This window comes from Roseibium sp. (genome assembly GCF_051016195.1).
Classification (GTDB): Bacteria; Pseudomonadota; Alphaproteobacteria; order Rhizobiales; family Stappiaceae; genus Roseibium.
Genome location: NZ_CP134616.1, coordinates 6,463,926 through 6,519,764, shown reverse-complemented (window position 1 = coordinate 6,519,764; position 55,839 = coordinate 6,463,926). Strand labels below are relative to the sequence as shown.

At 59.3% G+C, this 55,839-nt stretch carries 57 protein-coding genes and 1 riboswitch (2 of these 58 running past the window's edge); of the genes, 34 read left to right on the top strand and 23 right to left on the bottom strand.

Annotated elements, in window-relative coordinates; all coding sequences use genetic code 11:
* The 3 genes from RDA78_RS29590 to purD all read right to left on the bottom strand — a co-directional run.
* Positions 1–2,691, bottom strand: partial view of a putative bifunctional diguanylate cyclase/phosphodiesterase gene (locus tag RDA78_RS29590; RefSeq protein ID WP_434053315.1) — the 5' portion only. 498 nt of this gene lie to the left of the window's left edge; the window shows 2,691 of its 3,189 coding nt (coding positions 1–2,691); its start codon is at positions 2,689–2,691; its stop codon lies beyond the left edge, outside the window.
* A 266-nt stretch (positions 2,692–2,957) separates the two neighbouring features.
* Positions 2,958–3,863: an alpha/beta fold hydrolase gene (locus RDA78_RS29585; RefSeq protein ID WP_434053314.1), complete on the bottom strand. Its 906-nt coding sequence runs from the start codon at positions 3,861–3,863 to the stop codon at positions 2,958–2,960.
* A gap of 112 nt (positions 3,864–3,975) precedes the next feature.
* Positions 3,976–5,259, bottom strand: a complete 1,284-nt coding sequence (gene purD / locus RDA78_RS29580; protein WP_434053313.1) for a phosphoribosylamine--glycine ligase — start codon at positions 5,257–5,259, stop codon at positions 3,976–3,978.
* Between the two features lie 211 nt (positions 5,260–5,470).
* Between purD and ubiA the strand changes: the two genes are divergently transcribed.
* Entirely contained in the window at positions 5,471–6,418 is a 948-nt protein-coding gene (ubiA, locus tag RDA78_RS29575) for a 4-hydroxybenzoate octaprenyltransferase (protein ID WP_434053312.1), read from the top strand.
* Between the two features lie 18 nt (positions 6,419–6,436).
* Here the strand turns inward: ubiA and RDA78_RS29570 are convergent, their stop codons facing one another.
* Complete coding sequence (locus RDA78_RS29570; protein ID WP_434053311.1) at positions 6,437–7,027, bottom strand: DUF6101 family protein; 591 nt, start codon at positions 7,025–7,027, stop codon at positions 6,437–6,439.
* Positions 7,028–7,336: 309 nt separating this feature from the next.
* Between RDA78_RS29570 and RDA78_RS29565 the strand changes: the two genes are divergently transcribed.
* From RDA78_RS29565 to lpxK, 6 genes are read left to right on the top strand one after another with little or no spacing between them, the layout of a single operon-like run.
* Complete coding sequence (locus RDA78_RS29565) at positions 7,337–8,680, top strand: TldD/PmbA family protein (protein ID WP_434053310.1); 1,344 nt, start codon at positions 7,337–7,339, stop codon at positions 8,678–8,680.
* On the top strand, positions 8,667–9,479 hold the full coding sequence (locus RDA78_RS29560; protein WP_434053309.1) for a 3'(2'),5'-bisphosphate nucleotidase CysQ: 813 nt from the start codon (positions 8,667–8,669) through the stop codon (positions 9,477–9,479). The genes RDA78_RS29565 and RDA78_RS29560 overlap by 14 nt, the downstream gene beginning before the upstream one ends.
* Positions 9,480–9,514: 35 nt before the next feature.
* On the top strand, positions 9,515–9,754 hold the full coding sequence (locus RDA78_RS29555; RefSeq protein ID WP_434053308.1) for a DUF4170 domain-containing protein: 240 nt from the start codon (positions 9,515–9,517) through the stop codon (positions 9,752–9,754).
* Positions 9,755–9,780: 26 nt separating this feature from the next.
* Positions 9,781–10,479, top strand: a complete 699-nt coding sequence (locus RDA78_RS29550; protein ID WP_434053307.1) for a lysophospholipid acyltransferase family protein — start codon at positions 9,781–9,783, stop codon at positions 10,477–10,479.
* The gene (locus tag RDA78_RS29545) at positions 10,472–11,791 is read left to right on the top strand and encodes a 3-deoxy-D-manno-octulosonic acid transferase (protein ID WP_434053306.1); all 1,320 of its coding nucleotides are present in this window, start codon (positions 10,472–10,474) and stop codon (positions 11,789–11,791) included. Before RDA78_RS29550 ends, RDA78_RS29545 begins: the two co-directional genes overlap by 8 nt.
* On the top strand, positions 11,775–12,797 hold the full coding sequence (lpxK, locus tag RDA78_RS29540; protein WP_434053305.1) for a tetraacyldisaccharide 4'-kinase: 1,023 nt from the start codon (positions 11,775–11,777) through the stop codon (positions 12,795–12,797). The genes RDA78_RS29545 and lpxK overlap by 17 nt, the downstream gene beginning before the upstream one ends.
* Before the next feature lie 9 nt (positions 12,798–12,806).
* Here the strand turns inward: lpxK and RDA78_RS29535 are convergent, their stop codons facing one another.
* From RDA78_RS29535 to RDA78_RS29525, 3 genes are all read right to left on the bottom strand, one after another.
* Positions 12,807–13,019 (bottom strand): DUF2093 domain-containing protein, encoded by a 213-nt coding sequence (locus RDA78_RS29535; RefSeq protein ID WP_306141004.1) that lies wholly within the window; start codon positions 13,017–13,019, stop codon positions 12,807–12,809.
* Positions 13,020–13,131: 112 nt separating this feature from the next.
* Positions 13,132–13,359 (bottom strand): hypothetical protein, encoded by a 228-nt coding sequence (locus tag RDA78_RS29530; protein ID WP_434053304.1) that lies wholly within the window; start codon positions 13,357–13,359, stop codon positions 13,132–13,134.
* The gene (locus RDA78_RS29525) at positions 13,356–13,589 is read right to left on the bottom strand and encodes a hypothetical protein (protein ID WP_434053303.1); all 234 of its coding nucleotides are present in this window, start codon (positions 13,587–13,589) and stop codon (positions 13,356–13,358) included. Before RDA78_RS29525 ends, RDA78_RS29530 begins: the two co-directional genes overlap by 4 nt.
* 274 nt (positions 13,590–13,863) lie before the next feature.
* Here RDA78_RS29525 and tldD point away from each other — a divergent pair, with 274 nt between their 5' ends.
* The 3 genes from tldD (at position 13,864) to RDA78_RS29510 (ending at position 17,955) form a co-directional block, all read left to right on the top strand.
* Positions 13,864–15,288 carry a metalloprotease TldD gene (gene tldD / locus RDA78_RS29520; protein WP_434053302.1) on the top strand — a complete coding sequence of 475 codons (1,425 nt, stop codon included), beginning with the start codon at positions 13,864–13,866 and terminating at the stop codon, positions 15,286–15,288.
* A gap of 19 nt (positions 15,289–15,307) precedes the next feature.
* Positions 15,308–15,922, top strand: coding sequence for an HAD family hydrolase (locus RDA78_RS29515; RefSeq protein WP_434053301.1), 615 nt, complete (start codon positions 15,308–15,310; stop codon positions 15,920–15,922).
* A gap of 230 nt (positions 15,923–16,152) precedes the next feature.
* Positions 16,153–17,955 (top strand): monovalent cation:proton antiporter-2 (CPA2) family protein, encoded by a 1,803-nt coding sequence (locus tag RDA78_RS29510; RefSeq protein WP_434053300.1) that lies wholly within the window; start codon positions 16,153–16,155, stop codon positions 17,953–17,955.
* Between the two features lie 36 nt (positions 17,956–17,991).
* Here the strand turns inward: RDA78_RS29510 and RDA78_RS29505 are convergent, their stop codons facing one another.
* Positions 17,992–18,435: an invasion associated locus B family protein gene (locus tag RDA78_RS29505; RefSeq protein WP_434056236.1), complete on the bottom strand. Its 444-nt coding sequence runs from the start codon at positions 18,433–18,435 to the stop codon at positions 17,992–17,994.
* A gap of 629 nt (positions 18,436–19,064) precedes the next feature.
* Between RDA78_RS29505 and coxB the strand changes: the two genes are divergently transcribed.
* From coxB to RDA78_RS29465, 8 genes are all read left to right on the top strand, one after another.
* Positions 19,065–20,012, top strand: a complete 948-nt coding sequence (gene coxB, locus RDA78_RS29500) for a cytochrome c oxidase subunit II (RefSeq protein WP_434053299.1) — start codon at positions 19,065–19,067, stop codon at positions 20,010–20,012.
* 76 nt (positions 20,013–20,088) lie between these two features.
* Complete coding sequence (gene ctaD, locus RDA78_RS29495; protein WP_306140998.1) at positions 20,089–21,684, top strand: cytochrome c oxidase subunit I; 1,596 nt, start codon at positions 20,089–20,091, stop codon at positions 21,682–21,684.
* A gap of 146 nt (positions 21,685–21,830) precedes the next feature.
* A complete protein-coding gene (locus tag RDA78_RS29490; RefSeq protein WP_434056235.1) occupies positions 21,831–22,766 on the top strand; it encodes a heme o synthase in 936 nt (311 codons plus the stop codon).
* 1 nt (position 22,767) lies between these two features.
* Positions 22,768–22,932: a hypothetical protein gene (locus tag RDA78_RS29485; protein ID WP_434056241.1), complete on the top strand. Its 165-nt coding sequence runs from the start codon at positions 22,768–22,770 to the stop codon at positions 22,930–22,932.
* Between the two features lie 40 nt (positions 22,933–22,972).
* Entirely contained in the window at positions 22,973–23,548 is a 576-nt protein-coding gene (locus tag RDA78_RS29480; RefSeq protein WP_434056234.1) for a cytochrome c oxidase assembly protein, read from the top strand.
* Between the two features lie 48 nt (positions 23,549–23,596).
* On the top strand, positions 23,597–24,475 hold the full coding sequence (locus RDA78_RS29475; protein WP_434053298.1) for a cytochrome c oxidase subunit 3: 879 nt from the start codon (positions 23,597–23,599) through the stop codon (positions 24,473–24,475).
* 78 nt (positions 24,476–24,553) lie between these two features.
* Positions 24,554–24,946, top strand: coding sequence for a DUF983 domain-containing protein (locus tag RDA78_RS29470; RefSeq protein WP_434056233.1), 393 nt, complete (start codon positions 24,554–24,556; stop codon positions 24,944–24,946).
* A 39-nt stretch (positions 24,947–24,985) separates the two neighbouring features.
* Complete coding sequence (locus RDA78_RS29465) at positions 24,986–25,744, top strand: SURF1 family protein (RefSeq protein ID WP_434053297.1); 759 nt, start codon at positions 24,986–24,988, stop codon at positions 25,742–25,744.
* On the opposite strand, the gene RDA78_RS29460 is transcribed toward RDA78_RS29465, so the two are convergent.
* Together RDA78_RS29460 and RDA78_RS29455 are read right to left on the bottom strand one after the other, a co-directional pair.
* Positions 25,741–26,229, bottom strand: coding sequence for a peroxiredoxin (locus RDA78_RS29460; RefSeq protein WP_434056232.1), 489 nt, complete (start codon positions 26,227–26,229; stop codon positions 25,741–25,743). The genes RDA78_RS29465 and RDA78_RS29460 overlap by 4 nt on opposite strands.
* 125 nt (positions 26,230–26,354) lie before the next feature.
* Positions 26,355–27,209 carry a protein-disulfide reductase DsbD domain-containing protein gene (locus RDA78_RS29455; RefSeq protein WP_434053296.1) on the bottom strand — a complete coding sequence of 285 codons (855 nt, stop codon included), beginning with the start codon at positions 27,207–27,209 and terminating at the stop codon, positions 26,355–26,357.
* Between the two features lie 348 nt (positions 27,210–27,557).
* On the opposite strand from RDA78_RS29455, the gene RDA78_RS29450 reads away from it, so the two are divergent.
* The 5 genes from RDA78_RS29450 to RDA78_RS29430 all read left to right on the top strand — a co-directional run bounded on the left by RDA78_RS29450 (position 27,558) and on the right by RDA78_RS29430 (position 34,650).
* On the top strand, positions 27,558–28,154 hold the full coding sequence (locus RDA78_RS29450) for a YqgE/AlgH family protein (RefSeq protein ID WP_434053295.1): 597 nt from the start codon (positions 27,558–27,560) through the stop codon (positions 28,152–28,154).
* Positions 28,155–28,353: 199 nt separating this feature from the next.
* Entirely contained in the window at positions 28,354–29,760 is a 1,407-nt protein-coding gene (gene thrC, locus RDA78_RS29445) for a threonine synthase (RefSeq protein WP_434053294.1), read from the top strand.
* 4 nt (positions 29,761–29,764) lie between these two features.
* A complete protein-coding gene (locus tag RDA78_RS29440; RefSeq protein ID WP_434053293.1) occupies positions 29,765–31,054 on the top strand; it encodes a M16 family metallopeptidase in 1,290 nt (429 codons plus the stop codon).
* A gap of 16 nt (positions 31,055–31,070) precedes the next feature.
* A complete protein-coding gene (locus tag RDA78_RS29435) occupies positions 31,071–31,709 on the top strand; it encodes a GNAT family N-acetyltransferase (protein ID WP_434053292.1) in 639 nt (212 codons plus the stop codon).
* Positions 31,710–31,740: 31 nt separating this feature from the next.
* The gene (locus RDA78_RS29430; RefSeq protein ID WP_434053291.1) at positions 31,741–34,650 is read left to right on the top strand and encodes an EAL domain-containing protein; all 2,910 of its coding nucleotides are present in this window, start codon (positions 31,741–31,743) and stop codon (positions 34,648–34,650) included.
* A 22-nt stretch (positions 34,651–34,672) separates the two neighbouring features.
* Here the strand turns inward: RDA78_RS29430 and RDA78_RS29425 are convergent, their stop codons facing one another.
* The 4 genes from RDA78_RS29425 to ispH all read right to left on the bottom strand — a co-directional run bounded on the left by RDA78_RS29425 (position 34,673) and on the right by ispH (position 38,044).
* Positions 34,673–35,542, bottom strand: coding sequence for a diacylglycerol/lipid kinase family protein (locus RDA78_RS29425; RefSeq protein ID WP_434053290.1), 870 nt, complete (start codon positions 35,540–35,542; stop codon positions 34,673–34,675).
* Positions 35,543–35,626: 84 nt separating this feature from the next.
* Positions 35,627–36,079 carry a ribonuclease HI gene (gene rnhA / locus RDA78_RS29420; protein ID WP_434053289.1) on the bottom strand — a complete coding sequence of 151 codons (453 nt, stop codon included), beginning with the start codon at positions 36,077–36,079 and terminating at the stop codon, positions 35,627–35,629.
* The gene (thrB, locus tag RDA78_RS29415) at positions 36,076–37,041 is read right to left on the bottom strand and encodes a homoserine kinase (protein WP_434053288.1); all 966 of its coding nucleotides are present in this window, start codon (positions 37,039–37,041) and stop codon (positions 36,076–36,078) included. Before thrB ends, rnhA begins: the two co-directional genes overlap by 4 nt.
* Before the next feature lie 4 nt (positions 37,042–37,045).
* Positions 37,046–38,044 carry a 4-hydroxy-3-methylbut-2-enyl diphosphate reductase gene (ispH, locus tag RDA78_RS29410; protein ID WP_434053287.1) on the bottom strand — a complete coding sequence of 333 codons (999 nt, stop codon included), beginning with the start codon at positions 38,042–38,044 and terminating at the stop codon, positions 37,046–37,048.
* Between the two features lie 194 nt (positions 38,045–38,238).
* On the opposite strand from ispH, the gene RDA78_RS29405 reads away from it, so the two are divergent.
* From RDA78_RS29405 to tyrS, 8 genes are all read left to right on the top strand, one after another.
* The gene (locus tag RDA78_RS29405) at positions 38,239–38,823 is read left to right on the top strand and encodes a hypothetical protein (RefSeq protein WP_434053286.1); all 585 of its coding nucleotides are present in this window, start codon (positions 38,239–38,241) and stop codon (positions 38,821–38,823) included.
* A gap of 135 nt (positions 38,824–38,958) precedes the next feature.
* Positions 38,959–39,051, top strand: a riboswitch (glycine riboswitch).
* Between the two features lie 331 nt (positions 39,052–39,382).
* Positions 39,383–39,754, top strand: coding sequence for a glycine cleavage system protein GcvH (gene gcvH / locus RDA78_RS29400; protein WP_434053285.1), 372 nt, complete (start codon positions 39,383–39,385; stop codon positions 39,752–39,754).
* A gap of 3 nt (positions 39,755–39,757) precedes the next feature.
* Positions 39,758–40,243, top strand: coding sequence for an OsmC family protein (locus RDA78_RS29395; RefSeq protein WP_434053284.1), 486 nt, complete (start codon positions 39,758–39,760; stop codon positions 40,241–40,243).
* Between the two features lie 155 nt (positions 40,244–40,398).
* Entirely contained in the window at positions 40,399–40,863 is a 465-nt protein-coding gene (locus RDA78_RS29390; RefSeq protein ID WP_434053283.1) for a MarR family winged helix-turn-helix transcriptional regulator, read from the top strand.
* A 24-nt stretch (positions 40,864–40,887) separates the two neighbouring features.
* A complete protein-coding gene (locus tag RDA78_RS29385) occupies positions 40,888–41,541 on the top strand; it encodes a cysteine hydrolase family protein (protein ID WP_434053282.1) in 654 nt (217 codons plus the stop codon).
* A 98-nt stretch (positions 41,542–41,639) separates the two neighbouring features.
* A complete protein-coding gene (locus RDA78_RS29380; protein ID WP_434053281.1) occupies positions 41,640–43,691 on the top strand; it encodes a vWA domain-containing protein in 2,052 nt (683 codons plus the stop codon).
* Between the two features lie 145 nt (positions 43,692–43,836).
* The gene (locus RDA78_RS29375; RefSeq protein ID WP_434053280.1) at positions 43,837–44,445 is read left to right on the top strand and encodes a hemerythrin domain-containing protein; all 609 of its coding nucleotides are present in this window, start codon (positions 43,837–43,839) and stop codon (positions 44,443–44,445) included.
* A 507-nt stretch (positions 44,446–44,952) separates the two neighbouring features.
* Positions 44,953–46,230 carry a tyrosine--tRNA ligase gene (gene tyrS / locus RDA78_RS29370; protein ID WP_434053279.1) on the top strand — a complete coding sequence of 426 codons (1,278 nt, stop codon included), beginning with the start codon at positions 44,953–44,955 and terminating at the stop codon, positions 46,228–46,230.
* Positions 46,231–46,550: 320 nt separating this feature from the next.
* Here tyrS and RDA78_RS29365 read toward each other — a convergent pair whose 3' ends face one another.
* From RDA78_RS29365 to RDA78_RS29350, 4 genes are all read right to left on the bottom strand, one after another.
* The gene (locus RDA78_RS29365; RefSeq protein WP_434053278.1) at positions 46,551–47,165 is read right to left on the bottom strand and encodes a DUF4166 domain-containing protein; all 615 of its coding nucleotides are present in this window, start codon (positions 47,163–47,165) and stop codon (positions 46,551–46,553) included.
* Positions 47,166–47,350: 185 nt separating this feature from the next.
* Positions 47,351–47,569, bottom strand: coding sequence for a tautomerase family protein (locus tag RDA78_RS29360; RefSeq protein WP_434053277.1), 219 nt, complete (start codon positions 47,567–47,569; stop codon positions 47,351–47,353).
* A gap of 2 nt (positions 47,570–47,571) precedes the next feature.
* Positions 47,572–47,958, bottom strand: a complete 387-nt coding sequence (locus RDA78_RS29355; RefSeq protein WP_434053276.1) for a nuclear transport factor 2 family protein — start codon at positions 47,956–47,958, stop codon at positions 47,572–47,574.
* Entirely contained in the window at positions 47,955–48,569 is a 615-nt protein-coding gene (locus tag RDA78_RS29350) for a glutathione binding-like protein (RefSeq protein ID WP_434053275.1), read from the bottom strand. The genes RDA78_RS29355 and RDA78_RS29350 overlap by 4 nt, the downstream gene beginning before the upstream one ends.
* Positions 48,570–48,703: 134 nt before the next feature.
* Here RDA78_RS29350 and RDA78_RS29345 point away from each other — a divergent pair, with 134 nt between their 5' ends.
* Entirely contained in the window at positions 48,704–49,078 is a 375-nt protein-coding gene (locus RDA78_RS29345; protein ID WP_434053274.1) for a winged helix-turn-helix transcriptional regulator, read from the top strand.
* Positions 49,079–49,106: 28 nt separating this feature from the next.
* Positions 49,107–49,820 (top strand): alpha/beta fold hydrolase, encoded by a 714-nt coding sequence (locus RDA78_RS29340; RefSeq protein ID WP_434053273.1) that lies wholly within the window; start codon positions 49,107–49,109, stop codon positions 49,818–49,820.
* 113 nt (positions 49,821–49,933) lie between these two features.
* Here RDA78_RS29340 and RDA78_RS29335 read toward each other — a convergent pair whose 3' ends face one another.
* The 4 genes from RDA78_RS29335 to RDA78_RS29320 all read right to left on the bottom strand — a co-directional run bounded on the left by RDA78_RS29335 (position 49,934) and on the right by RDA78_RS29320 (position 53,693).
* Positions 49,934–51,073 carry a site-specific DNA-methyltransferase gene (locus RDA78_RS29335; RefSeq protein WP_434053272.1) on the bottom strand — a complete coding sequence of 380 codons (1,140 nt, stop codon included), beginning with the start codon at positions 51,071–51,073 and terminating at the stop codon, positions 49,934–49,936.
* Positions 51,074–51,204: 131 nt separating this feature from the next.
* Entirely contained in the window at positions 51,205–51,891 is a 687-nt protein-coding gene (locus RDA78_RS29330) for a DNA-3-methyladenine glycosylase I (RefSeq protein ID WP_434053271.1), read from the bottom strand.
* Between the two features lie 64 nt (positions 51,892–51,955).
* Complete coding sequence (locus RDA78_RS29325; protein WP_434053270.1) at positions 51,956–52,762, bottom strand: amino acid ABC transporter permease; 807 nt, start codon at positions 52,760–52,762, stop codon at positions 51,956–51,958.
* Positions 52,763–52,892: 130 nt separating this feature from the next.
* Complete coding sequence (locus tag RDA78_RS29320) at positions 52,893–53,693, bottom strand: transporter substrate-binding domain-containing protein (protein WP_434053269.1); 801 nt, start codon at positions 53,691–53,693, stop codon at positions 52,893–52,895.
* A gap of 299 nt (positions 53,694–53,992) precedes the next feature.
* Between RDA78_RS29320 and RDA78_RS29315 the strand changes: the two genes are divergently transcribed.
* The gene (locus tag RDA78_RS29315; RefSeq protein WP_434053268.1) at positions 53,993–55,504 is read left to right on the top strand and encodes an AMP nucleosidase; all 1,512 of its coding nucleotides are present in this window, start codon (positions 53,993–53,995) and stop codon (positions 55,502–55,504) included.
* 227 nt (positions 55,505–55,731) lie between these two features.
* Here the strand turns inward: RDA78_RS29315 and RDA78_RS29310 are convergent, their stop codons facing one another.
* On the bottom strand, positions 55,732–55,839 hold the 3' portion of the coding sequence (locus RDA78_RS29310; RefSeq protein WP_434053267.1) for a hypothetical protein. Its footprint extends 36 nt past the window's final position; 108 of the gene's 144 nt are visible here — the last part of the coding sequence; its start codon lies beyond the right edge, outside the window; it ends in the stop codon at positions 55,732–55,734.

Sequence of the window (55,839 nt, the reverse complement as noted above, 5' to 3'; positions counted from 1 at the left end):
AGGGGATACATTTACCGAGATGCGGCCGAAATCGAGCCCGCTGACAAGCCAGTGTTTGGCGGCAGCAAACGCCCTGTCGATGATGACTTCGCCGAGAACCGGAGCAAGGCTGGTCTTTTCGACGACCGGCAGGAAATCCGCCGGCGAAAGGACGCCGTGCTCGGGGTGATCCCATCGGATCAGGGCTTCGATACCCGTGATGTTCTGTGACCGCAAATTGACCTGCGGCTGAAAGACCATGAAGAACTGGCTTTCCTTGACCGCATTTTGCAGTTCACGTTCGATCCTGGCTTCCGTTTCGCTTTCCGTCTTCATGCTGGATTTGAAGAACGTGAAGCGATCCTTGCCGCTTTCCTTCGATTGGTAGAGCGCGAGGTCGGCGTTGAAGAGAAGATCCTCGAACGTCACGCCGTCTTCCGGGCACAGTGCAATCCCCATGCTGACCGTTGGCCAGAACCTGTTGCCGTTGAACTCCATCGGCAGGCGCATAAGCCGCCGTGCCCGTTCGAAAAGTTCGTTGGGGTCGGAGCTTGCATTTTCCGCGATGATGACGAATTCGTCGCCGCCCCAGCGATAGGGCGTACCGAGACCGCGCGACACTTCGCGCAATCTGCGGCCCGTCTCCTCCAGGCAATAATCGCCCGCAAGATGGCCATGTGTATCGTTGACGCGCTTGAAATTGTCCATGTCGACATGAACCAGAAAAGCCGGTTTGTCTACCCGTTCGAACCGCAGTTTTGCATCGCGCTGGCAACCGGCCCTGTTGGACAGTTTGGTCAGCGGATCAAAATAGGCCAGCCGTTCTGCGCGCACCCTTGCTTCCCGTGTCTCGGTCTCCCGCATCACCCTTTCTGTCACGTCATTCGCGATGATGACAAAAAGGTCTTCGTCCTTGTCCTTCAGCAGCTGTATGCGCAGTTCGACCGGATATTCCGACCCGTCCTTGCGCCGGTGAACGGTTTCTGCCGCGATGCCTTCAAGGTCTCCGCTCAGGAGCGGCCTGACCTGGTGCTTGATGGCATCCGCGTTGTAGATCGAATTGACATCCCAAAGATGCATCGATTGCAGATTTTCCAGTTCGTGACCCAGATTGTTCAAAGCGCACCGGTTGGCATGTTTGAACCGGAATGTGGCGGCGTCCAGAAGGAAGATCTCGTTGAGAGACGATTCCAGAATGTTTGCAAGCAAATGGTTCCGCCGCTCTGCTTCGCTGCGCTCGGTAATGTCATGAACCGTACCGACAACCTTCGCGGCATTTCCGTCCGGTCCCGGCTCCACGTAGCCACGGATGTGAAGCGCGCGGGGCTTGCCGGTTTCCGGGATCAGCGAGTGTTCAAAGTCGAATTCACCGCAGCTCTCGACCGCGTTTTGAACCATGAGCTGTGCGGCCCGGCGTTCATGTTCGGGTATCTGCGCGTAGACCTTGTCTATGATCTGGTTCGACGGCAGGCTTCCGTCGATGTGCATGATGCGGAAATACTCTTCCGTTGCGCTGACCTCGTTTGTGGCAAGATCGCGTTCCCAGCTGCCGACCGTCGCAATGCGCTGGGCGTCCAGAAGTTTGGCGGCATTGCTTTCCAGCTGATTGGTATAGTCACGAACTTCCGCTTCTAGCCGATGCCGCGTGACCTGGACCGAGGACTGAAGACCGGACAGCAGACGCTGGATCACCGCCCACGTGATCAGTGACAGTCCCACGCCGATCAAAATCGAAACGAGAACACCCCTCAAGAATGCCCACATGTTCTGCGTGACGTCCTTGATGACCCGCAGCGTGAATGCGGTGTCGCCCCGGGCAGGGGCAAGTGGCAGATCACGCACCATGTAGATCCTGCCATTTTGAACATAAAAGGGTTCGATGCCCGTGCCGCGGCCCGGGCTGGAAAAGACATCCAGATCAAAGCCGCCGGGTGCAAAGCTTCCCAGCACCCTGTGGATCGTCCTGTCGGTACCGTTTGCGTTCCGTCCCGGTAACTGCCTCGTCTTGACGATCTGGGCATCGATGGCCGTGCTTGCCAGTGCCAGCGAACGTTCGATGTCGGTGGTCAGTTTCAGGTAGCCGAGCAATTGTCCGTTGGAGATCCAGGGACGCAGCACTCCGACAACGAACCGATTGTCCGGACCCAGTTCAATTCCATCGTGCTGGCCTGCTGCGATTTCAGCCGGATCAATTGCGCGACCATCTGCAGTCGTGAGCGCGACCGGTGCCACCTCCGGCGGATAGACAGGCGTCATGTCGGGTTTGAAGATCGAAAGCTCGACAATGTCGCGGCGACCGGATTTGGAAGCAAAGAGAGCCGCCGCCAGGCGCCTCACCTTGCGTTCGTCCTTTGCGCGAATGGCATCCTGAAGATCCGTGCCGTTGCCGAGGATCCCGAAAATCTCCGCAAGTGTGTCGGCGCCGAGTTTTTTTTGCTGCATCACGAGCCGTTCGGCGGTGTTCACGATCGCCTCCTGCGGCTCGCGCAGGTTCCGGAACTCGGACGAGATGTTCTGCGCGATGAGGATGCAGACGATCAGCCCCAGGAAGGACAGGAAAACCAGCCGGATCGGCTTTTCGAAATTCTGGTCGTCTTTTGGAGAAAGCCGCGCAACGATGCGGTCAAGAAAAGTGTTCGTTCGGGGCCGGCGAGAAGTGCTGTCCCGCAGGTTCTTCTGTTTTATCGACTTCTGTCTGCCCAGACCCAGCACGAATACCCCCGGCAGCCGCGGCTGCGAACACATTGGCGAGGCTGTTTGCAGTCTGTGTTTGGAAGTCCTTCATGGCACTCACCGCAAACCTTCGTCGCCGCAAGTTTTAATATGATAGATTAGTTAAATTGTCTTGAATGGAAATCTTAAATGCAATTAAGAAGTTCGTTGATTTTCTTGGGAAAATCAAATTTTTTGAGGGTCTTTCAGATTAAGAACTGCAGAGGTTAGGTAATTCGACTGAGGACTATTCGGCAGGCATTCAATCAGCCGCCGAAAAAGCTCAGCAACGCATCCGCCGTTTCGTCAGGGGCCTCTTCCGGCAGAAAGTGTCCGCCGGGAAGAGACATGCCCTGAGCCCGAGGGTTCCAATGGCGCCAGATCGCCAACGGATCGTCGACACTTGAGGCTATGCCTTTGCTGCCCCACAGCACGAGCACGTCGGTGGAAATTGTGTTGCCGGCGTCCCTGTCGGCCTTGTCATGAACATAATCGATCGTCGCGCCCGCACGGTAATCCTCGCAGCTTGCGGATATCCGGTCAGGCCGGCAGAACCAGTCTCTCGTATGTTCGAGTGCACCGTCCGAAAAGCAATCAAGGGTTTTCTCTGCAGTCCAGCTTGCGAGCGTATGTTCCAGAAAACGGACGGGAGCGGCCGAAATCATCTTTTCCGGAAACGGGAACGGCTGGGCAAGGAACATCCAGTGGTAGATCTTGAGGCCGAAGCCGCGGTCCATCAGATCCCAGTAATCCGATGTCGGCAGGATATCCAGCACGGCCAGCTTTTTGACCGAACCGGCAAAGTCGAGCGCAAGCCTGTAGCCGACACGCGCACCCCGGTCATGCCCTGCAAGGAAAAATGTTTCATGGCCAAGGGCGCGCATCATGTCGTTGATCGCCGCTGCCCAGGCACGTTTGGAATAGGTCCCGTGACCGGCTGTTCTCGGCGGGATCGATGACCGTCCGTAGCCGGGAAGGTCGGGCATGACCAGCGTGAAGCGACGTGCCAGACTTGGGGCAATCTTGTGCCAGATGACGTGGGACTGCGGATAGCCGTGGAGGAGCAGAAGCGGCGGCCCTGATCCTCCGATCCGGCAGAAAAAGTCCGTGTTTTTCGCCTGCACGACTTTGGTTTCGAAGCCCGGAAAGAGATCCGGCAATTCCCTGGTCAAGTCACTTCCCCGCTTAGAAAGGACGAAAGCCTGCCGGTTGTGCGCCTGCACGGCCAAGGCTCCGCCGAACCGCAAGTGCACATAAGCGCGGATGGCGGCTGGTTGGCCTACGTCAGTTTTCGTCTATTGCCTCACGGGCGATCGCACGCCACCCGATATCGCTTCTGCAAAACCCGTCCGGCCAGTCTATTTTTCCGATTGCGTCATAGGCACGTGCTTTCGCGTCCGCGACCGAGTTGCCCAGAGCCGTCACGTTGAGGACCCGGCCACCATTGGCGCGCAGGACCCCGTTGTCGCGTTTCGTTCCGGCGTGAAAAACCTGCAGCTCATCCGACCCCATCTGCTCCAGACCGCGGATTTCCGTACCTTTTTCGTAAGCTCCCGGATAACCGTTCGCCGCCATCACGACGCTGAGAGCGGCCTGATCGTGCCAGTGCGCGCGTGCGCTCGCCAGTCTTCCATCGACACTGTCGAGCAGAAGTTCCAGCAGGTCGCTCTTCAGGCGCATGACCAGAACCTGGCATTCCGGATCGCCGAACCGCGTGTTGTATTCGATCAGCTTGGGGCCGTCGGCAGTGATCATGAGGCCCGCATAGAGCACACCCTTGAAAGGTGTTCCGCGCGCGGCCAGCGTTCCGATCGTCGGGGAGATGATCTCGGCCATCACCTGGTCGACCAGTTCCTGCGTCATGACCGGAGCCGGCGAATAGGCGCCCATGCCGCCCGTGTTGGGACCTTCGTCGCCGTCGAAGGCGCGCTTGTGATCCTGCGCGGTCGCGAGCGCAAGTGCGTTGGTTCCGTCGGAAAGGACAAAGAAGCTGGCTTCCTCGCCCTCGAGAAATTCCTCGACAACGACTTCCGCACCGGCGTCGCCGAAAGAACCGTCGAAACATGCGGTCACGGCGTCTTCCGCTTCAGCGAGCGTCATTGCCACCACGACGCCCTTTCCTGCGGCAAGACCGTCCGCCTTCACGACGATTGGAGCGCCTTTCTGCCGGAGATAGGCGAGCGCATCATCTTGTTTTGTGAAGCGGCCATAAGCAGCGGTCGGGATCGCGGCCTCGTCGCAAACGCCTTTCGTGAAGGCCTTGGAGCCCTCTAGTTGCGCAGCAGCCTTGGTCGGGCCGAACGCCTTGATCCCTGCGGCGTCCAGATCATCGACCAGGCCGGCGACCAGAGGCGCTTCCGGACCAACCACAACAAGATCGATAGCGTTTGATTTGCAGAACGAAACGACGGCCGGGTGGTCGGCAACATCAAGCTGCACGATGTCCGCCAGGTCGGCAATACCAGCATTGCCGGGAGCGGCGAAGAGCTTTGTCAGTTTCGGGGACTTGGCAAGCGCCCATGCCAAAGCGTGTTCACGGCCGCCGGAGCCGATAAGCAGGAGTTTCATGTCAAGCGGATCTCTTCAAACGGTCCATCGAGCCGACCGGGCTTGACCTGGTTCGACCATGCGAGATCGCGGTCTATCACGGAGCATCGCCTGCGGCAAACACGTCCGGTGCCGGGACCGGCACCAGAGCCCCCGTAGTGGCTGTGACCATTTGCAAGATGTAATCCGCATTGAAATTCGGTAGAACGACCGAATTCGAAAAGGGCAGCCCATGTTTTTCTCCACCAGGGACACCGGACCAGTCGCGGATGCTGTCAAGCAGCACTGGGTCGACACGAAACTGCCGGCGGGAATGCGTCCTTACGCACGGCTGGCCAGATGGGAGCGCCCCATTGGCTGGTGGCTGCTGCTCTGGCCATGCTGGTGGTCGGCGGCACTTGCCGCTGTTGCAGCCGGAAACACGGTGCCGAACCTCTGGCATCTTGTTCTCTTTTTTGTCGGCGCTGTCGCCATGCGCGGTGCCGGCTGCACCTACAACGACATTGTTGATGTCGATATCGATGCGAAAGTGGAGCGGACGCGGTCGCGTCCGATACCGGCCGGACAGGTGACCAAGACCCAGGCCAAGGTTTTCCTCGCCGCACAGGCCCTGCTGGGACTTCTCGTGCTTGTCCAGTTCAACATGTTCTCGATCGCGCTTGGAATAGCCTCGCTCGTGCCTGTTGCCATCTACCCCTTCATGAAACGTTTCACGGACTGGCCGCAGCTGTTTCTGGGTTTTGCCTTTTCCTGGGGTGCTTTGATGGGATGGGCCGCGGAATTCGGATCGCTGGCCTTGACGCCGGTGCTGCTTTACTTCGGCGGTATCTGCTGGACGATCGGCTACGACACCATCTATGCACACCAGGACAAGGAAGATGATGCGCTGGTGGGGGTCCGGTCGACGGCGCGGCTTTTCGGATCCCATACGAAACCTGCACTCATCGTGCTCTATGCGCTTGCAACGGTGCTCTTTGGTCTTGCCGCGGCTTTTGCAGATGCAGGTCCTGCTGCATTTGCCGGAATTCTGGCAGGCGCGGTCCATCTGCTCTGGCAGATTATTGCCCTGGACATCGACGACGGCGACCAGTGTCTCAAGCTGTTTCGGTCCAACAGCACTTATGGGTGGATCGTTTTTGCGGGATTTGTCGCAGACGCGCTGATCGGTTCTGCATTCTAGACAGACGCAGGTATGCCGTCAGGTACGGGCGATGATCTCGCGTTCGTGCGCGAAATTGGCAGTCGTCTCGACGTGGCGACCCGTTGAACGCTTGTTCAGGAAACGGGGCCGTCGTCCGGTCAGGAGACGGAGTTTCCGGCGTGGTGCCGGCTGATCCGAGGATGTTGCACTGTAAGCGTCAATCGGTTTGACGTCCCCGCCCAGGTCGCAGACCAGCATCGGCAGCTTCAGGGTGTGCGCCCAACGGCTCCAGAGGATTGCAAGTTCGTCGGAGTGCTCGGTTTCCGCAAGCGTGATCGAAAGGGCGCTGTCGGGGTGCTTCAGGATCAGCGCCGTGACGACACTGCCGGCAGTCTGGCCTGGAACGATGCGAACCATGACGCCGTCGAAGCCGCTGACGGGCACAACCACGTTGACGGGCACGCCGGCAACACGCCGCTTGTAGACGACCCTGGTCTCATCGAGAAAGATGTCGGCTGGAAGAGAGGGCGTTCCGGGACGGGATTCGAGCCTTTGGGTGAATTGCACCGGCAGGCAACCGGGGTGCAGTTGTGTTTCTGCATCATTCCCGGTTGCCGCGGGCACCTGTTGTTCTGTTTGATGTCTCAAATGACTCTCCGTCGGACCTTTTGGTCTCTTGATACGGTGAAAGCTACCTGAGAAATGTCGTGAACCACTTAAGAGATAGAGTTAAAAAACTCTGATTTCAAAGAGGGTTACCGGAATGTAAGCACGTCGGAAACGATCTGTTCATGGCTGTGTCCGAATTGAGCCGGAGCCAAATTTCCGAAGATGGTTCAATACGCTGGCAACGCTCCTATGTAATCCAGTGACCTCTAATTGTTGCGGAGCCACGGCGCTGGGCGTAAACAACAGCCGAAGCGGGGCGTATGGAACAGACACATCAAGGCGGATTGAATGTCGGAAATGATTGATCAGAGCGAATTGCAGTCGCGCGCAGTACGTCTCGTCGAAGCTGCCCGGAAAGCCGGAGCCGATTCCTGCGATGCCGTTGCCGTGACCGGCGTGTCCCTTTCCGTCGATGTACGGGAAGGCAAGGTTGAAGAGACCGAACGCGCCGAAGGAGACGACGTCACCTTGCGCGTATTCGTCGGCAAGAAGACCGCTGCCGTCTCCGCAAATCAGCTGGATGACCCCGACACACTCGCCGAACGCGCTGTCGCCATGGCGCGGGTTGCGCCGGAAGATCCGTTTGCGGGTCTCGCCGACGACACGCTGCTTGTCAGGCAATTGCCGGAATTGGAGCTTCTCGACAGCAAGGAAATGACCGCTAACGCGCTCACGGATATCGCACTTGAAGCCGAGGCCGCCGGGCTGGCTGTTTCAGGCGTGAGCAAATCCGGCGGCGCAGGAGCGTCCTGGCGGCTTGCCGGCGTGGTGCTGGCGACCAGCCATGGCTTCGAAGGGGCTTACCTGACCTCGCGCTATGGCATGTCGATGACCGCGGTGGCAGGGGACGGCACGGCGATGGAGCGCGACTACGACTTCGACAGCCGGACCTATTTCGAAGACCTCGACAGGCCGGCGGACATTGGCCGCAGGGCAGGGGAACGCGCCGTTCGTCGACTGAACCCGCAAAAGCTGTCGACACGGACGACCAACGTTATCTATGAATCGCGCGCAGCGCGCAGCATTCTTGGTCACCTGACCGGCGCGATAAACGGCGCATCAATAGCGCGCAAGACAAGCTTCCTAAAGGATCGCATGGGCGAAGCGGTCTTTGCACCGGGGATCCAGGTGGTCGACGATCCGTTCAAGCGCCGGGGGGCGGCGACGCGTCCCTTCGACGGAGAGGGAACGGCCGCCGCCGTGCTCAACATGGTCGAGGATGGCGTGCTGCAGCACTGGTTTCTTGACGGCGCATCGGCGCGCGAACTGGGGCTAAACCCGAATGGCCGGGCGCACCGGAGCGGCAGTGGCACGTCGCCGGGCGCCACGAATGTGACCCTGATGCCTGGTGAAAAGACGCTGGAAGCACTGATGGCGGAAGCCGGCAGCGGCTTGCTGGTGTCCGATCTCATCGGTCACGGCGTCAATGGAATCACAGGCGATTATTCGCGCGGGGCTGCGGGTTTCTGGTTCGAGAACGGTGAAATCATAGAGCCTGTCAGCGAAATCACGATTGCGGGCAACCTCAACGACATGTTCAAGCGACTGGTTCCCGGGAGCGATCTCGACAATCGCTACTCGGCGGCAACCCCCTCCGTCATGATCGAAGGAATGGCGCTTGCCGGAAGCTGAGCTGGATACCCGCGATCGCGAACGGGATGCCGACATTGATCTGTTGGAAACCGCGGCGCGCCAGGCCGGGGCACTGGCACTGAGCTATTTTGGCCAAGGGCTGGAAACCTGGTTCAAGGGAAACAAGTCACCCGTGTCCGAGGCCGATATTGCCGTCGACAGGTTTCTGGCGGACCGTCTTCTGACGGCGCGTCCGGATTACGGATGGTTGTCGGAGGAAACCGCTGACGACAGGGCACGGCTGAACTGCCGGCGCGTGTTCATCGTCGACCCGATAGACGGGACACGGGCTTTTCTGTCGGGCGGCGAGGAATGGACGATTTCGGTTGCCGTCGTGGAAAACGGGCGCCCGGTCGCCGGAGCCGTTTTCTGTCCCATCCGGGAAGAAATGTACACGGCGCGGGCGGGAAGCGGTGCGTTTCTTAACGGGAGCGCGATCTCGGTTTCAAACCGGCTCGATGTCTCCGGGGCAACCTTGACCGGGCCGCATTCCATTGTTTCGAATACCGATGTGCTGGCGGCCGGGTTTCAGAAAACGGACATCCTCCGCTCACTCGCATACCGTCTGGTTGTGGTCGCGGCCGGACGCATCGATGTCGGCACGGCACGCGGTGGCCCAAGCGATTGGGATCTCGCGGCTGCCGATCTGGTCGTTCAGGAAGCCGGGGGCGCTCTGACGGACGTGGACGGAAAGGTTTTGACCTACAATCGTCCGAGGACAGGCCACCCGGCATTGATCGCGGCATCGACCGGGCTTATAGGACCAGTGCGCGCAGTCCTTGGAGACATTCTCCGTTAGCAGACTGCCGCTCCATTTATTCAGCGAGGATGCGCATGAGCGAGACCGACACCCCGAAACAGCTTCTGCACCTTGTCTTTGGCGGTGAGCTTGAAACACCCGAAGGACTGACGTTCCGGGATCTGGACGAGCTGGATATCGTGGGCATCTACCCGAACTACGCGGAGGCCTACAAGGCCTGGAAAGCCAAGGCGCAGGCGACGGTCGACAACGCACACATGCGGTACTTCATCGTGCACATGCATCGCCTTCTGGATCCGGACACGGCGGAATAGCAACGAACCAATCGGGCGAAAAAAGAATGATCAAGCGCCTCGGCCGCCATCCCTGGGTACTGGCTACTGTCGGTTCGTTAATGGCCACATGGCTGAAACTGGTCTATCACACAAACCGGTTTGTGATAGAGCCTGAGGGTGTGCACGATGAAACCGAGAAACAGCTTCCTGTGATCGTGGCGATGTGGCACGGACAGCATTTCATGGTGCCTTTTGCAAAACCGCAGCATTGGCCCGCCAAGGTCATGATCTCCCGGTCCGCGGACGGAGAAGTGAACGCGATCGCCGCGAGCAAGTTTGGCCTGGGTCTGATCAGGGCATCCGGGGGGCGCAACGCCCGCCAGATCAAGAAACGCGGCGGCATGAAGGGCTTCATCGAGGCCGTCAGATCCCTGAAGGACGGCTACAGCATCGCCATGACCGCCGATGTTCCGAAAGGACCGTCGCGCAAGGCCGGGGAGGGTATCGTGCAGCTTGCCAAGCATTCGGGCCGCCCCATCCTGCCGGTTGCCGTGGCAACAAGTCGAAGCATCGAGCTCGACAGCTGGGACAAGGCAAGCATCAATCTCCCCTTCGGCCGCGGCAGCATTGCCGTCGGCGAATTGATCTGGGTGCCCGCCGAGACGGAAGACGATGCGCTTGAGACGTTCCGTCTGGAAGTCGAGAACGGCCTGAACGCCACCACGCGGCATGCCTATGAACTGGTCGGCAGGTCGGATGGCTAGAAAGCGTCCACTCCTGCTCAGTCTCTACCGGGCCGCGGCGCAGGGCGCTTCACCACTGTTTCATGCGCTGTTTGCGTTTCGAAGCCGCTCCTCAAAGGAAATTCCCGCCCGCAAGGCCGAGCGGTTCGGGAAAAGCGAGCGCGTGCGTCCAAGCGGGAGCCTGGTCTGGATCCATGCCGCAAGTGTCGGCGAGACCATGTCGGTTCTTCCCCTGATCGGTGCACTGACGAATGAAGGTCACAACGTGCTTTTGACCACAGTGACTGTCACCGCATCGGAACTTGCCGACAAAAGACTGCCGGAAGGCGCATTCCACCAGTTTGTCCCCTATGATGCGCCGGGGCTTTTCAAACGGTTTCTCGATCATTGGTCGCCGGACCTGGCGATGGTGGTCGAATCCGAAATCTGGCCGTGCCTTTTCGACGAAATGGCCGTTCGCGGCATTCCTTTTGTGCTTCTGAACGGGAGGCTGTCAGATGGCTCACGGCGGAACTGGTCGCGTATCCCAAAAACGTCACGCTACATTTTCGGCTGCCTTGATGCCGTTCTGGCTCAAAGCGGGGCAGATGCAGAGCGCTTCGAGTCTGTCGGATGCAAAAACGTGGAAGTCCCCGGGAACCTGAAGTTTGATGCTTCCGAACCCATGGTGGATGAGGAAACGCTGGCACTTTTGAAGTCCCAGATCGGTGACCGCCGGGTTTGGCTGGCGGCGCTGACCCACCCGGGCGAGGACGAGATCGTATTTGAGGCCCATGACCGGCTTCGCCGGGAATTCCCCGACCTGCTGCTCGCGCTGGTTCCCAGGCATCCGGCACGGGCTCCGGAAATCGTTCAGGAGGCCGGTGAGCGCGGTCTGGTGCTCGCCGCGCGCAGCACTTCCGAACCGCTGCGCCCGGAAACGGATGTCTTCCTTGGTGATACGCTGGGCGAAATGGGGCTGTATTACAGGATCGCTCCGGTTACGTTCCTCGGCGGGTCTTTCGTCGACGTCGGCGGGCACAATCCGGTTGAAGCAGCTCTTGTCGGGTCCGCATTGATCACTGGACCGAAAGTTGCCAATGCGCGCGGTGTGTACAAGGATTTCTGGAACAGGGGCGCGGCCATCCGCGTAGGCGATCCTGCTGGCCTTGCCGACAGTGCCGGCGCGCTTTTGAGAGACCCGGGCAGGGGCCGTGGGCAGGCGGAAACGGCCAGATCGCTCGTGGAAGAAGGACGGGGCGCGCTTGGAAAAACCCTTGAACTGCTGCAGCGCGATTTGAATCGCGCGGGAAGCGGCTTGCGTTCGGAACCGGAAGATGAAAAGAGCACCTGACTTTTGGTGGCATCGGACCTTGCCGCCGCTGGCACATCTTCTGAGGCCTGCCGCGTGGCTCTATGGCCGGGTATCCGGACGGCGCATGCACCGCAAACCGCGGGCAAGAAGCCGGCTGCCGGTGATCTGCGTCGGCAATTTTGTTGTCGGCGGCACGGGCAAGACCCCGTTTGCAATCGAACTGGCGCGCTTGTTGCGGTCAGATGGTCACGCACCCGGTTTCCTGCTGAGAGGCTATGGTGGGCGCAGGAAGGGGCCGCTGCTCGTCGATCCGAAAACATATGATGCGTCGGACGTTGGCGATGAAGCGCTGCTATTGGCAGCGCATGCACCAACGGTCATTTCGTCCGACAGGCCGGCCGGCGCGCGCCTCGCCGAAGAACAGCCGATAGACGGTCTCGTCATGGATGACGGCTTCCAGAACCCGGCTCTTGCAAAGGATTTGAGCCTGGTTCTGGTTGACTGCAGCACCGGCTTCGGTAACGGCTTGTGCCTGCCGGCAGGTCCTTTGCGCGCACCGGCGCAGATGCAGATCGTGAAGGCTGACTGTCTCGTCCTGGTCGGCGAGGGGGATGAGGCCGATGAGGCCGTCCACCTTGCGGGGCGCAAGGGACTTCCCCTCCTCCATGCGCATATAGAGCCACGGCCGAATGAGACGCTCGAGGGTCGTCACCTGTTCGCCTTTGCCGGTATCGGGCGCCCGCAAAAATTCTTCAAGTCGCTGACCGATATGGGTTACACGGTTTCGAAGACCCGGGAATTCGCAGATCATCATCGATACACGGAAACGGACGCGCGGGCTTTGCTGACGGTGGCGGAGAGCGAGGAATTGCAACTGGTCACGACGCGAAAGGACATGACGCGCTTTGCATCTCTGGACACGGAACTGTTCCGCTGGCTGACCGCGAAGACGGAGGTCCTGGATATCGCGATGAAGATCGATGACCCGGATCGGCTGATCGCGCTTGTCCGGGAAACGCTGCGCGCCAGGTCCTTTGACGGCTAGCCGAAAAATCTAGCGGTTTTCCAGGTACCGTTTCATCGATGCCTTGGCGTCGACATAGGCTTCCTGGTGCTCGACCGACCAGTATTTGAGTTCGTCCAGCGGAATGGCCGCCCCGGTAACCGCGCAGCGCACGAATGTTCCAGGCGTTTCCACCTGGTAGTCGCCATCCAGATAGCGGACGCGGGCTTCGCTCGGAATTCGTGGGTTCTCGTATCGGTTCATTGTCGGCGGCGTGTTGTCTGGTTTCGCTGGTTTCACCTGTCTTGTACGGCAGGTCGAGGCTTTCCGGCAAGCCATGGCCGGAATAAACGAACCATAATTTTTTGCGTGTGACCTAGAATGCGGCTGTGGACCGGCGATCCCGGCTGATGAGATATCGGCAGCGCGCCATCACGACCGCCCAGTCAGGCAAGCCCTGCTGGATGCGGAACATTTCGGCCGTCCTGTCCTTGCGGCAGGTTTCGATACTCGTCCAGCGCTTGGTGTTCACGGACATGTCCTCGCAGATCAGAAGATCCGGCTGGCAGGCAACCAGATGCATGGCAACAAGGATTCCGTTCATTTTTCGGCTTGCCGCTCGGTGACTGAGCCGCCGGCAGTGGACCCGAAGCTGCCCTGAATGACGTTATCTGCGTTCTGATCCTTTTTGCGAGGCGGTCCGGACACCGTCCCGCTTTTTGACAGCGCTTCTTTGAGCGCGGGATGGAGCCCGTCTCCCCGCTGTGCGGCCAGATCATGAAAGGCGTTCAGGGAACACCCGATGGGTGTCAGGAAGAATTTGGACAAAAGCAATCCTCGCTCCGCATGCTCAAGCAGCGGATATCGATTGGTGTTTCAGTGGATTGGCTAGGGTCCCTACTCTCGGGTCACTTGGCTGCGTTGCGGCAGGAGCGGCAACGAATTAAAGTGGAGTACTATATTCAAGTTAAATGATGCTCAAGTGAATTTTCCAGCTTTTCATGTGAAAAACGGAAGCAATGTCCCTATGTTCTGAGGAAACACGAAAACGGTCTGCTGTCTTGAGCGGGCCAGCCCACGAGAATATGGGCAGGAACAGGATACGCACATGACCTTTTCAACGACCGACCTCATCGAAACGTCAGGCCTTGGTCTGGATGCAGCCAAAAACATCACGCAGGAGGCGCTGTCCGGAGCGGACGACGGCGAACTGTTTGTTGAATACCGTCAGACCGAAGGACTGGTTTTCGACAATGGCCGGCTGAAAGGCGCAAACTATGACACGGCCCAGGGTTTCGGGCTCCGGGCCGTTGCAGGGGAAGCCGCCGGTTACGCGCATGCGGGCGATATTTCCGAAGGTGCGCTGAAACGCGCCGCAGATGCCGTGAGCGCCGTCAAGAAGGGCTATTCCGGCAGTTACGCGGCTCCGCCGGCACGAACCAACCAGTCGCTCTACACCGACGCCAATCCGCTTGGCGGCCCGAGTTTCGAGGAGAAGGTGAAACTCCTGCAGGAGATCGACGCCTATGCGAGGGCGAAGGATCCGCGCGTCCGTCAGGTGACGGCGTCGCTTGCAGGATCATGGCAGGTGGTCGAGATCCTGCGCGCTGACGGACACCTCGTGCGCGACGTGCGTCCGATGGTGCGGCTATCCATTTCAGTCGTTGCCGGCAACGACGACCGCCAGGAAAGCGGCATGTTCGGCTGTGGCGGCCGTGAGGGCTTCGAGCGTTTCATCACCGCCGAAAACTGGCAGGGTGGTGTTGACGAAGCGCTGCGTCAGGCCCTCGTGAACCTTGAGGCCGTTCCGGCACCCGCCGGCTCTTTCGATGTGGTGCTTGGCCCGGGCTGGCCGGGGATTCTGCTCCATGAAGCCGTCGGACACGGCCTCGAAGGAGACTTCAACCGCAAGAAAACATCGGCTTTTGCCGGGCTCATGGGCGAGCGCGTAGCCTCTCCGGGCGTCACGATCGTGGATGACGGGACAATACCCGACCGGCGCGGATCTCTGAGCGTTGATGATGAAGGCACGCCAGCAAGCCGGACCGTCCTCATCGAGGACGGGATTCTCACCGGATATATGCAGGACCGTCAGAATGCGCGCCTGATGGGAATGGAGCCGACAGGCAACGGGCGCCGCCAGTCCTTTGCGCACATCCCCATGCCGCGCATGACCAACACGGTCATGATGGCGGGCGACAAGGACCCGGAGGAGATTCTTCAATCGGTGAAGGATGGGATCTACGCGGTTTCTTTCGGTGGTGGCCAGGTCGACATTACCTCCGGCAAGTTCGTCTTCTCCTGCACCGAGGCTTACCGGGTCGAGAACGGCAAGGTAGGTGCTCCCGTCAAAGGCGCGATGCTGATCGGCAATGGTCCCGATGCGCTGACCCGTGTCGCCATGATCGGCAACGACATGAAGCTAGACCCCGGCATGGGAACGTGCGGCAAGCAGGGGCAAGGTGTTCCGGTCGGCGTTGGCCAGCCGTCCATGCGGATCAACGAAATGACGATCGGCGGTACCGCCGTTTGAATGGAGTTCCGGATCGAAGATGCAGCAGATCAGGTTCGTCATCTTCGACATGGACGAAGTGCTCTACGACTACGATCACCAGATACGTCTCGGGCTTCTGGAGAAACTGACCGGGCGTCCAGCGAGCGAAATCGATGCTGCGGTCTGGGGCGGGCCGCATGAAATCCGGGCAGAAGCCGGTTCTCCGGCAACGCCGGAAGGCTATCTCGCCCAATACGCCGAACTGCTCGGATATCCGATCGATTTCGACACATGGGCAGACATCCGGCGGCAGATGATGCGTCCGCGGCACGATGTGCTTGATCTTGTCCGCCGCCTGTCGAGAAAGGCTGACCTGGCGCTCCTGACCAACAACGGCATGTTGCTCAAGTTGGCCTTTCCGATCTGCGCGCCGGATGTCGTTGAAATATTTGGAGAAAAAGCGCATGTCTCGGCTGAGTTCAGCGCGCGAAAACCAGACCCGCTCGTATTCCAGCGCATCTGCGACAGATACGGTTACACACCGGGGGAGAGCGCCTTTGTCGACGACCGCGAAGGCAATGTCGAGGGAGCCGAACGGGCAGGGCTGACAGGTCACGTCTTCACGTCCCGTGACGGCCTGTTCAGCTTTTTGGACAGGCATAAGCTGATCTGAAACCGCGCAAAGTGTTGCACTGATGGAACCTGCGCCTTGAAGGCCTCGAACGATCGCGTTTCTTCGCAACCGCACGGATCCGGCCGATTGCCCTCAAAATCAGCACAACCGGGGGGAGAACTTTAATATTTGTCAAAGCCAATTGCTCTATCTTAGCTAAAATCTAATCAAATCCTGATTTGATCGACGGGGAACAAGGGGTCTACGCCGGGGCGACGTAAGGAGTAGGGATGGCAACAGAGGGCGCACCTCCGTTTTTTGCAGAAGCGATCGTGTTTCTGGCTGCCACCTGCGTCGCTGTGCCGATTGCCAAGCGTCTCGGCCTTGGTTCTGTCGTCGGTTATCTGGCGGCCGGCGCTGCGATCGGCCCCCACGGCCTGCAACTGCTCGGTTCGGGCGAAGATGTTCTTCATGTCGCGGAACTTGGCGTTGTGTTGCTGCTGTTCGTGATCGGGCTGGAGCTCGATCCGAGAAAACTCTGGCGCATGAAGCGGGACATATTCGGGCTGGGAACCGCCCAGGTGGTCCTGACCGGGGCCAGCCTGTTCGCGGTTGCCCGGCTGGTCGGAATGCCCTTTTCAACGGCCTTCGTGGCGGGGTTCGGCCTCGCATTGTCGTCAACCGCTTTTGCCCTTCAGATCCTTCAGGAGCGCGGACAACTGTCATCGCCCTACGGCCAGCGTGCCTTCGGCATACTGCTGCTCCAGGATATCGCCATCGTGCCGCTTCTTGCGATGGTCGCGATCCTGGCACCGGGCGAAGGTCCGTCAACGGCCACGGAAATCGTGACCGAAGTTCTGATCGTCCTGGGTGCCGTTGCAGCGGTGATCCTGACCGGGCGTTATCTCATCTCGCCGATCTTCCTGTTTCTGGCGGCCAGCCGTGCGCGGGAAGTCATGCTCACGGCGGCCCTTCTGGTCGCGCTTGGCAGCGCGGGGATCATGCATTCGGTCGGCTTGTCGATGGCGCTGGGTGCCTTCCTCGCCGGTGTGCTGCTGGCGGAATCGAGCTTCAGACATACGCTTGAAGCGGATATCGAACCGTTCCGCTCACTCCTGATGGGCCTGTTTTTCGTTGCTGTCGGCATGTCGCTCGACTTTTCGCTGGTGATCGAAAACTGGATTATCGTCGCAGCCGGTGTTGCCATTGTCATGGTCCTCAAGGGGCTGTTTCTCTGGGGACTGTCCAGAGGTACGGGGTCGTCGAACTCGGACGCGATGCGTATCGCCGTCACCCTGCCGCAAGGCGGTGAGTTTGCGTTCGTTCTCTTCACCGCAGCCGTCAGCAACAGCCTGCTCGACTATCAGACCGCCAATCTTCTCAACGCCATTGTCATCCTGACGATGCTGCTGACACCCCTTGCCTGCCTGGGGCTCGACCGCCTTGCCGCCCGGGCCAAGGCGCGTGGCGTCGAGAATCCGTCCATCGAGACCTTCGAAGAGGCGGCGCCGACTGTTCTCGTGATCGGTTTCGGCCGGTTCGGAATGGTTGTCGCGCAGATCCTGACATCCGAGGGACTGGAGATTACCGCCATCGACAACCGGCCCGACAGGATCGATTACGCGCGCAAGCAGGGCTACAAGGTCTATTACGGGGACGCCACCCGGGCCGACGTTCTTGCTGCCGCCGGTGCCGGAAAAGCGGCTCTTGTCGCCATGTGCATCGAAAACGACAAGATCATGGCCAGGGCCATTGACGAGATCCGCGAGGGGTTTCCGGACGCCCTGATCTTCTGCCGCGCCACTGACCGGGCGCATGTTCTGGATCTCACGAGGCGGGGCGTCGACTATCAGATCCGCGAGACGTTCGAATCAAGCGTTGTCTTCGGACGCGCGGCGCTTGAGGCCCTCGGCACACCGCTCGACCGGATCGACCAGATCGAGGAAGATGTGCGCGCACGGGATCAGGAACGGTTTGCCGTGCAGATGGAAGAGGGCATGTTTGCCGGATCGGACCGGCTGCACAAGGTCACACCGCGGCGTCGCGCCGAAGACAGGCGGGACGAACCTCAGGAGCACAACGAGACCGCATGAGCCGCGGTCTTCAGTCTCTGGAAAAAACAGGGCGGCTCACGGCAGCGTGTCGAACCCGTCCGAAAATCCGTTCAGGGATATCGGTATTCCGATGCCTTCTTCCGGGGTCTGGAAGATAATGAAGGTCGCCTGTGCTCCGGCCTTGAGCTTGGTCAGCAACTCGTCCTCCAGAATGACTTCGGCGATACACCCATTCGGCAGGCAGCGCACGAACCCGGCGCGCCCGATATCCGCATTGTCGACACGAAGTCCGAGACCAGACGGAAGCAAAACGCCCAAGGGAGCCAGAACGCGCAGGATCCTCGCCTGCTTGTCGGCTGTTTTCAGGACAATCACCGAAAGGCCGACATTCTCGCGATCCGAAGCAGTGACGTTCTGAATGAGGGCGCACTGTTCACTGGAAGCTCCCGGAGGCGTGTCGCAACGCATCTGCCAGTCGCCATGCGAGGAGCGGACCTCTCCCTGGGCGCGCGCGCTCACGGTGCCCTGAACGAGGCTGCCAAAAACGAGGGCCGCAACGAGACCGAATGCGGAAAAACGTATGCCGGTGCGGCGATCCCGGCGCGCAAGAGAGGACGGCTGTGTGTGTGCTGACAAGAAATCCTCCGGTCAATCGTTGTCCGATCCCGCGACTGCACACCGAGAAAAATCGGGATGCCGCGCGAATCATGTTTGGGCCCGGCCAGACATTGCCGCATGATGGCGCGCGATTCCAGTCCGACGGGGGTTGGGCGAGCGTTTAACGGCAATTTTTGTCAAAAATCGGCGTGTCCTTGACATGTCTCAACACGAAGGTGTGTGCGCGCGGCTGTGAAAAGTGGGAAATTCCGTTGCAGCATGGCGTTTCTTGTGTTTTTTGTGCGGCACGAGGGTGTTGCTTGTGTGATGCGGCAGATCGCCGCTCTGGCAAACAGTAACCATCGCCCTTGATAGGTGTTTATGGTTATAGTCCAGCGACTGGACGACATGGTTCCATGACCGGGTTCGGCAGATTCAGGCTTGCGAAGTTGCGCCAAGCCCGTTACTGCCCGACCGGATTGGACCAATTCGCAAGGTCCGGAATGTATGCATGCGCCGCAAAGCTGCGGCTGAGGGAAGGGAGCGCAGACGTGAAGTCGATCTTCAAGCGTCTCATGACACTGGCCGGTATGGCGGCGACATTTGCCGGGGTTTCCACCGCGGCCCTGGCAGCTGAATCCGGAATGACGAACTGGCAGCTGGGCTTTCAGGCCTCGGTCTCTGAGGTGATGGACGACATCACCTGGTTCAATACCTTCACGCTTGTGATCATCACCGTGATCACGCTGTTCGTCCTCGCGCTGCTCGTGATCTGCATCATGAAGTACAGCGCCAAGGCGAACCCGGTGCCGTCGCGCACCTCTCACAACACCATGATCGAGGTGGCCTGGACCGTAATTCCGATCCTGATCCTGGTCGTGATTGCAATTCCGTCCTTCCGGCTGCTCTACAAGCAGCTCGACATCCCCGAATACGAAATGACCGTGAAGGCGATCGGTTACAAGTGGTACTGGGGTTATGAATATACCGACGAGGGCATGGGCGATCTCTACTTCGACAGCTACATGATCGGTGACCCGACGGATGCGGCGAAGACCCTGGCCGACCGCGAAGCTGTCGCCGCGGAGCGCGGCGTGACCCTGACCGAAGTGCCGCGCCTTCTTGCCGCTGACACAGAAATGGTTGTTCCCGTCGATACGACAGTGCGCGTGCAAGTTACCGCGGAGGATGTGATCCACGGGTTTGCGATGCCGTCCATGGGCCTCAAGATCGACGCGATCCCGGGACGTTTGAACGAGACATGGTTCCGCGCCCGTACCGAAGGCGTCTATTACGGCCAGTGCTCGGAGCTGTGCGGTGTAAACCACGCGTTCATGCCGATCGTGATCAGGGTGGTTTCGAAGGAGCAGTACCAGGCATGGGCTGCTGCCGCGCAGGACGACCTCGAAACGGCCAACAAACAGCTGATGGCATCCATCAACGAGGAAAAGAAGCTTGCACAAGGCAAGCGTGACGACATCTCCGTCGCCGCGAAGTAACGCGGCGGCCATCGGTTGACCGGCGAAGCGCGATGAGACGCAGCGTCGCCGAGAGAATCTAAAGAGGGAGCCCCAAATGGCTGCGAGCGAAGCACATGCGGCACACGACCATCCCTATGGATGGCGCCGGTGGGTCTATTCGACCAACCACAAAGACATCGGTCTGATGTATCTCATGTTCGCGATCTTTGCCGGGATCGTGGGTGGCGCACTCAGCGTCGGCATGCGGATGGAATTGCAGGATCCGGGGATGCAGATCTTCGGCAGCCCGCACATGTTCAACGTGTTCACGACGGCCCACGGCCTGATCATGATCTTCTTCATGGTCATGCCAGCCATGATCGGCGGCTATGCCAACTACTTCGTTCCGATCATGATCGGTGCGCCCGACATGGCGTTCCCGCGCATGAACAACATCTCTTTCTGGCTCCTGCCGCCCGCATTCCTGCTGCTGCTGCTGTCGCTCTTCGTCGAGGGTCCGAGCAACATGAACGGTGTTGGCGGTGGCTGGACAATCTACCCGCCTTTGTCGACATCGGGGCAGCCGGGTCCGGCCATGGACCTCGCGATCCTGTCGCTGCACATTGCGGGCGCGTCGTCCATCCTCGGTGCGATCAACTTCATCACCACGATCTTCAACATGCGTGCGCCGGGCATGACCCTGCACAAGATGCCGCTGTTTGCCTGGTCCGTGCTGATCACCGCGTTCCTGCTGCTGCTGTCGTTGCCGGTTCTGGCCGGTGCGATCACCATGCTCCTGACGGATCGTAACTTCGGAACCACCTTCTTCGATCCCGCCGGTGGCGGCGACCCGATCCTGTTCCAGCACCTGTTCTGGTTCTTCGGTCACCCGGAAGTATACATCCTCATCCTTCCGGGCTTCGGTATCGTCAGCCACATCATCTCGACCTTCTCGCGCAAGCCGATCTTCGGCTACCTGGGCATGGCCTACGCCATGGTTGCGATCGGCGTCGTCGGTTTCATCGTGTGGGCTCACCACATGTACACCGTCGGTATGTCGTCCGAGACACAGGCCTACTTCGTTGCCGCAACGATGGTGATCGCCGTTCCGACGGGGGTTAAGATCTTCTCCTGGATCGCGACGATGTGGGGTGGGTCGATCGAGTTCAAGACACCGATGGTGTGGGCGATCGGCTTCATCTTCCTCTTCACCGTCGGCGGTGTCACCGGGGTGCAACTGGCCAATGCCGGTCTCGACCGCGCGTTCCACGACACCTACTACGTGGTGGCCCACTTCCACTACGTCCTGTCGCTCGGCGCCGTATTCGCGATCTTTGCCGCCTGGTACTACTGGTTCCCGAAAATGTTCGGTTACATGTACAACGAGGCCATCGGCAAGGCGCACTTCTGGATCACCTTCATCGGCGTGAACCTCGTGTTCTTCCCGCAGCACTTCCTGGGCCTGAACGGCATGCCGCGCCGCTATGCCGACTACCCGGACGCGCTGGCTGGCTGGAACTTCGTGTCGTCCATCGGGTCCTATATTTCCGCATTTGCGGTTCTGGTCTTCCTATACGGCATCTACGAGGCATTCGCCAAGAAGCGGGCTGTTGGCAACAATCCGTGGGGCGAGGGGGCGACGACCCTGGAGTGGACGTTGTCTTCTCCGCCGCCGCACCACCAGTTCGAGACGCTGCCGCGGATCAAGTAAGACAAGTTCCGGGGTTTGTCCCCGGAAAGAAACGAGGCACCGCGCTGCCTGCCAGCGCGGTGCTCCCTTGAAAGAGTGTTGGACCAAGACGTCCTGTTCGCCGCCGGATGGCGGAGCGAACAAAACGACAAGTGAAGGGCATGCGTATGTCGCTCGCTGAGCGCCACGATACAATGGGTCAGGACACTGCCGCCTGGGATGGCGGCATGGGATCTGTGGGTGACTACGTGTCGCTCATGAAACCGCGCGTCATGTCGCTGGTGATCTTCACCGCGTTCGTCGGTCTGATGTTGGCCCCCGGATCCGTGCACCCGATCCTGGGCGCCGTTGCGATCCTTTGCATTGCGATCGGCGCCGGAGCGTCGGGTGCCCTGAACATGTGGTACGACGCTGACATCGACGAGGTCATGTCGCGGACGCGCAAACGCGCGATCCCGTCCGGCAAGATTTCCCGCGAAGAAGCGTTCGCGTTCGGCATGACGCTGTCGATCGGATCGGTGGTGACGCTCGGATTGCTGGTCAACTGGTTCGCCGGTGCCTTCCTCGCCTTCACGATCTTTTTCTATGTCGTCGTCTACACGATGTGGCTGAAACGTTCGACGCCGCAGAATATAGTCATTGGTGGGGCTGCCGGTGCGTTTCCTCCCATGATCGGCTGGGCTTCCGTGACCGGAAGCGTGAGCCTGGAAAGCTTCGTTCTTTTCCTCATCATCTTCATGTGGACGCCGCCGCACTTCTGGGCGCTGGCGCTGTTCAAGAGCGGTGACTACCGGTCGGCCGGCGTGCCGATGCTTCCTGTCGTGGCCGGCGAAACCAACACGCGCTACCAGATCCTGATCTATTCCGTGCTTCTGGCACCGATCGCTGTTGCGCCCTACCTGCTCGGCTACGCAAGCCCTGTCTATGGTGTGGCATCGGCTGCGCTCGGCGCGGTTTTTGTGGCGCTTGCGGCAGACGTCTGGCGCAAGCGGGACGGAGACATCGCTCGCCAGGCATGCATCCGACTGTTCAAATTTTCCATCTTCTACCTATTCATGCTCTTCGCCCTGTTGCTGGTCGAAAGCCTCGTTTCGGGAGCGTAGGATGATGGCGGAAGACGATCAGGGGGTCCGGCTGACCGAGGAACAGCAGAAGAAGCGCAGGTCGCGGTCGATCGCGATCGCACTGGCGCTGCTGGCACTCGTTGCGCTGTTTTATGTGGTCACTATCGTAAAGCTGGGGCCGAGTGTGATGGACAGGGCTCTGTAGGGAAAATCAAGTGAGCAGCGATCAGGACAAAAAAGCAGCGATGGCCAACAGCAACCGCAAGGTGGCGTTTGCCTGCGCGGGCATGTTCGGCCTGATGGTGGGCGCCTCATACGCTGCAGTTCCGCTCTACGATCTTTTCTGCCGCGTCACGGGTTTTGGCGGCACCCCTCAGATCGCCGAGAGCGAGAGCAACATGGTGATTGATCGCGTCATCACCGTGCGCTTCGACGGCAACGTCAACCAGCTGCCCTGGAAGTTCAAGCCCGAGCAGCGCTCTGTTTCCCTGAAAATGGGCGAAAGCGCGCAGCTTGCCTATGTGGCGACCAATGTCGGCGACAACATCACGGTCGGAACATCGACCTTCAATGTCTGGCCGCCGGCCGCCGGTGCCTACTTTAACAAACTGGACTGTTTCTGCTTCACGGAACAACCGCTTGAAGTCGGAGAAACCGTCGAGATGCCTGTGGTGTTCTTTGTCGATCCAGAGATGGACAAGGATCCTGAATTGAAGCACGTGAAGGAAATCACTTTGTCCTACACGTTCTTCCCGGTAGAAGAACCGGAACAACCTGTTGCAGCACGGGTCGAAGCACCTGGTGCTGAAACGAAATTGTGAGACTTGCGCAAGGCGCGCATGAAATGACTGTGTTTGGGGAGCTTGCCGATGGCTGAGGCACATACCAAGAACCACGACTACCACCTGGTGGAGCCGAGCCCGTGGCCCTTCATCGGGTCCGTCGGTGCGTTCATCATGGCGATCGGTGCAATCGCTTGGATGAAAGCGGCCGGAGGCAACGACTTCACGCTCTTCGGCATGAACCTTGCCGGCACCAGCTGGATGCTGTTTGCCGTCGGCCTGTTGGTGGTGCTCTACGTCATGTACGGCTGGTGGAGCGACACCATCAAGGAATCGCAGGAAGGTCACCATACGCGCGTCGTGTCGTTGCACCTGCGCTACGGTATGCTTCTGTTCATCGCGTCTGAGGTGATGTTCTTCGTCGCATGGTTCTGGGCTTATTTCGACGCGGCGCTTTTCGCCGGCGAGGCAATCCAGTTCAGCCGGGTTGAGGCGACCGGTGGGCATTGGCCGCCGGACGGCATCCTGACCTTCGATCCCTGGCATCTGCCGCTTCTGAACACGCTGATCCTGCTGTGTTCGGGCACGACCGTAACCTGGGCGCACCACGCGCTTCTCCACGATGACCGGGAAGGCCTGAAGTGGGGTCTCGTTCTTACCGTTCTCCTCGGCGTCCTGTTCACGATCGTTCAGGCTTACGAATACGGTCATGCCGCCTTCACCTTCGACGGCAACATCTACGGCGCAACCTTCTACATGGCGACCGGCTTCCACGGGTTCCACGTGATTGTCGGAACGATCTTCCTGCTGGTTTGCCTGCTGCGGGCGCTGGCTGGACAGTTCACGACCGAGAAGCACTTCGGTTTCGAGGCGGCTGCCTGGTACTGGCACTTCGTCGACGTGGTCTGGCTGTTCCTGTTCGTCGCCATCTACATCTGGGGCGCTGGAACGCCTGCACCGCACTAGGCCGGTTAATCTGCTCACTTGGAAACGCCCGGTCTGCATCACAGTCCGGGCGTTTTTGCTTCAGATGCCGAAAGAAGGATCATGGAAGACAAAGCGCACTTTCCGTCCGTGAACCCCGTATCGGCCGGGCTTTCCGGCAAATGTCCCCGCTGCGGCCAGGGCCGGTTGTTTGACGGTTTTCTGAGCGTGAAGGGATCCTGTGCCGCCTGCGGACTGGACTATTCCTTTGCAGACAGCGGCGATGGTCCGGCCGTATTCGTGATCATGCTCGTCGGCTTCGTGGTCGTGGGCCTGGTGCTTTTTGTCGAACTGTCGTTCCAGCCGCCCATATGGCTTCATCTGCTCTTGTGGCTGCCCCTCACGGTAATCCTCGCTGCATCCGTGTTGCGCCCCCTGAAGGGGCTGATGATCGCGCTGCAGTTCAGGCACAAGGCCGAAGAGGGCCGGTTGGATACAACCGGCGAAGAGTGAGCGTGCCGAGGCCCCTGAACAAAGAGACATGACCGCGCCATGGGTGGATTTAAGAAACTTGTCATTCCCGTAATAGCCGCTGCCATTGGCCTCACGATTCTCCTCAATCTCGGATTCTGGCAGCTCAATCGCCTGGAATGGAAGAGCGGCCTCATCGCACAGGTCGAGGAAGGCATCAGCAAACCGCCGGTAACCGCCCCGGGGCCTGACGCCTGGCAAGCCCTGGGGGAAGGCGACGACTATCTTCACGTTGTCCTGGAAGGGGCGTTCCTGGACGGAAACACCTTCTACTACACGGCGCTTTCCGATCCGACCGGCCCGCTCGGCGGACCGGGTGTCATGGTCTACACGCCGTTCAGGACCACAGCTGGCTGGACGGTCTTCGTCAATCGGGGGTTCCTGCCGCAGGATCTCGCCAATGAACCAAAGCGGAATGCTCTGCTGGCTCCCAAGGATAACGTTCAGGTCACAGGACTGCTGCGCTTGAGCGAAAAGCCGAACTGGACAACGCCGGAGCCGAATGCGGAGGACAAGTTATGGTTTGCGCGCGATACCGGCGCAATGGGAAGCGTTCTGGGCGTGGGCGCTGAAGGCCTTGCCCCGTACAGCATTGATCTGGATGCGAAGGCGACACCGGCGTCGGGTTTGCCGCAGGCGGGCGAAACCCTCGTCCGCTTCAAGAACGATCATCTTGGATATGCACTGACGTGGTTCGGGCTTGCAGCGACACTCGTCGGTGTTTTTCTCGCCTACGCGGCCAGCGTTCTGTGGCCGCGCAAGCAGGACAAGGAGGCTTAGCCGAGCGCTTCGAGAATGGCAGCCGCGCCGGTTTTCGTGGCTTCGCCCGGAGTATCTTCAACAGCCAGGAAAGTGACTTCGCCGTCCTTTGCTATCAGCGCGAAGCGCTGCGAGCGCAGGTGACCGAAGATGGGGGCCGGTCCGAGACCGAGGCCGATCGCTTCAACAAATTCTGCGCCGGTGTCGGCCAGGAAGGTAATCTTGCCACCCGTGTTCGACGCCTTTTCCCAGGCATCCATGACGAAGACGTCATTTACCGAGAGGACGGCGATCGTATCGACACCCTTGTTCTTCAGTGTTTCCGCATGTTCGACAAAGCCAGGCAGGTGGTTCATGTGACAGGTCGGCGTGAAAGCCCCGGGAACGCCGAATAGGACCAGCGTCTTGCCGCTCGACAGTTCGCCAATTGACATCTCGCCGGGCCCATCGGTGCCCATGATCTTGAATGTCGCGTCCGGAAGACGGTCCCCAACCTTGATTGTCATCTCGAATATCCCTTTGCTGGATGTCTGAACGAAGAAATCGTCAGTGGCAGACATAGGGCGTCTGCCGTCAAACGTCGAGGGGAGTCTTGTGCTGCGGGTTTGAAATCCAGCCTGCAAGGGGCCCTCTATTTCAGCCACTCGGGTTGGATGCGTTCGAGCTGCTCGATGCCCGACCCGTTGGCCGTCAGTACGAGCCTGAGCTGATCGTCGTCAGGAGCCGTCACCAGTCCCTTGGTTGAAAGACGCCAGACGGCGACCCCGTCGGCATTCGTAACAAGTTTCGGAAGTCCGATGAAGGAGCCCTCCGGACCAGCCGCAAAAAGGTCAACGTCGCGGTGGTCGCCCACCTGTGTCTCGATCATGATGTAGTCGCCGCCGTCGAAGGTCACCGATTTGAACTCGAGCCCATGTGCAGGGCCTGCGCCTGGAACCGCTGCAAGATCGCGTTGAACAAGTTTTCCGGCCAGTTTGTCGTTTCTGTCTTCTGGATGAAAGTCGAGCGAAAGCGACGCTTCGCCTGGAACACAGATATCCTTGCAGATGCCGAAAAAGACCTCGATCTCAAGCCGGGCCGGGTCTGCCGCACGCGCCGGGGTCACGAGAAACGGCAGCACGATGCCGTCATGATAGACAATCGATTCAGAAAAGCCGTCATTATACCGCTCCGGGACCGGATACAAGATGTCGAGCTCTCCGACGTTTTTTGAGTTTGTAACACTGATTTGAGGCGGTATGCCCGCTTCACCGGCATAGCGCCAATAGGTATGCCAGCCAGGCTCCATCAGGAACTCGAGGCCGGCCTTGTAGTGTCCGTCCTGCAAGGGCCCCGAGGAGATCAGGCGAACAGCCCCGCCATGAACCTCGACCCAGTCCGTCATGGCGGCCCGGGCGGTTGCCAGGGTGCACAGGAATGCAGCGAGAAATGTCAGGACCGTTTTTGTCATGTCGCCAGAGCTACACCAGTTTGGCAAGTGCGTCATCGGATGGTCCGGGAACGGACGGTCATAAACGCGTGACGGTCGCGTTATGCGGAAGTGAAACTCGGGATGAATCTTAGTCATTTTCAAGCCTTTGGCGACCTGGCAGATGGCCAGAACAACCAAATCCGAAGGACGGCAAAATCGCTGTACCTCGCAGCGTCACCGCACTTGACCGGGCAAAAAGCCTGCTCCACACACCCTTCCTGACGGGATTTCGCCATTTCGCATGCCATTTCAGTCTCATTTATGGGTCCATCACCTAGGTAGAAACAGTCATTAACAAAGCCATCCAAAAACGCTATGCTTCAGCCCTGATCGGCGAATGTCACAGAGTGTGTCGAGGTATGGATGACCGGAGCAGAGGAAACGGACTCTCTTGAAGGACAGTTTCTTATTGCAATGCCGAGCATGGCAGACAGCCGGTTCGAACATTCGGTAATCTACTTGTGTTCGCACTCCGATCAGGGCGCCATGGGTCTTGTTGTCAATCAGATCGCACGGCACCTCTCGCTTGAAGAACTTCTTATTCAGCTTGATATCCTCAATGACGAGAGTGCCATTCGTTTGCCGGACAGTGTTCGCGACATGAACGTTCACAAAGGCGGCCCCGTTGAAGTCGAGCGGGGTTTTGTCCTGCACAGCGACGACTTCATGCTCAACCAGTCGACGCTCACCATCGACAACGGGATTTGCCTGACGGCTACACTGGAGATTCTCCGCGCGCTCGCACAAGGTGACGGGCCGGAGCAGGCGATCCTGGCGCTTGGATATGCCGGTTGGGCCCCCGGGCAGCTTGAAAATGAAATTCAGGCGAATGGATGGCTGACGGCGCCTGCCGATCCTGAGATCCTTTTCGACACGGATTTTGATGCCAAGTGGCGCCGGGCACTCGGTTCCATGGGGATCGATCCGGCCATGCTTTACACCGATGCGGGGCATGCCTGATACCGATGCGGACTGCAGCCGCGCGCGCCTGTCCGCAGACGGTCATTGAATTCACCAAAACCGACTTGCACTTGATTGTTCTGGCGCGTAAGTCGCTTGGGTGGCATGTTGGACGTCAAATGTCAGGCGACACATGTGTTTCGGGTCTGATCGTCGGTGGGTGCGGGCGGCGCTCGCAGCGGAAAGGGGAAGTGGCAGGGTGAAATACAGCAGTACGCGCGGCGAAGCGCCGGTCTTGGAATTTTCCGATGTCCTGCTGCAGGGTCTTGCCCGCGACGGTGGTCTCTATCTTCCCGAAACCTGGCCGCAATTTGATGCCGGCACGATCGCTTCCTTTGCCGGCAGGCCCTACAGCGACGTTGCGTTGCAGATCATTCAGCCGTTCATCGGCGATGCGATTGCGCACGACGATCTGAAGGAGATGATCGATGAGGCCTACGCCGGGTTCAGGCACCCTGCGGTAACGCCGCTCGTCCAGACAGCCCCGAACACGTTCATCCTTGAACTGTTTCATGGACCGACACTCGCGTTCAAGGATGTTGCAATGCAGCTCCTTGGCCGCATGATGGATCATGTTCTGGCGCAGAAGGGACTTCGTGCGACCATAGTCGGGGCGACGTCCGGAGATACTGGCGGTGCGGCGATCGAGGCCTTTCGGGGCCGGGACCGGACCGACATCTTCATCCTGTTTCCAGATGGACGCGTGTCAAACGTCCAGCGCCGGCAGATGACAACCCCGGCAGAACCGAATGTGCACGCGCTGGCACTGACCGGAAATTTCGACGATTGCCAGGCGATCGTGAAAGGCATGTTCAACCATTTCTCTTTCCGGGACCGGGTTGCGCTTTCCGGTGTCAACTCGATCAACTGGGCACGGATCCTGGCGCAGATCGTCTACTACTTCGTTGCGGGCGTTGCCCTCGGAGCGCCGTCGCGCAAGGTGTCTTTCACGGTACCGACGGGCAATTTTGGTGACATCTTTGCAGGCTACGCGGCCATGAAAATGGGATTGCCGGTAGAGAAGCTGATTGTCGCCACCAACATGAATGACATTCTGGCGCGCACGCTCGAGACCGGCCGGTACGAGAAGCGCGGCGTCACTCCGACAATTTCGCCGTCGATGGATATCCAGGTCTCTTCCAACTTCGAGCGCCTCCTTGCCGAAGTGAGCGACCGCGATGGTGCAGCTGTTCGCCGGATGATGAACCAGCTGTCCCAGTCCGGCAGTTTCTCGATAGCGGAAGGCTCGCTTTCAAGGATCCGGGCGCATTTCGGGGCCGGACGAAGCAGCGAGACGCAAACAGCTGAAACGATAGCAGAGCTCTGGCAGGAGGCCGGATATCTGCTGGACCCGCACACCGCGATCGGCGTTCACGTGGCAAAAGATCACGACGACGGATCGGTGCCGATGGTGGTCCTGGGAACGGCGCATCCGGCAAAGTTTCCCGATGCGGTTGAAAATGCATCCGGTAATCGTCCAGAATTGCCTGATGACCTGAAGAACATGATGATTGCGGAGGAGCGCCAGCAGGTATTGTCGGCAGAACAGGACGTGGTGGAACGATACATCGAAAATCACGCCAGGGCCGTCACCGCCAGGGTGTAGCTATATGAAAGTACAAACAACGGTCCTGGATAACGGGATGACGGTCGTTACCGACCAGATGCCGTATCTGAAAACGGCGGCCCTGGGGGTGTGGGTGCGAACCGGATCCCGCGCGGAAACCGTGCAGCAGAACGGCATCACGCATCTGCTTGAGCACATGGCGTTCAAGGGCACCAAGACCAGAACCGCGCGCAGTATCGCGGAGGAGATCGAGGCCGTTGGCGGTGAATTGAACGCGTCGACAAGCATAGAACACACCAACTACTATGCGCGGATCCTGTCTGAAGATACCCCGCTGGCCGTCGATATACTGTCGGACATCCTGCAGAACTCGACCTTCGATGCACAGGAACTTGCCCGCGAACAGCACGTCATCCTGCAGGAGATCGGTGCGGCCAACGATTCTCCGGAAGATCAGGCCTTCGATCTGTTTCAGGGAACGGCCTGGCCGGACCAGGCGATCGGCCGTCCCATTCTCGGAACACCTGAAACCGTGCAGGGGTTCAACAGGGATGCGCTCAACGACTATCTGTCGGATCGTTACAGGGCTCCCGATATGGTTCTGGCTGCAGCCGGTGCTGTCGAGCATGATGAACTTGTTGCACTGGCACGGGAGAAATTCAGCGGCTTCAGCAGCGCGCCGGCGGCGGGCGACACGACCGCGCAATATCGCGGTGGCGAGACCCTTCGCAGCAAGGACCTGATGGAAGCACAGGTGCTCATCGGATTTGAAGGGCTGGCTTACAAGTCCGAGGATTATTACACCATCCAGATCCTTGCTTCCGTGCTGGGTGGCGGGATGTCGTCGCGGCTTTTCCAGGAAATCCGTGAAAAACACGGGCTGTGTTACGCGATCTACAGTTTCCACTGGGCGTTCTCCGACACCGGGCTCTTCGGGCTTCACGCGGCAACCAGTCATGATGACCTTGCCGCTCTCATGCCGATGATTGCCGATGAGCTCGTATCGGCAGCGCAGACGATTACCGACGAGGAAGTCGCGCGGTCGCGTGCGCAGATCCGGGCCGGTCTGATGATGGCCCTGGAAAGTCCTGCTGCGCGCGCAGGCCAGATCGCGCGGCAGATCCTGGTACATGGGCGTGTACTTGGACCAGACGAAATTTCGAGTAAGATCGAGGCTGTCACTGCGGAGGACATGCGCAGGGTGGCGCATGAAACCTTTGTCGGCACGGCACCAACGCTGACTGCGATTGGCCCCGTGGATGGCATCATGACGGTCGATGACCTTACGGGAAGACTGGAGCAGGGTCCGGTTTTACGGGCTGCCTCCTTGTAGACACGGAGTTCTGTGCATGGCGTTGCTACGGCCGGGATCTGCACCTGACGCCGAGCTGCTTATTGAAGCGGGGGGCTATTTCATGCGCCCGCCGCTCATGTGCGACTTCAAGGCCTGGGCCGAATTGCGCGAGGACAGCCGCGCCTTTCTCAAGCCGTGGGAACCCCTGTGGCCGTCTGACGATCTGACGAAATCCGGTTTCCGCCGCCGGTTGCGGCGCTACGCCCGGGATCGCAAGGAGGGCCGCAGCCTGACCTTCCTGCTGTTTCGTTCCAGAACGCAAGGCATCCTCGGCGGATTGACCCTCAGCAACATCCGGCGCGGTGTTAGCCAATCGGCAACTCTGGGCTACTGGATGGGCGAACGGCATGCCGGCAAGGGGCACATGTCGGCCGCCGTCGCCATGGTTTTGCCGTTTTGCTTCAACGTTCTGAACCTTCATCGCATCGAGGCGGCCTGCATTCCGGTCAACACACCCTCCATTCGCCTGCTTGAGAATGCCGGGTTTCGCCGCGAGGGTTATGCACGCAACTACCTGTTAATAAACGGAACTTGGCAGGACCATCTGCTGTTCGCCTGTCTCGCGGAAGACCACGCTGCGTTTTCAGAGAAAATTACGCCCAGCGTAGAGGGTATGCTGAAAGAATTCTTGTGACATGAGCCACAACCCGGTAGTTCTTCGCTCCATGTCGATTTTTTCACCGGATCAGATCCTTAATTTGATCAGACGTACATTTCTTGTCTTTTGCACTGTTGTTGCGGCGCTTGCAGGCGCGCCTGCATTCGCTCTCGAGCCGATCCCGGTTCCGATCGATGTCGAAGCGCTGGACGTAACCGACTCGATCGAGATGCACCGGGATGCCGGAACACGCCTGCAGGTGTCGACCGCGCCGGGCGCGGACGGGATCGTGCGCCGGATTGAAGTGCCCTCGCGCGACGGAAGCAACACCAACTGGGCCGTCTTCGCGCTGGCCAACACGAGCGATGAACAGATCGACCGCCTGATTGTCGTTCCAAACTACAAGCTGGACGGATCGGATCTTTTCTGGCCGGACCTCGGATCGTCACGCATCACCGCAATCACTCCGAGCCAGGGCATCGCGCCGGTCCGTCTCAAGAGCCTTGAAGCGGATGTCTTCCTGGTGACGCTCGATCCCGGTTCGATTGTCACCTTCGTCGCGGAACTGACCACGCCGAACCTGCCTGAAGTGCGGATCTGGGAGCCGGACGTCTACAAGGAAACCATCAACGCCTATACCCTTTACCGAGGCATTATTCTCGGCATATCCGGTCTGCTCGCGCTGTTCCTGACGATCCTCTTCGTGGTCAAGGGCACGGTGATGTTCCCGGCCACGGCCGCGCTTGCTTGGTCCGTCCTGGCCTATCTGTGTATCGACTTCGGTTTCTGGGGCCTTGTCTTCAATCTCGACGGCGGCAGCAGTCAGCTGGCGCGCGCCTGTGCCGAGGTCATGCTCGCGGCAAGTTTGCTGATCTTCCTTTACGCCTACCTCAATCTCAATCGCTGGAACATACACTATTCCCATCTTGCGCTGACAACGTTGATCCTGATTCTCGGCCTGCTCGGTGTTGCGGTCTGGGACCCATCCATCGCCGCGGGGATTGCCCGTCTTTCGCTCGCCGTCATCGGCGCTCTCGGCTTTGTCACGATCGTCGTTCTGGCCTTCCAGCATTTTGATCGTGCAATCCTGCTGATCCCGACCTGGTGCCTTCTGATCGCCTGGCTGGTCGGATCGGGGATGACCATAACCGGCTACCTTTCCAACGATATCGTTCAGCCGGCGCTTGGCGGCGGTCTCGTGCTCATCGTCCTCCTGATCGGCTTCACCGTCATGCAGCATGCTTTTGCGGGCGGCGCCATCGCACAAGGCCTCATTTCCGACGTCGAACGCAAGGCACTCGCACTCACGGGCTCGGGAGACATCATCTGGGACTGGGACATCGACCGTGACCGCATTTACACTGGCAACGAAGTCGAAGAACTCCTCAACCTGAAGCGCGGAGCCCTGGAAGGCCCGGCACGCGATTGGCTGGAAGTTCTGCACCCTCAGGATCGGGACCGGTTCCGGGCAACGCTGGACGCCGTCATCGACCAGCGCCGCGGCAAGGTCATGCAAACGTTCCGGCTGAGATCGGAAGACGGCCACTTCCGCTGGTTCCGCTTGCGGGCGCGGCCGATAATCGGGGCTGATGGCGAAGTCATAAGGTGTGTCGGCACTCTGCTTGACGTGACGGAGGAACGCACAGCGGAAGAACGTCTGCTCCACGATGCAGTGCACGACAACCTCACTGGCCTGCCCAACAGGGAACTCTTCGTCGACCGCTTGCGCACGAGTGTGGTCCGATCTAAGGCGGAAGAAACATCGAAGCCGACGCTTCTGGTCCTCAATCTGGATCGTTTCAAGCAGGTCAATGACAGCATCGGCCTGTCGGCCGGTGACAGCATTTTGCTGACAGTCGCACGCCGGCTCGGGCGCCTGATCGGCCAGCAGGACACGCTCGGACGCCTGTCGGGTGACCAGTACGGGCTGGTTCTGCTGTCCGAGCAGGAACCGGACAGGATCGTGGCCCTGGCCGATGCACTGCGAAAGGCGGTGCGTGCGCCGATTACGTTTGGAGACCGCGAAATCTTCCTGACTTGTTCGGTGGGCATTGCCTTCTTTGAAGGCGGCAAGCAGGCGGTCGAAGACATGCTGACCAATGCGGAGATTGCGCTCAACCATGCCAAGCGGCTCGGCGGCGACCGGCAGGAAGTGTTCCGTCCGATCCTGAGGCCGCTCGACAAAAACATCGTGGATCTCGAAGCGGACCTGCGGGACGCGATCAAGAAGGAGACACTCGGTGTCTTTTTTCAGCCAATCGTTCGCCTCGAGGATCAATCCATCGCGGGCTACGAGGTCCTGGCGCGTTGGAACCATCCAAAGCGCGGCAAGATTGCGCCTTCCGAATTCATACCGATTGCCGAACAGTCCGGGCTCATCAACGAATTGGGGATGTATGTTCTCGACAAGGGGGCTCAGCAACTTGCGTTCTGGCAGCGGGAATACCCGATGCAGCGGCCTCTGTTCGTATCCGTCAACCTGTCGTCAAGGCAGCTGTTGAAGCAGGACCTCATCAACGATGTGAAAGCCGTTCTGTCCAGAACATCGCTCGAACCGGGAACCTTGAAGCTGGAACTGACGGAATCACTCGTCATGTCCAATCCGGAGTACTCGGCAAAGGTGCTTGAACGGCTCCGCAGCCTGGGAGCCGGCCTCTCGCTCGACGATTTTGGAACCGGTCACTCGTCGCTGTCCTACCTGCAGCGTTTCCCATTCGACACGATCAAGATCGACCAGTCCTTCGTGAAGCCGAACAACTCGTCCGCGAGATCGGTCCTTCTGCGCACGATCGTTGCGATGGGACATGATCTGGGCATGTCGGTGGTTGCCGAGGGCGCGGAGAGCGAAGGCGACGCGCTTGAGCTCTATCAGCTCGGCTGCGAATACGCCCAGGGCTTCTTCTTCGGAGAAGCGATGTCCTCGTCCGAAGCCACCAAGATGCTTCGGAAGATGCCGGCAGAGGCAGAGAGCGCTTAAACCCGCCTGCACGGGGGTCTTGTCAGGGAACCAGCACGGGAACGGTTTTTTCGGTCTTCCGGATATCGATGGGCGTTGCGCCGAACGGGTCGCCATCGATCTGAGCGGCAACCGGCTGTGAAGAGGAGATCTTCGCTGTTGAGAATGATCTCACGGCCGCCCCCTTCGCCTTGTGGATGCGTCCCATCATCAGTGCGATGCCGTATTGAAGGGAGGACCATGGGTCGTCCCGCTCAAGCACGAGCATATGCAGGCTGGGATCGGTCGCACCACCCGGACAGATCACGAAGGGACCGCCGTAGTGGCGCGCGTTGCTGGCAACCGCGAACTTTCCCGAAAGTGTTTCGCCATCAAGCAGAATATCCAGTTTGGTCGCCTTGCGCCTGAAGGCGATCTTCAGCGCCGTAATGACGTAGGCAAGCTTGCCCAGCTTTCTCTTGAGGGCGAGTGGAACGGCGTGAACAACCTCCGCATCGAAACCGCTGGACGCCATCAGAACGAATGGTCTTCCGTTGGCGAGACCGAAATGGAGCGGCTTTGTTTTCTGGCGTCTGATCATTTCGGCAATGGCGCGCGGATTGCGCGGCAGGCCAAGTTCCAGCGCAAGAACGTTCGCGGTTCCAAACGGGATGACGGCGAGTTGCGGTGGATTGGGATGGTTCTGCAGGCCGGTCAGGGCTTCGTTGATCGACCCGTCGCCTCCGGCAATGACGAGTGTGCGAACGTTGAAGTTCGGGTCTGAGCAGGTCTCACCGATTTCGCCCGCGTGTTTCGTGAGCCTGATGATCGTCCGGAAACCCAGGTCCTCGAGACGGGTGCGAACGCTGTCCAGGAAGTCGGCTTTGTATCCGCCGGACGTCGGGTTTGCCATGATGAGGACCGAACCTGGCATGTCCGGCGCCGATGGGCGCTTGGAAATCGGGGCCGACCACCAGAATACTCTCACGTAATGTCCTTTTCCGTTCGGAAGATGAAATCAGTCGCCGTTCTTATAAGGGGCCATGCCGCCGCGCGCCAGTTCATCTGCACGTTCGTTGTCAGGATGACCGGCATGGCCCTTGACCCAATGCCAGGTGACATCGTGGCGCTGTTGCGCTTCATCGAGGGCTTGCCACAGATCTGCATTCTTCACCGGCTTGTTGCTGCTCGTGCGCCAGTTCTTGCGCTTCCAGCCTTCCAGCCATTCGCGAATACCGCTGCGCACGTAGGTGCTGTCTGTGTACAGGTCGATGGCACAGGGCCGCTTGAGGGCATTCAGGGCTTCGATGGCTGCCGTCAGTTCCATGCGGTTGTTGGTGGTCTCCGGTTCGCCGCCCTTGAGTTCTTTCTCGTGTTCACCGAAGCGCAGCAGGACGCCCCAGCCACCCGGTCCCGGATTGCCCGAACACGCACCATCCGTAAAAATCGTCACGCGGTTCTGAGCCGTCATCGTTCCAGTCCATAGGCCTGCGTTCCCTCGATCGTCTGGTGGAAACGAAGCTTCTTGAGATATTCCAGGGGGTCCTTGGGTGTGACGAGCGCGCCTTCGGGCACGCTCAGCCAGTCGTACAGCCGCGTGAGCAGAAACCTCAGCGCAGCCCCCCGGCACAGCGTGGGCAACGACGTGTATTCATCGGCCTCCAGAGGCCGCACGCTAGTGTAGCCCTTCAACAACGCCCGGGCCTTGGTCACATTGAAAGACAGGTCTTTTTCGAAACACCAGGCATTCAGGCAGATCGCGATGTCATAGGCCAGCGCGTCATTGCAGGCGAAGTAGAAGTCGATCAATCCGGAGAGTTCTTCACCCAGAAAGAACACGTTGTCCGGAAACAGATCGGCATGAATGACACCGCTCGGCAGATTGTGCGGCCAGACTTTTTCAAGGTGATCCAGTTCGTTCGCAATTTCGGTCCCGAGCCCGGGAAAGACGTCGTCGCTGCGGTCGCGGCATTGATCAAACAGCGGCCGCCAGCCATCTACGTTCAGCGCGTTGGTTCGAAACCCCTCGTAGTCACGCCCGTCCAGATGCAGCTCGGCCATCGCCTTGCCGAGTTCGGCGCAGTGTTCGACCCGCGGTCTCTTGACCCACATCCCTTCCAGAAAGGTTACAAGCGCGGCAGGGCGTCCGGCCAATTCGCCGAGCAGCTTGCCGTCTCGCGATGGGACCGGCGTCGGGCACGACAGGCCCTTGCCGGCGAGATGCTGGAGCAGGTTCAGGAAGAACGGCAGGTCATCCGGGTTTACGCGCTTTTCATAGAGCGTGAGAATGTAGGAGGCCTTGTCTGTGTGAACCAGAAAGTTGCTGTTCTCGACGCCCTCGGCAATGCCTTTGAAAGAAAGCAGGCGCCCGACATCGTAAGAGCCGATGAAGGCCTGCAGCTCCTCATCGGTCACCTCGGTATAAACGGCCATCTTGTTATCCGGTCGCTGCCCGGGGGGAGGAGACCACGTCTCTGAGTTCCCGCGGCAGATTGAAGGAAATGGTTTCTTCTGCCGTCCGCACGGTCTCGACGGTGACATCGAAACGCTGCGCAAACGCGTCGATGATTTCTTCCACGAGGGTTTCCGGCGCGGACGCGCCGGCAGTCAGTCCGAGCGAATCTATGCCGTCAAATTCGGGCCAGTCGATATCGCTTGCACGCTGGATCAAAACGGCAACCCGGCAGCCCGCTCTCTCGGCGACTTCGCGCAGTCGCTGCGAGTTCGAAGAATTCGGGGCGCCCACGACAACCATTGCATCCACACTGGGCGCGACATGTTTGACCGCTTCCTGGCGGTTCGTGGTCGCGTAGCAGATGTCTTCCTTGTGTGGGGCAACGATGTCGGGAAAGCGTTCTTTAAGCACCGCGACAATGCCTGCCGTGTCGTCGACCGAGAGGGTCGTCTGCGTGATATAGGCGAGGTGCTTGTCCGATTTCGGTTGGAAGCTGTGCGCGTCGTCTTCAGTTTCAATGAGCGCGACCGTGCCCTCCGGCAACTGGCCCATGGTTCCGATGACTTCCGGATGGCCGGCGTGCCCGATCAGAAGCACTTCCCGGTCGCGGCGGTCGTGGATCTGCGCTTCCTTGTGAACCTTGGAGACCAACGGGCAGGTCGCGTCCAGGAAAAACATGTTTCGCGCCTGCGCATCTTCCGGGACGGATTTCGGAACGCCATGCGCCGAGAAAATGACCGGCCTGTCGACGTCTTGTGCGGGAATCTCGTCCAGTTCCTCGACAAACACCGCGCCTTTTGCCTTCAATCCGTCGACGACGAATTTGTTATGCACGATCTCGTGACGCACGTAGACCGGGCGGCCGTATTTTTCGAGCGCCAATTCGACGATCTGGATTGCTCTGTCAACGCCCGCGCAAAACCCGCGTGGTGCGCAAAGGCGTATTGTAAGCGGCGGTTTGTTCTGCTCGGCGATGCTCATTTTGCCCTTTCAGCAAATCCGTATAGCCGCAATAAGGGGTTCAAGCTGTTTCCTGTCAAGTCGGGTGTGCGGAACTGCGCACTATTTCAGCCACATTGTACTGCTTGAAGCTTTCCGGTGAAGTGATCTCGCCAAGGATCGGTCTTCCTGCTATGACACTCCGCCATGTTGCTGTTCGATCCAATGGAAAGACGATGATCACTGCGTTCCAGGCCGTTGCAAATGTCAAACTGAAAACCGGCCTGTCGGCCGTCATCTGCGCCGCAGCATTGGCCGGATGCGGTGGCGGTGCCGACAGCCTCGCGGGCAAGGTCATCAGCGGCGGCCAGGAACCGATCGAGATTTCTCCCGCAACCTTCGCTCCTCCGGTCGCCTGTCCGCCGATGGAACTGAAATCGAATACCTTCCTGATCCGGAACTATGAACGCGGGAAACAGGACGAATCGGAGGGCCTGCTCTACCAGGCGACGGTTGAAGACTGGGCGAACAGCTGTACGCAGGAAGCCGATGGTGCACGGCGCATGAAGGTCGGTCTTTCTGGTGATGTGACGCCCGGGCCTGCCTGGAAGGGCGGCGAAGTGAAACTGCCGCTTCGCGTTGCGGTCGTCCCGGGCGGATCCGACGCCGAACCCATCAGTTCCGAGGTTCTGACGGTTCCGGTCACGCTGACCCCGGGGGCTCCGGCGGAAAAGTGGACATTGATTGAAGACAAGTTCACGATACCGCAGGGTGCAAGCGTCAAGGTCGTGTTTGGCTTCGACGAAGGGCGTCGCCGCTAGGCCTGAGCAGCGGCATTTCGCGCTCTCTTCGATCGAGCGGATTTCTTGCAGTTTATCCCATATTGACAAGGGCATGCAGCCCTCCCACAATCCGTTTCCACTCAGGGTCGTGCCCTGGTGGCGCGTTTTGCGCGCTTGTCCCAAGCGGGAGAAATCGGGCAGGAAAGCCCGGTGCCGAAGGAGCAACCGCCCCGGAAACTCTCAGGCAAAAAGGACCGCAGGGGAAAAAACGCTCTGGAAAGCAGTGCTCCGCCTTGCCTTTTGCGGACTGCTCACCGACGGAGTAGCTGCCGGATGCAGTCTTCGCGTCCTGCAGGAAATCTCTCAGGTTCTCGGACAGAGGGGGTGCTGGCAAGCAGAGGTCTTGGGATCTTGCCTGATGACTGCGCTCTGAACACGGGGACGGCGGATGACCGGTGACACTGAAGTGCCATTCTTGATGCAGTCGAAAGTTCAGGAATTTCGGCTCACGAATCACCGGTTTATGTGCAGCCCGTTCCCGCTTTCCCAAAGGGCTCCTCTCACTTTGTCCCGGACAACCCTGACACAGGATGACGACATGACGACCTATTACTCAAAAGATCACGAATGGATTTCCGTCGAGGCAGGCGTGGCAACCGTCGGCATTACGACCTATGCGCAAGAGCAGCTTGGCGATGTGGTCTACGTCGAACTGCCAGAGGTCGGAGCCGAGATTGCCCAGGGCGACGAGGCCGGCGTCGTGGAATCGGTCAAGGCCGCGAGTGAAGTGTATGCGCCGATCGATGGCGAGGTTGTTGAGGTCAACGAGGCGCTTGCCGAGGAGCCGGGGAAGGTCAACGAGGATCCGGAAGGCGCAGCGTGGTTTCTGAAGATGAAGGTCGGCAATGAAAGCCAGCTGACCGAGTTGCTCGACATGGCAGGCTACAAGGCCTTTCTGGAGACTTTGTGAGCCATGGCGGGGCATTTCTACAAGGCTCTGGTGGAGTGGGCCTGCGACGGTGACTACGCGGCAAATGCGTATTCGCGCGGACATATCTGGCGGTTTGATGGCGGGCTCGAAGTTCCCGCCAGCGCCTCGCCCACTGTGGTTCCCCTGCCGCATTCGGTGGAAGCGGCCGTCGACCCGGAAGAGGCGTTCGTGGCGGCGATCTCGTCATGCCACATGCTCTGGTTTCTCGACCTTGCAAGGCGCGCGAATTTCAATGTCGCGAGCTATAGCGACCACGCGGAGGGCGAAATGAGCCGTGTTGCACGTGGCAAGATGGCAATCACCAAAGTCGTGCTGCGGCCCGAAATCACACTGATCGGGACCGAAAAGCCGGACCAGGAGTGGCTGACCGCGATTCACGAAAAAGCGCATGACGTCTGCTTCATCGCCAACTCCGTCAAGTGCGAGATCGTCGTGGCACCGGAACCGGTGAAGCTGGTCGCGCCCTGATGGGAATGTGACGCGCGGTTCCGTTGTGTCGTGAAAGTGCCCCGGCCAAGCGCCGGGGTTTTTGTTTCCTGCGGTTCGATCGTGTATGCGGATCGAAATCGTATATTGACAACTTTATTGTCAGTATGGCAATAAAGTTGTCAAAGAGGCCGGCAATGAAAAAATCCGTTGAACTATATGAGATTGTCCGTTTGATCCGGCCGGTTCATCGCCGCCTGGCCCGCGCGGTGGAGGCCAAGTTGAATGGTACGGGTGTGACGGTCGGCATGCGGGCGGTGATGGAAGTTCTCAGCGAAGCCGGACCGCTTTCGGTTCCCGACACCGCACGAACGCTGTTTCTCGCGCGCCAGCAGATTCAGCTTTTGATGAACGCGCTCGAGGACGGAGAATTTGTCGCGCGCCAGCCGAATCCGGCGCACAAACGCTCGCCCCTCTTCAGTCTGAGCGAACGGGGCCACTCTGTCTTTGCTGAAATCCGGGCTTCGGAAAACGAAGAAATCGAGATGATCTGTGAACTGTTCTCCGAGCAGGATCTCAGGTCTTCTCAGCAGGTACTCTGCGCCATGCTCGATCATTTTGCCGAATATGAGGACGATCCCAATCGTCCGAGACCTTTCTGACAACGCCAACTCAGGAGTGAAACGATGATTGGACTATGGAGCGCGGTCGGACTGTTTGCCGTCGTCCTGGCAGGTCTGGTTCTCTACACGTTCAAAGTCATGCGCAAGATAGGCACGCCGACACGCGGGGACAGGATCGATCCCGGCGGACGCCCGAACGCGGCTCTGCTTGTGATTGACGTGCAGGAGGATTTCACGCGCAGCAAAGCCGCAAACGCCTTCGAACCCGGCTCTCGGGATGCCGCCATCGCCGACATCAACCAATCCATTGCGTCAGCGCGCGCGGCCGGAACCGGGGTGGTCTTCATAAAGCATGTGTTTCGGGACAAGCTGGCGATCCTTCTCATGAAAATGGTCGCAAAAGGCGTGGGTACGCCGGGCCGGGAAGGGTTGCGGATTGACCCGGCTCTGGAGACGGGAGACGCCCCGGTCTTTGAAAAGTCGGTCGGAGACGCCTTTTCCAGCACGACATTCGAGGACTGGTTGGCCACCAGGAACGTGGGACGGCTCACGCTCGTCGGGCTGGATTCATGTCACTGCGTGCAATTGACGGCAAAGGGCGCACTTTCTCGGGGCTATCAGGTCGAGATCAGGGAAACCGGAACCCTGACGGCAACGCCGCAAAAATGGGGTCCGCTGAAACGGGAACTTGGCGACGCGGGTGCCGTGTTCAGTTGACGAATATGAAAACCGACAATGTGTGATCTTTGCGACGGACAGGACATGTGGCACGGTTACGTTGCGATATGTCGTTGGGCACACCCGTCGGAGGAACCATGTTTCGACCGCTAGTTTTGGCAATTACAGCATTTTCCGTTTTTTCTTCAGTTTCCCAGGCGGCCGACAGGGTTGCCATCGTCTTTGACGGCTCCGGCTCCATGTGGGGGCAGATCGAAGGCCGGACCAAGATTGAAATTGCACGCGACGCGATGTCCGGGGTGCTCGGCAATCTGCCGGGTGATCTGGAACTCGGACTGTTCGCATACGGCCACCGGGAAAAGGGCAACTGTTCCGATATCGAACTGATCGTTCCACCGGGTGCCGGCACGGCTTCTGCCATCAAGGCGGCAACCGAAGGCATTACGCCAAAAGGCAAGACGCCGCTGTCGGCTGCTGTCCGGCAGGCCGCCGAAACGCTTCGCTTCACCGAGGACAAGGCAACCGTCGTGCTGGTAACCGACGGGATCGAGACCTGCAATGCCGACCCCTGCGCCCTTGGCAACGAACTTGCGAAATTGGGCGTGAACTTCACCGCCCACGTGATCGGCTTCGGACTGAGCGAAGAAGAAGGCCGCCAGGTTGCCTGCCTCGCGGAAAACACCGGCGGGCTCTACATACAGGCGGGAAGCACGGAGGAACTCTCCGACGCCCTGACCGCGACGGTGGAAACTGTTCCTGTCAAGGAAGCGGCCGCGCAACCCGCCCAATTGCCCGAGGCGTCGCTGGACGCGCCGGACCAGGCGGAAATCGGTTCCCGGATCGACGTCGCGTGGCAAGGGCCGGGCGGACGCTACGACCAGATAGAATTCCATGATCCGGCGGCCCGTGGCGGCGAGGGCAAACGCCTGCGCTCCAAGTCGATCGTCAATGGCGACTTTGACAACAACCGGGTCGCCATAACGGTGGTGACCGAACCCGGCACCTATGAACTCCGCTACTGGGACGGCTCCGGACGCCAGATCCTGGCAACACGCGTTATCGAAGTGACCCCGGCGGAGGTGGCTCTCTTCGCACCCGATGAGATCGCAATGGCCCGGCCTGTGACCGTCGAATGGATCGGTCCGGGCGGGCGCTACGATGCCGTCGAACTCTATGACGCAAGCGCTCGTGGCGGCGAAGGCAAGGTGCTGCACAACAAGCGGCTTCGCAACGATGACTTCGACAACAACAAGGTGACGATGCCGACACCGGCAAAGCCGGGCACCTATCAGCTGCGTTACTACGCCGGAGAGGACAAGGCGGTTCTGGCGACCCGCCCGCTGGAGATCCTGGACGCTGCGGTCATGCTCGAAACGGAAGAAGCGGCGGAAGCCGGCAAGCCGATCGTGGTCGACTGGGTCGGCCCCGGCGCCCGCTACGACAGCGTCAAGCTGGTTGATCCCGCAAATGGCAAGAAACTCCACGAAAAACGCCTGAGAAATGATGACTTTGAGAACCAGAGAGTGACCTTGCCCGGTCCGGTGAAGGCCGGTCCCTACGAACTCCAGTATTACAACGGCGACAACAAGGCGGTTCTGGCGTCGATACCGATCGAAGTAACGGCGGCCATTGTTGACCTTGAAGCTCCGGACGAAATCGGTCAGGGCCGGCACCTCACGGTGACCTGGACCGGTCCGGGTGCACGTTATGACAGCGTGCAGTTCTTCGATCCCAGGGCGCGTGCGGGAGACGGCCGCGTTGTGCACCAGAAACGTCTGCGCAATGACGACTTCGACAACACCAAGGTCACACTTCCGAGTGCTGCGAAACCTGGCGATTACGAGTTGCGGTACTTCAACGGCGACAACAAGACCGTTCTGCTCACCCGTCCGATCAGGGTTGTGCCGCTTGAACTGTCGATCGACGGCCCCGAAAGCGTTGAGGCGGAAACGAAGTTCTCGGTTTCCTGGAAAGGACCGGGCGCGCGGTATGATTCAGTGCAGATCTGGGATCCGGCAGGTCGTGGCGGCAACGGCCGCGCTGTGTCCGAAAGACGTGTCTGGTCGGGCGACATCGATGCGCAGTCCGTCAGTCTGACCGCGCCGAAGGAAGCCGGGAGTTACGAGCTTCGTTACTTCAACGGAGACAACAAGGCCGTGCTTTTCACCCGCCCGCTTTCAGTACAGTGATTGCAGTCATTTCGCGCGCCGCCATGTCCTGCGCGCCGGCGCACGAAAACCAAACGTTATCCTTCGTGGTTCTAAATGGTTCAATAAAATGATTTTTCACTTGATGTTGGGCAGGCGGCAACCCTGCGAAATGACCCACCGTCTGATGCACACGCGTAGACCGCATGTCGGCGCACCCGACCAACTCCAACTGGACCTTCGCCATGGTCTGCCGCAAGAGTGGCTGCTTTTTGAAGGCATTTCCCGCGAAGACTGGTTGACCCACGAGAATTACGGTCCGGTTTCGGAGCTTTGGCTCAATCGCCACGATGGGTTTCGCAACATGGGCAACACCTTGTTTGCACTGTTGAAGCAGTACCGGGAGGGTCAACTGCCGATCGAGCGTTTCACCGCCATGCTCGCACCTCAGCTGCAGCATTTTCTGTCGGAGCTCCACACACATAACATGCTGGAGGATCAGCAGTATTTTCCCGCTCTTCTGGAGGCCGAGAAGGGACTGTTGCCGGGGATGGAACTTCTGGAAAGCGACCACGCACTCTTGCACCGGAAAATGGAAGCTGTCGTACAGCAAGCCACTCAGATGTTCGTCAGCGTCCGGGAAGGGAACCTTGACGCAATCAGCACCGCCACGGACGGCTATGACCAGGCAAACTTCGCCATGCTCATGGCGCTCAAGCGGCATCTCACGGATGAAGAGGACCTGATCATGCCGGTTTTGCTGGGGCGGGGAGAAGATGAGATTGCGTTGTCTTGAGAAGAGCGGCGATTCGGCATCCCATCAGCGGTTTCGAACCAGGGTACGGACTCAGAAATGCAGCCGATTTGGCGGCAGAAATGGCAAAATCTCGGCTGGAAGCGTGCGCAGAGCGGGCTTTGTGCCCGGTCAAGCGCGGTGATGCTGCGAGGTGCAGCCATTTTGCCGTCCTTCGGATTTGGCCGTTTTGGCCATCTGCCACGTCGCGAAAGGCTTGAAAATGAACCACATTTCCTGCGCTTTCGCTTCTCGCAGTTGGTCAAAACGATCCAAACCAAATTGACTGCATTTCTGAGTCCGTACCCTTGTGCCTTGACACCGCGGTCGCATTAACGCATCTAGACTGACATGACCAAGACGAGCGCATCCTTCGTATATTTTTATTACGTCACCGACATACTGGCGGCTGCGTAGGATCTTGCTCATCTCATAGAAACCTCAAAAGCCGCCGCGTCAGGCGGCTTTTTGGTTTCAAGGGCTCCTGGCGGGAAAACCAGGAAGCTCGAAATGACCAAGCATATGATCGAAGCCGGAAAGCCGGCAACCAAGCTCAAATCGGAGGCACTTGCCGTGCTTCTGGAACGCGGCCTCGTGCACCAGTGTACGGATGTCGAGGCCCTCGATACCAGGTTGTCCCAAGGGCCGGTCACTGCCTACGCCGGGTTCGACGCGACGGCTGCCAGCCTTCACGTGGGTCACCTGATGCCGCTGATGACCATGCGCTGGCTGCAGAAACTCGGCCATCGCCCGATCATCGTTCTCGGCGGCGGGACCAGCCAGATCGGCGACCCGAGCTTTCGCAACGATGCCAGGCCGTTGCTGGAGGAGCGCCAGATCTCGGCCAACATCGCAACCATCCGCCGTTCGGTCGAGCGGCTCGTTGACATGAACGGTCCCGACGGCGCCCTCCTGGTCGACAACGCGGAGTGGCTTAATGAATTCCGCTTCCTGGAATTTCTCCGCGATTATGGCTCCCAGTTCACCGTCAACCGCATGATGACCTTCGACAGCGTCAAGTCGCGGCTCGACGCACAGATGCCGCTGACGGTTCTGGAATTCTGCTACATGATGCTTCAGGCGGTTGATTTCCTGGAGTTGGCAAAACGTCATGATTGCGTGCTGCAGGTCGGCGGTTCCGACCAGTGGGGCAACATCGTTAACGGCGTTGACCTCGGCCGGCGCGATGGCCGCAAGCTTCACGGTCTGACGGTCCCGCTGCTGACGACTGCAAGTGGAGCGAAAATGGGCAAGACTGCAGCCGGTGCTGTCTGGCTGCACCCGGAACATCTGTCGCCGTTCGGCTTCTGGCAATTCTGGCGCAACACGGCGGACGCCGACGTTGGCAAATGCCTGCGCCTGTTCACGGAACTGCCGATCAGTGAAGTTGAAAGGCTCTCCGCACTCGACGGTGCTGAACTCAACGAGGCCAAGAAGGTTCTGGCAAATCAGGTCACGGCCATTGTACACGGACCCGAGGAAGCCCGCGCGGCCCTGCAGCAGGGAGATGCGCTCTTCGCTGGTGAAGGTGAGATCCTTGAGCCCACGCACATGCTGCCTCTCGCGCGTCTCGCGGAAGGTCTCGGTCTGCTGGAGCTTGTCGTTGCAATCGGATTTGCGGCCTCCAACGGCGAAGCGCGCCGTCTGGTGGAAGGCGGCGGTGTGCGTCTCAACAGCCGGATCGTCGACGACCCGAAACGCCGGATCGCCATCGGTGACCTGAAGGCAAATGACAGGCTGGCCGTGTCGGTCGGCAAACGCCGCAAGGCGCTGGTCGGGTTTGAGTGAGTAGGAGACGCCCTTCACGGTCGAGAGGCAATGGCCTGGATTGCCAGATCAAGTCTGGCAATGACGATTGATATGAAGGGGTGAATTCGCACTCCCAGGCTCCGCAAAACCCTCTTCACCCAGAGGGCCAATCGCCTGTTTCGAAGGATATCCGGCTCGCTCAGAGCACGCGCCGCATCCTTCGTCACAGCGCTGAGCGCTTCCTCAGGATCAGGGCCTGTTCCCATTTGGTCATCCCGGCCAAGCGCAGCGCTTCGAGCTCCGTGCCTTTCCGGCCCTGGATCTCCGCTCCGCTTCGTCCGGGAGAAAGATGGACGCATTCAGGCTTTGATTTGAACGTCAGGCGTTGATCGGCTTTGAGCGGATGGATCCAACTCAGCAGGGTCGTGATCGGATACCAGCTCGCAAGGCTCTATTGTCCCGGCATAGCCGAAGACCTTGCCGACGAGCGGAAAACTGACTTCAACCGACAAGCTGTAACGGTCGTCCACCACGCGTTCTCGACCCGTTGCCTTCGGTGCAAGTGCTTTTGGTATCTTCACGGGGCCAAGAAAGACGTGTTCCGGTGTGAGGTCGATGCCTTCTGAACTCGCGGTAACACGCATCTTGAAGAGGAAAGGACCAAGCCGTTCCAGCATGCAGGGAAACGCCTCGTCGTTGCCTGCGATCATGTCGGTCGCGAACGGCTGACCGTCGAATCTGCGAACCCAGCGCTCACCTCCGTCAATTTCCGTAAAAGACGTTTCGATCGGCGCTTTGTCTCGCGCTTGCGGAAGGGATGCCAGACGGCAGATCAATCGGGCGGCAGGTGAGGCACCCCACCAGACATTTGCCGTTCCGGCGGCGCGCCTGGCAAAGATGTGCATTTCGCGTATCTGGGGCGGGACCTGCTTCAGACTTTCACCCAGAATTGACTGGTAGAGGACACGTGGCATTCGGATGCAGCTGATTATCTGAGACCGTTGTTGGAAGCGCAGGTTGAGCATTCAAACAGTGAGTTTGCAACTCTTGATTGGCGCAATGGTTCACAAATCCCTGCCGCTTGAACCGGGAATGCCGGGCAGGGACCCGGCTTTCGACGATCTGTTGCCAGAGCGGTTTCAGCGAAGCCTGAAGCGCTCTAGCCGCCGCCGCTCACCGTGGCCTTCGACCGGAACGCTTCCACCGGCAAGCCACCAATCCCCCAGTTCTCCATCTCGACTTCGTCGATCACCACGAAGGTGGTTGACGGGTTTTTGTCGAGAACTTCGACGAGAAGTTCGGTCGCGCCGCTGATAAGCCGGGCTTTCTGGTCTCGCGTCACGCCCTCGCGGGTCACCTGAATCTTGACGTAAGGCATGATCAGCTACCTCCCTCGATGGCGGGGCTCATCTGGAAAACCTTGGCCATGATCCGCCAGGTTCCTTCGTCGCGGACGAAAGTCAGGAAATCGACATAGTCGTTGCCCGCCAAGGTGCATCTGACGCGGGCAAAGGCGGTGTTGTCTCCTGCGAGCTGAATTTCATCGATGGCGTCGTTGCGGGCTTCGCCGCGCGAGGCCGGCGAGATGCGCGCGGCGACCACCGGCACATATTCGGCCATGGTCCGGTGGAGGAGGGGTGTTTCATCTGCGGTCGCATAGACCGCCTTCGGATGAAACACGTTCTGCAGCAGGCCGGTGTCGCAGTGATAGAGCGCGTCGAAATAGTCCTGGATGACGGCGTTGAGGTCTGCAATTGCGGTGCTCATGCTGCCAGTCCTTCCTCAACAAGGGTTTTGCGGGTCGCGGGGCGGGAACCGATCCGCGCGACATAGGCCTTGGTCAGCGGCCAGCTGTCCAGCGGGACGCCGATGAAGTTAGTCCAGTTCAGGATGACGAACGCATAGGCGTCGACCACGGAAAACGTGGTGCCGAGCAGGAAGGGGGAGGTGCCCTCCAGCAATTCTTCGAATTGGCCGAGCTTTGCATGGAGCTTTGTTCTGTTGGCCGCCTGCTCGCTTTCGGAGAAGGTCTTGCCGGAGAAGTAGGGACTGAAGGCCTTGTGCAGTTCCGAAGACAGGAAGCTCAGAAGTTCAAGTTGCCGGTAGCGTTGCATGGGCCGGTTGTCGTTGCCAGCGGCAAGATCCGGGAACTGCTCGCCGATCCAATGCAGGATCGCGACGTTTTCCGTAAGGATCGCACCGTCTTCCAGTTTCAGCGCCGGAACGTAACCGCGCGGATTGGTGTCGAGAAAAGACGCACCGGTTTCGGTCGTTCCGAGTTCGGTATCGACCTTTTCAAGCTGGTAGGCAACGCCTGCCTCGTTCAGGAGAATGTGGGCGGCCATGGAACAGGCGCCGGGCTTGTAGAACAGTTTCATTGTTTCGCTCCAACATGTGTTTCGATGACAGGAAGGTGTTTGCTCAGGTCACTCTTGACAAGTAGGTTTCTGATGGTAACCATGCTTTTCGAGTTACCGTGGAGAAACCTGATTTCGGTGGAGTTACAGGCACGATGAGCCTCAAGATGCGCAAGAACCGCAGTCCGAAACCACCGGAACCCTGCCTCCTGACCGAGTGCATGCAGGTGATCGCAGGGGCGTGGGCGCCCAATGTCATCTGGAGCCTGCGAGCCGGGCCGCGCCGGTTCAACGAGCTCAAGACCGACATCCCGCCGGTGTCGTCAAAGGTTCTGTCAGCACGTCTTTCGGAACTCGAAGACCGCGGCGTGCTTCTGCGCCACGTGCGCCCAACATCGCCTCCCTCTGTCGAATACGAGCTGACGGCGCTTGGCGAGGAACTGATCCCGGCTCTGGAGGCCATTGTCGAGGTCGGCCACAAGCTCAAACAGCTTCGTGGATATGAACCGGCATCGGAAGCTGCGGAATGACAGCTTCGGCATTAGCGAAAGTGACCTGATGGACCGGAAGACCTTTGTTCTTGTGCACGGTGTCTGGCACGGCGGCTGGTGCTGGTCGCGGGTTGCCGGCATTCTGCGTGCACGCGGTTACCATGTCACGGCGCCGACCCAGACCGGTCTCGGCGAGCGCTCTCATCTGCTGTCACCCGGGATCACCATCCGGACCTTTGTCGAGGACATCGCGCGGCACCTGGAGTTCAATGACCTTCAGAACGTTGTTCTGGTCGGGCACAGTTTCGGCGGCATCCCGATCACGGGTGTTGCGGACCTGCTGCCTGAGCGCATTGCGAGGCTGATTTATCTCGATGCGATCATGCTGGAAACAGGTGAAACCTGGATGAGCCTGCTGCCCGAAGACATGGCGAAAGATCGGACACGGTTGGCGCAAGAGACGAGCGGCGGTCTTTCGCTTCCGCCAGCGCCCGCGGAAAGCTTCGGCGTTGAAAGACCCGGAGACGTTGCCTTCGTCCAACCGCGCCTGACACCGCATCCCTTCCGAACGTTCACGACAGCGCTTGATCTGAAGAACCCGGTCGGTAACAGCCTTCCGGCAAGCTACATCCGCTGCACCGATCCGCCCTACCGTCCTGCGACCGTTTCCTTGGACCGGGCGCACAAGCTCGGCTGGCCGGTGGAGGAGATCGCCACCGGACACGATGCCATGGTCACGGAACCGCTGGCACTGGCTGATCTGTTGGAGCGGCTGGGGTAGCGGTCCCCACCTGAGGTCCATGCCGATCTGCAAAAGAAAACCCGCCTCGGGTGAGGAGGCGGGGAGAAGTGGGTTCACGGGGATAGCGAAAACGCTTCTGCTTGTCAGCCTGCTTATCCCTGCAGGCGGGATCTGATTTCCTTGCGCAACTCGTCAATGGGTGACTTGGCTGCGCCGTCTCTCGTGTGCCAGAACGTCCAGCCGTTGCAGGCTTCCTGACCCTGAACCAGAGCGCCGACCTTGTGGATCGACCCGGTATGGTCACCGGATTTGAGCGACCCGTCGGCACGAACGATGGCAATGTGCTTGCCCTTGGAACAGGTAAGCTCGGCGCCCGGGGAAAGCAGCCCGTTTTCCAGGAGAGTGCCGAAGGGAATGCGTTTCTGAGCCCGCTTGCCCTGCTGCATTTCGAGCGCTTCGCCGTCGCTGGTATCGATGGACGCAATCCTTGCAGTTGCGGCATCGATATAGTCCTGCTCGCGCTCGACGCCGACAAAATTGCGGCCGAGTTTCTTCGCGACGGCACCGGTCGTTCCTGTGCCGAAGAACGGGTCCATCACGACATCGCCCGGCTTGGACGAGGCGGTGAGCACGCGGTAAAGCAGCGCTTCCGGCTTCTGGGTCGGGTGCACTTTCTGGCCGTTGCCGTCCTTAAGCCGCTCAGAGCCCGTGCAAAGGGGAAGATGCCAGTCGGAACGCATCTGGAGGTCATCGTTGAACGTCTTCAGGGCATCGTAGTTGAAGGTCGGTTTGGCGTCCTTCGATTTCACCGCCCAGATCATGGTCTCGTGGGCGTTGGTGAACCGCTTGCCGCGGAAATTCGGCATCGGGTTCGATTTCAGCCAGACGATATCGTTCATGATCCAGAAGCCGAGATCCTGGAGGATCGCGCCGACGCGGAAGATGTTGTGATAGGAGCCGATCACATAAAGCGAACCGTCCAGCTTCATCACCCGGCGCGCTGCCAGTAGCCAGGCCCTGGTGAAGGCGTCATAGGCTGCAAAGCTCTCGAACTGGTCCCAGTGGTCGTCGCAGGCGTCGACCTTGGACTGGTCCGGCCGGTGAAGATCCCCGCCCAGCTGGAGATTGTAGGGTGGATCCGCGAACACCAGGTCCACGGAACGGGACGGCAGTTTCTCAAGGGCGGACACGCAGTCGCCCTTCAGGATCGTGTTCATCCAAGAAGCGGAAGCTTCCGTGTTTTCAGTCGGATGGGGTGCCGCGATGGACACCCCGGTACTCAGTACACTCATTGCGACGCAATACCTCACGCAATTTCGAGTGTCATGGTTACCGGTTTTGGTAAATCAGCGGTTAAGTCGAAAAAAGAAAAATTTCCTTTGAATCAAGGCTTTGTTTACAATCGTAAAAGTTAAATGAGAGGTTAATGCCCTGTTCCGACCGAAAACGCCAGAATTCTGCTGATTTCGTTCAAGCTGCGACCGCTGGTTGTCTTCCAATCGTTAAAGGCGGCCTGGGCCGCTGACAGATTTTTTTTCGACATGCGATCGTTATCAATGACATTTTCGCGGATAAGGGCGTTAACCACGTCTCCGGTGAGAATGAAACTCTCCTTTCCCATGAAGCGCAGGGCGAGTTGCCCGGTCGTCCCGCCAAGCCGGCTGCCGCGCTTTTTCATGAGGTCCATCAGGCCGACTTGATCGCTCACCGGATAGCCGGCGAAAAACGCAGCAGCACTGCCATGCTCCGCACCGAGATCCCTGAGGAACACGGCGTTGTCCTGAACGGCCTTGATCTTGGCGCCGTTGCGCACGATCCGCGTGTCCTTGAGGAGCACTTCAAAAGCCTCGTCGGGCAGGAAGGCGAGGCGGGCGACATCAAATCCTTCGAAGGCTTCCTCGAAGCCCGGCCATTTCTGGTCGATCACCTTCCAACTGAAACCGGCCTGGAACACGCATCGGGTGAACATGGAGAGCCACCGGTCGTCGCCGGTCTTTTTCAGTTCGGCCTCGGTCTTGGGCAGATTGTGTTCGCCAAGCAGCGCCTTGAGCTTCTTTGGCCCGCCCTTTTTCTCCGTTGCCAGAGCCTCGATCTCTTCGAAGGAACGCATAAAATTGATCTCCTGTTCATTTCATCTTGGCTGCAAGACCGACAACAACGCAACTGTTGCCACGTTACCTGCCGCCAATCTCCCTTGAGCGTTCGAAGCGGCGCAGGGCAAGGGACAGGGTGATGGTCATCATCAGGTAGATTAGTGCGACCACATTGTAAGTCTCGAAATAGCGGAACGAGCCGGCGGCATAGACCTTGCCGAGTTGGGTAATGTCAGCGACACCGAGAACGGAGACGAGCGAACTGTCCTTGATCATGGCAACGAAGTCGTTTCCAAGCGGCGGCAGGATGGTCTTGAGTGCCTGTGGAAAGATGATCAGCCGGAACCGCAGCCAGCGGTTCATGCCGAGTGCTTCGGCCGCCTCGATCTGGCCCTTGTCGACAGCCTGGATCCCGGCACGAAAGACCTCGGCAATGAAGGCGGAATAGCCGATCATCAGTGCGACGATCGCCCGCCAGAGCAGCGGGAAGTCGCGCGTGCGCATCGGGTCCGTTCCGAGCGGTTCGAGCACCGCGTTGATCGTGGCGACGATCAGGGGCGTGCCAACAAAGGCGATGTAGAGCAGCAGGACGATGATCGGCAGGCCGCGCACGACCTCGATATAAAACCTGGCTGTCTGCCGCAAAATGACTGATCCCGAAAGCGACGCCAACGCCAGCATCAGCCCGATCGCAGACGCCAGGAAGAACGCCACGAGCGTGACGAAGATCGTCAAGCCTATGCCGCGTGAAACCGTTGCCATCACTTGCGAGTAGATCTCGTCCGTTCCGATCCGGAAAAGCAGAATGGCGGCAATCACGCAGGCGGCGGCCAGCCAGTAGGGAAAGTCCTGATTGGGAGAAACCGGTGCGGTTTTTTTTCGGAACATGGCGTTTTCTTTTGGTTTTGGTGGCGGCGAGGTGTTTCAGGCACCCGTTACAATCGGCTGCAAAAGAAAGTGGCCGGTGCCGGGCGATGTCCCGATACCGGCCACGAGCGCGCGGGTCTGCCGTTTGAGACTATTGACCTGCCTTGTAGTCGAAGAACCATTTCTTGTTGAGGGCATCCAGCGTGCCATCGGCACGCATGCTGGCAATGGCGGCGTTGAACGGTTCGATCAGGTCCGTGTTCTTCGGAAAGATGAAGCCGAAGTCTTCCGTGCCCATCGGATCGCCGATGAGCTTGAACGTGTCCGGATTGGCGTTGACATAGCCTTGCCCGCCGGTGCTGTCGGTCAGAACAAGGTCGACATCGCCGACCTTGAGCGCCTGAACGGCTGCACCGAAGGTTTCGAAGAGCTTGATACGCTGGTTGTTTTCGTCGCCGTCCAGAACTTCGTAGACGGTCACGTAAAACGGTGTTGTGCCCGGCTGCGCTCCGGCCAGGAAGTCGTCATTCCCGGCGAAACCTGCAGGGTCCGTGAATCGGTCCTCGTCGGCACGGACCAGCATGTACATTTCCGAGCGCATGTAGGGATCGGAGAAGGCGACCTTCTCCGCGCGATCGCCGCGTATCGTGATCCCGTTCATCGCGACATCATATTCGCCGGCCGAGATCGCCGGGATCATCGCATCCCAACTCACGTTCTCGTATGTGACCTTCATGTTCAGCCGCTTGGCGATCTCGTCGATTGCTTCATATTCCCAGCCCGCGGGCTGGCTGGTTTGCGGATCGATGAACTGAAGCGGAGGATAGGTGTTTTCCGATGCGATCACGACCTCCCGGCCTCCCAGGTCGGGCAGATCGGCAGCCTGCGCGGCAAACCCGGCTCCAAGCATCGGCAAGACAGCAACCGCAAGGCTCAATAGGGTACGTTTCATGGGGAAGCTCCTGATCAGAATTCATCCCGATAGTATCGGGATTGCCATCCGGCGGGAAGTCCGTTTCATCGCTCTGCATGGGAACAAGCTGCCGCGGCACGCCGGGAATGAAGCAGCGCGAAGCTCCCCGGAGTATCTGCATGCAAGGTCCGTTGGGCGCACGCTTTGCGATTCAGTGCTGCTTCACATGAATAATTTTTCTCATTGCGAAAAAAAATTCAAAAACACTTGTTACGTGTATTGACGCAGGGGACATCTGGCAGGAGTGTGTTCGCCATAACAACAATAAGGAGACTTTCATGTCCAATCTGATCAATGGCGATTACCCGCTGGGCAAACGGCGCATGCGCAAAGCGCCGTCGCATCCGCTTGAAGTGTTCACGAATGCGAAACATGCGGTCGATCGTCTGATAGACATCTTCGAGGCGAACACCGCTTTTTTGCGTTCGCACTTTGCCGACCTCCTGGAGGGAGAAAACATCCAGGAGCACGTCAGGGCCTACTACCCCCAGGTCCGGGTTGTCACCGACAGCCACGTGCGGCTGGACAGCCGCCTGTCCTACGGGTTCGTTTCGGGACCGGGAACGCATGCGGCCACGATCACGCGTCCCGATCTCTTCCGCCACTACCTTGAGGCGCAGCTCAAACTGCTGATGAAGAACCACGATGTGCCGATTCTTGTCGGTGACAGCGACACGCCGATACCACTTCACTTTGCCTTTTACGACGGCACGCATGTCGAAGGCGGCGCTGCCGCTGCAAATCTGGAAAGGCCGCTTGCCGACATCTTCGACCTGCCGGACCTGACGGTGATGGACGATTCCATTGCCAACGGAACTTATGAACCGGCCGATGGCGTCATGCCGTTAGCGCCGTTCACGGCACCCAGGATCGACTATTCGCTGCACCGATTGCAGCATTACACGGCGACCGCGGCGGAGCATTTTCAGAACTACGTGCTGTTCACGAACTACCAGTTTTACATCGATGAGTTCTGCCGCATGTCGAAGGAACTCCTGAACACGCCAGAGAGCGGATACGAGGCCTTCGTCGCGCCGGGCAATCTGACAACCGAGGCCGGCGAGAGCGAGCCGTCGTGCGGCGCGGAACCGGCCAAACTGCCGCAGATGCCCGCGTACCATCTGAAACGTGCAGACGGCAGCGGGATCACCATGGTCAATATCGGCGTCGGTCCCTCCAACGCCAAGACCATAACCGATCACATCGCTGTCCTGAGACCGCATGTCTGGCTGATGCTGGGTCACTGCGCCGGTCTGAGAAACAGTCAGACACTGGGTGACTATGTCCTGGCGCATGGCTATGTGCGCGACGACAATGTCCTCAATCAGGATCTTCCGACCTGGGTTCCAATCCCGCCTCTTGCCGAGGTGCAGGTTGCGCTGGAGGACGCCGTTGCCGAGGTAACCGGCCTAGACGGCTATGAGCTCAAACGCCTCATGCGCACCGGAACGGTGGTTTCTCTCGACAACCGGAACTGGGAACTTTGGGATCAGCCGGAACTGGTCAAACGCTTCTCGCAATCCAGGGCGATCGCGCTCGACATGGAATCGGCGACAATTGCCGCCAATGGCTTTCGTTTCCGCGTTCCCTACGGAACGCTGCTGTGCATTTCCGACAAGCCTCTTCATGGAGAGCTGAAACTGCCCGGCATGGCGACGGATTTTTACAAGCGGCAGGTCGCGCAGCATCTGCAGATCGGGATCAGTGCCCTGGAAAAAATGCGCAACATGACCGCCGAACGCCTGCACTCGCGCAAACTCAGGAGCTTCGCAGAAACCGCGTTTCAGTAGCGCATCGGGTTTGTTGCCTGCGGGTGGACATTGGGGATCGGAGAGGTTGAATCCGCCGATGGTGCGATGTCGGGGCTACTTGGCTCCGGCGCGCAATGCTTGCCCGCATCGCAGACGCATAAAGAACCTGTCTTTCCGGACACGCGCTGCGAGCGCTGCGCGCTGATCCGGGACCCAGACATAATTCGCGCTGAAGACCGGTCAGGCCGCTACGATATCCTTGCCGTTTAGTCTGTCACGCCCGCCAACAGTCTCAATGAAACAACTTCCTGCCTGGCGACATCGGCTTCCCTCGCGTATCCGTTGTCCGTCAGGATCTGGATCTGGGCTTCAAG

What these genes read in the sequence shown, in the direction of transcription:
- RDA78_RS29530 (WP_434053304.1), bottom strand. Translation starts at nt 13,359, where the DNA reads ATGAACGGAATCCTTGTTGCCATGCATCTGGTTGCCTGCCAGCCGGAT.
- tyrS (WP_434053279.1), top strand. Translation starts at nt 44,953, where the DNA reads ATGACCAAGCATATGATCGAAGCCGGAAAGCCGGCAACCAAGCTCAAA.
- RDA78_RS29335 (WP_434053272.1), bottom strand. Translation starts at nt 51,073, where the DNA reads ATGAGTGTACTGAGTACCGGGGTGTCCATCGCGGCACCCCATCCGACT.
- RDA78_RS29360 (WP_434053277.1), bottom strand. Translation starts at nt 47,569, where the DNA reads ATGCCTTACGTCAAGATTCAGGTGACCCGCGAGGGCGTGACGCGAGAC.
- gcvH (WP_434053285.1), top strand. Translation starts at nt 39,383, where the DNA reads ATGACGACCTATTACTCAAAAGATCACGAATGGATTTCCGTCGAGGCA.
- RDA78_RS29380 (WP_434053281.1), top strand. Translation starts at nt 41,640, where the DNA reads ATGTTTCGACCGCTAGTTTTGGCAATTACAGCATTTTCCGTTTTTTCT.
- RDA78_RS29465 (WP_434053297.1), top strand. Translation starts at nt 24,986, where the DNA reads ATGGGTGGATTTAAGAAACTTGTCATTCCCGTAATAGCCGCTGCCATT.
- RDA78_RS29340 (WP_434053273.1), top strand. Translation starts at nt 49,107, where the DNA reads ATGGACCGGAAGACCTTTGTTCTTGTGCACGGTGTCTGGCACGGCGGC.
- RDA78_RS29490 (WP_434056235.1), top strand. Translation starts at nt 21,831, where the DNA reads ATGTCGCTCGCTGAGCGCCACGATACAATGGGTCAGGACACTGCCGCC.
- lpxK (WP_434053305.1), top strand. Translation starts at nt 11,775, where the DNA reads ATGAAAAGAGCACCTGACTTTTGGTGGCATCGGACCTTGCCGCCGCTG.
- RDA78_RS29550 (WP_434053307.1), top strand. Translation starts at nt 9,781, where the DNA reads ATGATCAAGCGCCTCGGCCGCCATCCCTGGGTACTGGCTACTGTCGGT.
- RDA78_RS29320 (WP_434053269.1), bottom strand. Translation starts at nt 53,693, where the DNA reads ATGAAACGTACCCTATTGAGCCTTGCGGTTGCTGTCTTGCCGATGCTT.
- RDA78_RS29325 (WP_434053270.1), bottom strand. Translation starts at nt 52,762, where the DNA reads ATGTTCCGAAAAAAAACCGCACCGGTTTCTCCCAATCAGGACTTTCCC.
- RDA78_RS29480 (WP_434056234.1), top strand. Translation starts at nt 22,973, where the DNA reads ATGGCCAACAGCAACCGCAAGGTGGCGTTTGCCTGCGCGGGCATGTTC.
- rnhA (WP_434053289.1), bottom strand. Translation starts at nt 36,079, where the DNA reads ATGACGGCTCAGAACCGCGTGACGATTTTTACGGATGGTGCGTGTTCG.
- tldD (WP_434053302.1), top strand. Translation starts at nt 13,864, where the DNA reads ATGACCTTTTCAACGACCGACCTCATCGAAACGTCAGGCCTTGGTCTG.
- RDA78_RS29450 (WP_434053295.1), top strand. Translation starts at nt 27,558, where the DNA reads ATGACCGGAGCAGAGGAAACGGACTCTCTTGAAGGACAGTTTCTTATT.
- RDA78_RS29350 (WP_434053275.1), bottom strand. Translation starts at nt 48,569, where the DNA reads ATGAAACTGTTCTACAAGCCCGGCGCCTGTTCCATGGCCGCCCACATT.
- RDA78_RS29510 (WP_434053300.1), top strand. Translation starts at nt 16,153, where the DNA reads ATGGCAACAGAGGGCGCACCTCCGTTTTTTGCAGAAGCGATCGTGTTT.
- ispH (WP_434053287.1), bottom strand. Translation starts at nt 38,044, where the DNA reads ATGAGCATCGCCGAGCAGAACAAACCGCCGCTTACAATACGCCTTTGC.
- RDA78_RS29395 (WP_434053284.1), top strand. Translation starts at nt 39,758, where the DNA reads ATGGCGGGGCATTTCTACAAGGCTCTGGTGGAGTGGGCCTGCGACGGT.
- RDA78_RS29435 (WP_434053292.1), top strand. Translation starts at nt 31,071, where the DNA reads ATGGCGTTGCTACGGCCGGGATCTGCACCTGACGCCGAGCTGCTTATT.
- RDA78_RS29545 (WP_434053306.1), top strand. Translation starts at nt 10,472, where the DNA reads ATGGCTAGAAAGCGTCCACTCCTGCTCAGTCTCTACCGGGCCGCGGCG.
- RDA78_RS29475 (WP_434053298.1), top strand. Translation starts at nt 23,597, where the DNA reads ATGGCTGAGGCACATACCAAGAACCACGACTACCACCTGGTGGAGCCG.
- ctaD (WP_306140998.1), top strand. Translation starts at nt 20,089, where the DNA reads ATGGCTGCGAGCGAAGCACATGCGGCACACGACCATCCCTATGGATGG.
- purD (WP_434053313.1), bottom strand. Translation starts at nt 5,259, where the DNA reads ATGAAACTCCTGCTTATCGGCTCCGGCGGCCGTGAACACGCTTTGGCA.
- RDA78_RS29565 (WP_434053310.1), top strand. Translation starts at nt 7,337, where the DNA reads ATGTCGGAAATGATTGATCAGAGCGAATTGCAGTCGCGCGCAGTACGT.
- RDA78_RS29315 (WP_434053268.1), top strand. Translation starts at nt 53,993, where the DNA reads ATGTCCAATCTGATCAATGGCGATTACCCGCTGGGCAAACGGCGCATG.
- RDA78_RS29385 (WP_434053282.1), top strand. Translation starts at nt 40,888, where the DNA reads ATGATTGGACTATGGAGCGCGGTCGGACTGTTTGCCGTCGTCCTGGCA.
- RDA78_RS29345 (WP_434053274.1), top strand. Translation starts at nt 48,704, where the DNA reads ATGAGCCTCAAGATGCGCAAGAACCGCAGTCCGAAACCACCGGAACCC.
- thrB (WP_434053288.1), bottom strand. Translation starts at nt 37,041, where the DNA reads ATGGCCGTTTATACCGAGGTGACCGATGAGGAGCTGCAGGCCTTCATC.
- RDA78_RS29460 (WP_434056232.1), bottom strand. Translation starts at nt 26,229, where the DNA reads ATGACAATCAAGGTTGGGGACCGTCTTCCGGACGCGACATTCAAGATC.
- RDA78_RS29440 (WP_434053293.1), top strand. Translation starts at nt 29,765, where the DNA reads ATGAAAGTACAAACAACGGTCCTGGATAACGGGATGACGGTCGTTACC.
- RDA78_RS29330 (WP_434053271.1), bottom strand. Translation starts at nt 51,891, where the DNA reads ATGCGTTCCTTCGAAGAGATCGAGGCTCTGGCAACGGAGAAAAAGGGC.
- RDA78_RS29365 (WP_434053278.1), bottom strand. Translation starts at nt 47,165, where the DNA reads ATGCCACGTGTCCTCTACCAGTCAATTCTGGGTGAAAGTCTGAAGCAG.
- RDA78_RS29375 (WP_434053280.1), top strand. Translation starts at nt 43,837, where the DNA reads ATGCACACGCGTAGACCGCATGTCGGCGCACCCGACCAACTCCAACTG.
- RDA78_RS29515 (WP_434053301.1), top strand. Translation starts at nt 15,308, where the DNA reads ATGCAGCAGATCAGGTTCGTCATCTTCGACATGGACGAAGTGCTCTAC.
- RDA78_RS29455 (WP_434053296.1), bottom strand. Translation starts at nt 27,209, where the DNA reads ATGACGCACTTGCCAAACTGGTGTAGCTCTGGCGACATGACAAAAACG.
- RDA78_RS29405 (WP_434053286.1), top strand. Translation starts at nt 38,239, where the DNA reads ATGATCACTGCGTTCCAGGCCGTTGCAAATGTCAAACTGAAAACCGGC.
- RDA78_RS29430 (WP_434053291.1), top strand. Translation starts at nt 31,741, where the DNA reads ATGTCGATTTTTTCACCGGATCAGATCCTTAATTTGATCAGACGTACA.
- RDA78_RS29555 (WP_434053308.1), top strand. Translation starts at nt 9,515, where the DNA reads ATGAGCGAGACCGACACCCCGAAACAGCTTCTGCACCTTGTCTTTGGC.
- RDA78_RS29485 (WP_434056241.1), top strand. Translation starts at nt 22,768, where the DNA reads ATGATGGCGGAAGACGATCAGGGGGTCCGGCTGACCGAGGAACAGCAG.
- RDA78_RS29535 (WP_306141004.1), bottom strand. Translation starts at nt 13,019, where the DNA reads ATGAACCGATACGAGAACCCACGAATTCCGAGCGAAGCCCGCGTCCGC.
- ubiA (WP_434053312.1), top strand. Translation starts at nt 5,471, where the DNA reads ATGTTTTTCTCCACCAGGGACACCGGACCAGTCGCGGATGCTGTCAAG.
- RDA78_RS29425 (WP_434053290.1), bottom strand. Translation starts at nt 35,542, where the DNA reads ATGCCAGGTTCGGTCCTCATCATGGCAAACCCGACGTCCGGCGGATAC.
- RDA78_RS29390 (WP_434053283.1), top strand. Translation starts at nt 40,399, where the DNA reads ATGAAAAAATCCGTTGAACTATATGAGATTGTCCGTTTGATCCGGCCG.
- RDA78_RS29355 (WP_434053276.1), bottom strand. Translation starts at nt 47,958, where the DNA reads ATGAGCACCGCAATTGCAGACCTCAACGCCGTCATCCAGGACTATTTC.